This window comes from Candidatus Paceibacterota bacterium (assembly GCA_028714635.1).
Classification (GTDB): Bacteria; Patescibacteriota; Minisyncoccia; order Phycocordibacterales; family JAQTLZ01; genus JAQTLZ01.
The window spans coordinates 1-57,223 of record JAQTLZ010000002.1 but is presented as its reverse complement, the minus strand read 5'-3'; the positions used below and the strand labels follow the sequence as shown (position 1 = coordinate 57,223).

The 57,223-nt window shown below is 43.5% G+C and carries 55 protein-coding genes, 4 tRNA genes and 1 pseudogene (1 of these 60 cut by a window edge); 24 read left to right on the top strand and 36 right to left on the bottom strand.

All coding sequences use genetic code 11. From position 1 onward, the window contains the following. From PHS53_01605 to PHS53_01555, 11 genes are all read right to left on the bottom strand, one after another. A protein-coding gene (locus PHS53_01605; protein MDD5356825.1) for a hypothetical protein crosses the window boundary here: on the bottom strand, positions 1–820 show its 5' portion. Its footprint begins 449 nt before the window's first position; the window shows 820 of its 1,269 coding nt (coding positions 1–820); it begins with the start codon at positions 818–820; the stop codon falls past the left edge of the window. A 27-nt stretch (positions 821–847) separates the two neighbouring features. Beyond that, a complete protein-coding gene (locus PHS53_01600) occupies positions 848–1,714 on the bottom strand; it encodes a pilin (protein MDD5356824.1) in 867 nt (288 codons plus the stop codon). 86 nt (positions 1,715–1,800) lie between these two features. Beyond that, positions 1,801–2,952 (bottom strand): hypothetical protein, encoded by a 1,152-nt coding sequence (locus PHS53_01595; protein MDD5356823.1) that lies wholly within the window; start codon positions 2,950–2,952, stop codon positions 1,801–1,803. Beyond that, complete coding sequence (locus PHS53_01590) at positions 2,891–3,781, bottom strand: hypothetical protein (protein ID MDD5356822.1); 891 nt, start codon at positions 3,779–3,781, stop codon at positions 2,891–2,893. Before PHS53_01590 ends, PHS53_01595 begins: the two co-directional genes overlap by 62 nt. 29 nt (positions 3,782–3,810) lie before the next feature. Continuing rightward, positions 3,811–5,634: a DUF87 domain-containing protein gene (locus PHS53_01585; protein ID MDD5356821.1), complete on the bottom strand. Its 1,824-nt coding sequence runs from the start codon at positions 5,632–5,634 to the stop codon at positions 3,811–3,813. Positions 5,635–5,646: 12 nt separating this feature from the next. Next, entirely contained in the window at positions 5,647–6,288 is a 642-nt protein-coding gene (locus tag PHS53_01580) for a hypothetical protein (GenBank protein MDD5356820.1), read from the bottom strand. Positions 6,289–6,351: 63 nt separating this feature from the next. Further along, the gene (locus PHS53_01575) at positions 6,352–6,804 is read right to left on the bottom strand and encodes a PrgI family protein (protein MDD5356819.1); all 453 of its coding nucleotides are present in this window, start codon (positions 6,802–6,804) and stop codon (positions 6,352–6,354) included. Between the two features lie 12 nt (positions 6,805–6,816). Beyond that, positions 6,817–7,563 carry a hypothetical protein gene (locus tag PHS53_01570; protein ID MDD5356818.1) on the bottom strand — a complete coding sequence of 249 codons (747 nt, stop codon included), beginning with the start codon at positions 7,561–7,563 and terminating at the stop codon, positions 6,817–6,819. A gap of 9 nt (positions 7,564–7,572) precedes the next feature. Beyond that, entirely contained in the window at positions 7,573–10,935 is a 3,363-nt protein-coding gene (locus tag PHS53_01565; protein MDD5356817.1) for a hypothetical protein, read from the bottom strand. Positions 10,936–11,072: 137 nt separating this feature from the next. Beyond that, on the bottom strand, positions 11,073–13,460 hold the full coding sequence (locus tag PHS53_01560) for a hypothetical protein (protein MDD5356816.1): 2,388 nt from the start codon (positions 13,458–13,460) through the stop codon (positions 11,073–11,075). 36 nt (positions 13,461–13,496) lie between these two features. Next, the gene (locus PHS53_01555; protein ID MDD5356815.1) at positions 13,497–14,492 is read right to left on the bottom strand and encodes a hypothetical protein; all 996 of its coding nucleotides are present in this window, start codon (positions 14,490–14,492) and stop codon (positions 13,497–13,499) included. A gap of 118 nt (positions 14,493–14,610) precedes the next feature. Here PHS53_01555 and PHS53_01550 point away from each other — a divergent pair, with 118 nt between their 5' ends. Next, positions 14,611–15,975: a hypothetical protein gene (locus PHS53_01550; GenBank protein ID MDD5356814.1), complete on the top strand. Its 1,365-nt coding sequence runs from the start codon at positions 14,611–14,613 to the stop codon at positions 15,973–15,975. Here the strand turns inward: PHS53_01550 and rsmA are convergent. Continuing rightward, on the bottom strand, positions 15,929–16,756 hold the full coding sequence (gene rsmA, locus PHS53_01545; GenBank protein MDD5356813.1) for a 16S rRNA (adenine(1518)-N(6)/adenine(1519)-N(6))-dimethyltransferase RsmA: 828 nt from the start codon (positions 16,754–16,756) through the stop codon (positions 15,929–15,931). The two genes, PHS53_01550 and rsmA, sit on opposite strands and share 47 nt — an antisense overlap. Position 16,757: 1 nt before the next feature. Beyond that, complete coding sequence (locus PHS53_01540) at positions 16,758–18,698, bottom strand: UvrD-helicase domain-containing protein (GenBank protein MDD5356812.1); 1,941 nt, start codon at positions 18,696–18,698, stop codon at positions 16,758–16,760. 531 nt (positions 18,699–19,229) lie between these two features. Between PHS53_01540 and PHS53_01535 the strand changes: the two genes are divergently transcribed. Then, on the top strand, positions 19,230–20,102 hold the full coding sequence (locus PHS53_01535; protein ID MDD5356811.1) for a peptidoglycan DD-metalloendopeptidase family protein: 873 nt from the start codon (positions 19,230–19,232) through the stop codon (positions 20,100–20,102). Between the two features lie 2 nt (positions 20,103–20,104). Here the strand turns inward: PHS53_01535 and PHS53_01530 are convergent, their stop codons facing one another. From PHS53_01530 to PHS53_01500, 7 genes are all read right to left on the bottom strand, one after another. Beyond that, entirely contained in the window at positions 20,105–21,670 is a 1,566-nt protein-coding gene (locus PHS53_01530) for a YifB family Mg chelatase-like AAA ATPase (GenBank protein ID MDD5356810.1), read from the bottom strand. A gap of 4 nt (positions 21,671–21,674) precedes the next feature. Next, a complete protein-coding gene (locus PHS53_01525; protein ID MDD5356809.1) occupies positions 21,675–22,034 on the bottom strand; it encodes a hypothetical protein in 360 nt (119 codons plus the stop codon). Between the two features lie 37 nt (positions 22,035–22,071). Beyond that, a complete protein-coding gene (locus PHS53_01520) occupies positions 22,072–23,010 on the bottom strand; it encodes a hypothetical protein (GenBank protein MDD5356808.1) in 939 nt (312 codons plus the stop codon). 76 nt (positions 23,011–23,086) lie between these two features. Then, positions 23,087–25,219 (bottom strand): polyribonucleotide nucleotidyltransferase, encoded by a 2,133-nt coding sequence (locus PHS53_01515; protein ID MDD5356807.1) that lies wholly within the window; start codon positions 25,217–25,219, stop codon positions 23,087–23,089. A gap of 177 nt (positions 25,220–25,396) precedes the next feature. Beyond that, entirely contained in the window at positions 25,397–25,924 is a 528-nt protein-coding gene (locus tag PHS53_01510) for an NYN domain-containing protein (protein MDD5356806.1), read from the bottom strand. 109 nt (positions 25,925–26,033) lie between these two features. After that, on the bottom strand, positions 26,034–26,306 hold the full coding sequence (gene rpsO / locus PHS53_01505) for a 30S ribosomal protein S15 (protein MDD5356805.1): 273 nt from the start codon (positions 26,304–26,306) through the stop codon (positions 26,034–26,036). A 53-nt stretch (positions 26,307–26,359) separates the two neighbouring features. Continuing rightward, entirely contained in the window at positions 26,360–27,139 is a 780-nt protein-coding gene (locus PHS53_01500; protein ID MDD5356804.1) for a helix-turn-helix domain-containing protein, read from the bottom strand. 556 nt (positions 27,140–27,695) lie between these two features. Between PHS53_01500 and PHS53_01495 the strand changes: the two genes are divergently transcribed. Both PHS53_01495 and PHS53_01490 read left to right on the top strand, forming a co-directional pair. Further along, positions 27,696–28,631, top strand: coding sequence for a tyrosine-type recombinase/integrase (locus PHS53_01495; GenBank protein MDD5356803.1), 936 nt, complete (start codon positions 27,696–27,698; stop codon positions 28,629–28,631). A 38-nt stretch (positions 28,632–28,669) separates the two neighbouring features. Further along, positions 28,670–29,464 (top strand): exodeoxyribonuclease III, encoded by a 795-nt coding sequence (locus tag PHS53_01490; protein ID MDD5356802.1) that lies wholly within the window; start codon positions 28,670–28,672, stop codon positions 29,462–29,464. A 387-nt stretch (positions 29,465–29,851) separates the two neighbouring features. Here PHS53_01490 and PHS53_01485 read toward each other — a convergent pair whose 3' ends face one another. Then, positions 29,852–31,378, bottom strand: coding sequence for an HD domain-containing protein (locus PHS53_01485; protein ID MDD5356801.1), 1,527 nt, complete (start codon positions 31,376–31,378; stop codon positions 29,852–29,854). 11 nt (positions 31,379–31,389) lie between these two features. Further along, positions 31,390–31,461: transfer RNA gene (locus PHS53_01480), tRNA-Arg, on the bottom strand. A 77-nt stretch (positions 31,462–31,538) separates the two neighbouring features. Between PHS53_01480 and PHS53_01475 the strand changes: the two genes are divergently transcribed. From PHS53_01475 to PHS53_01455, 5 genes are all read left to right on the top strand, one after another. Next, positions 31,539–32,222 carry a hypothetical protein gene (locus tag PHS53_01475; protein ID MDD5356800.1) on the top strand — a complete coding sequence of 228 codons (684 nt, stop codon included), beginning with the start codon at positions 31,539–31,541 and terminating at the stop codon, positions 32,220–32,222. Further along, positions 32,208–32,278 (top strand) — tRNA-Gly (locus PHS53_01470). The genes PHS53_01475 and PHS53_01470 overlap by 15 nt, the downstream gene beginning before the upstream one ends. Positions 32,279–32,558: 280 nt before the next feature. Continuing rightward, complete coding sequence (locus PHS53_01465; protein MDD5356799.1) at positions 32,559–32,978, top strand: NUDIX hydrolase; 420 nt, start codon at positions 32,559–32,561, stop codon at positions 32,976–32,978. A 6-nt stretch (positions 32,979–32,984) separates the two neighbouring features. Then, positions 32,985–33,401: a YraN family protein gene (locus PHS53_01460; GenBank protein MDD5356798.1), complete on the top strand. Its 417-nt coding sequence runs from the start codon at positions 32,985–32,987 to the stop codon at positions 33,399–33,401. Positions 33,402–33,513: 112 nt separating this feature from the next. Continuing rightward, positions 33,514–33,584: transfer RNA gene (locus tag PHS53_01455), tRNA-Pro, on the top strand. 319 nt (positions 33,585–33,903) lie between these two features. Here PHS53_01455 and PHS53_01450 read toward each other — a convergent pair. After that, on the bottom strand, positions 33,904–34,677 hold the full coding sequence (locus PHS53_01450; GenBank protein ID MDD5356797.1) for a helix-turn-helix domain-containing protein: 774 nt from the start codon (positions 34,675–34,677) through the stop codon (positions 33,904–33,906). Between the two features lie 148 nt (positions 34,678–34,825). Here PHS53_01450 and PHS53_01445 point away from each other — a divergent pair, with 148 nt between their 5' ends. After that, positions 34,826–35,287 carry a hypothetical protein gene (locus PHS53_01445; GenBank protein ID MDD5356796.1) on the top strand — a complete coding sequence of 154 codons (462 nt, stop codon included), beginning with the start codon at positions 34,826–34,828 and terminating at the stop codon, positions 35,285–35,287. Between the two features lie 80 nt (positions 35,288–35,367). Continuing rightward, on the top strand, positions 35,368–35,886 hold the full coding sequence (locus PHS53_01440) for a cupin domain-containing protein (GenBank protein MDD5356795.1): 519 nt from the start codon (positions 35,368–35,370) through the stop codon (positions 35,884–35,886). 60 nt (positions 35,887–35,946) lie between these two features. On the opposite strand, the gene PHS53_01435 is transcribed toward PHS53_01440, so the two are convergent. Continuing rightward, a complete protein-coding gene (locus tag PHS53_01435) occupies positions 35,947–36,735 on the bottom strand; it encodes a helix-turn-helix domain-containing protein (GenBank protein ID MDD5356794.1) in 789 nt (262 codons plus the stop codon). A 125-nt stretch (positions 36,736–36,860) separates the two neighbouring features. On the opposite strand from PHS53_01435, the gene PHS53_01430 reads away from it, so the two are divergent. From PHS53_01430 to PHS53_01415, 4 genes are all read left to right on the top strand, one after another. Next, a complete protein-coding gene (locus PHS53_01430) occupies positions 36,861–37,340 on the top strand; it encodes a hypothetical protein (protein ID MDD5356793.1) in 480 nt (159 codons plus the stop codon). A gap of 98 nt (positions 37,341–37,438) precedes the next feature. Beyond that, positions 37,439–38,350 carry a hypothetical protein gene (locus PHS53_01425; protein MDD5356792.1) on the top strand — a complete coding sequence of 304 codons (912 nt, stop codon included), beginning with the start codon at positions 37,439–37,441 and terminating at the stop codon, positions 38,348–38,350. A gap of 84 nt (positions 38,351–38,434) precedes the next feature. Then, the gene (locus PHS53_01420) at positions 38,435–39,346 is read left to right on the top strand and encodes an A/G-specific adenine glycosylase (protein MDD5356791.1); all 912 of its coding nucleotides are present in this window, start codon (positions 38,435–38,437) and stop codon (positions 39,344–39,346) included. Further along, positions 39,315–39,620: an RNHCP domain-containing protein gene (locus PHS53_01415; protein ID MDD5356790.1), complete on the top strand. Its 306-nt coding sequence runs from the start codon at positions 39,315–39,317 to the stop codon at positions 39,618–39,620. Before PHS53_01420 ends, PHS53_01415 begins: the two co-directional genes overlap by 32 nt. Here PHS53_01415 and PHS53_01410 read toward each other — a convergent pair. Further along, entirely contained in the window at positions 39,613–40,737 is a 1,125-nt protein-coding gene (locus PHS53_01410) for a trypsin-like peptidase domain-containing protein (GenBank protein ID MDD5356789.1), read from the bottom strand. The genes PHS53_01415 and PHS53_01410 overlap by 8 nt on opposite strands. Before the next feature lie 90 nt (positions 40,738–40,827). On the opposite strand from PHS53_01410, the gene PHS53_01405 reads away from it, so the two are divergent. After that, positions 40,828–40,898: transfer RNA gene (locus tag PHS53_01405), tRNA-Gly, on the top strand. A 214-nt stretch (positions 40,899–41,112) separates the two neighbouring features. On the opposite strand, the gene PHS53_01400 is transcribed toward PHS53_01405, so the two are convergent. Next, positions 41,113–42,264, bottom strand: coding sequence for an ABC transporter substrate-binding protein (locus tag PHS53_01400; protein MDD5356788.1), 1,152 nt, complete (start codon positions 42,262–42,264; stop codon positions 41,113–41,115). A 91-nt stretch (positions 42,265–42,355) separates the two neighbouring features. After that, positions 42,356–42,490, bottom strand: a complete 135-nt coding sequence (locus PHS53_01395) for a hypothetical protein (GenBank protein ID MDD5356787.1) — start codon at positions 42,488–42,490, stop codon at positions 42,356–42,358. A gap of 286 nt (positions 42,491–42,776) precedes the next feature. Between PHS53_01395 and PHS53_01390 the strand changes: the two genes are divergently transcribed. Continuing rightward, a complete protein-coding gene (locus PHS53_01390) occupies positions 42,777–43,514 on the top strand; it encodes a helix-turn-helix domain-containing protein (protein MDD5356786.1) in 738 nt (245 codons plus the stop codon). Here PHS53_01390 and PHS53_01385 read toward each other — a convergent pair. Continuing rightward, entirely contained in the window at positions 43,501–43,653 is a 153-nt protein-coding gene (locus tag PHS53_01385) for a hypothetical protein (GenBank protein ID MDD5356785.1), read from the bottom strand. The two genes, PHS53_01390 and PHS53_01385, sit on opposite strands and share 14 nt — an antisense overlap. Before the next feature lie 43 nt (positions 43,654–43,696). Beyond that, entirely contained in the window at positions 43,697–44,536 is an 840-nt protein-coding gene (locus PHS53_01380; protein ID MDD5356784.1) for a hypothetical protein, read from the bottom strand. A 172-nt stretch (positions 44,537–44,708) separates the two neighbouring features. Here PHS53_01380 and PHS53_01375 point away from each other — a divergent pair, with 172 nt between their 5' ends. Beyond that, positions 44,709–44,987 (top strand): hypothetical protein, encoded by a 279-nt coding sequence (locus PHS53_01375; protein MDD5356783.1) that lies wholly within the window; start codon positions 44,709–44,711, stop codon positions 44,985–44,987. After that, on the top strand, positions 44,984–45,775 hold the full coding sequence (locus tag PHS53_01370) for a hypothetical protein (protein MDD5356782.1): 792 nt from the start codon (positions 44,984–44,986) through the stop codon (positions 45,773–45,775). The genes PHS53_01375 and PHS53_01370 overlap by 4 nt, the downstream gene beginning before the upstream one ends. Positions 45,776–45,874: 99 nt before the next feature. On the opposite strand, the pseudogene PHS53_01365 reads toward PHS53_01370, so the two are convergent. From PHS53_01365 to clpP, 3 genes and pseudogenes are all read right to left on the bottom strand, one after another. Next, a pseudogene (locus PHS53_01365) lies at positions 45,875–46,174 on the bottom strand (HU family DNA-binding protein). Between the two features lie 356 nt (positions 46,175–46,530). Further along, positions 46,531–48,060, bottom strand: a complete 1,530-nt coding sequence (gene rny / locus PHS53_01360; protein ID MDD5356781.1) for a ribonuclease Y — start codon at positions 48,058–48,060, stop codon at positions 46,531–46,533. A gap of 235 nt (positions 48,061–48,295) precedes the next feature. Beyond that, the gene (clpP, locus tag PHS53_01355; protein MDD5356780.1) at positions 48,296–48,895 is read right to left on the bottom strand and encodes an ATP-dependent Clp endopeptidase proteolytic subunit ClpP; all 600 of its coding nucleotides are present in this window, start codon (positions 48,893–48,895) and stop codon (positions 48,296–48,298) included. 190 nt (positions 48,896–49,085) lie between these two features. Here clpP and PHS53_01350 point away from each other — a divergent pair, with 190 nt between their 5' ends. The 3 genes from PHS53_01350 to PHS53_01340 are packed head-to-tail and all read left to right on the top strand — an operon-like array spanning position 49,086 to position 50,869. Further along, positions 49,086–49,634: a hypothetical protein gene (locus PHS53_01350; protein ID MDD5356779.1), complete on the top strand. Its 549-nt coding sequence runs from the start codon at positions 49,086–49,088 to the stop codon at positions 49,632–49,634. Beyond that, the gene (locus PHS53_01345; protein MDD5356778.1) at positions 49,597–50,301 is read left to right on the top strand and encodes an RsmE family RNA methyltransferase; all 705 of its coding nucleotides are present in this window, start codon (positions 49,597–49,599) and stop codon (positions 50,299–50,301) included. Before PHS53_01350 ends, PHS53_01345 begins: the two co-directional genes overlap by 38 nt. Positions 50,302–50,308: 7 nt before the next feature. Further along, positions 50,309–50,869: a hypothetical protein gene (locus tag PHS53_01340; protein MDD5356777.1), complete on the top strand. Its 561-nt coding sequence runs from the start codon at positions 50,309–50,311 to the stop codon at positions 50,867–50,869. Here the strand turns inward: PHS53_01340 and PHS53_01335 are convergent, their stop codons facing one another. After that, entirely contained in the window at positions 50,870–51,970 is a 1,101-nt protein-coding gene (locus PHS53_01335; GenBank protein ID MDD5356776.1) for a trigger factor, read from the bottom strand. A gap of 64 nt (positions 51,971–52,034) precedes the next feature. On the opposite strand from PHS53_01335, the gene PHS53_01330 reads away from it, so the two are divergent. Then, entirely contained in the window at positions 52,035–53,405 is a 1,371-nt protein-coding gene (locus tag PHS53_01330) for a phospholipid carrier-dependent glycosyltransferase (GenBank protein ID MDD5356775.1), read from the top strand. A gap of 32 nt (positions 53,406–53,437) precedes the next feature. Here the strand turns inward: PHS53_01330 and PHS53_01325 are convergent, their stop codons facing one another. Genes PHS53_01325 through nusA form a run of 3 tightly spaced genes read right to left on the bottom strand, consistent with a single transcriptional unit; the run spans position 53,438 to position 56,872 of the window. Further along, positions 53,438–53,617, bottom strand: a complete 180-nt coding sequence (locus PHS53_01325; GenBank protein MDD5356774.1) for a hypothetical protein — start codon at positions 53,615–53,617, stop codon at positions 53,438–53,440. Positions 53,618–53,673: 56 nt separating this feature from the next. Next, complete coding sequence (locus tag PHS53_01320; protein MDD5356773.1) at positions 53,674–55,680, bottom strand: sodium-translocating pyrophosphatase; 2,007 nt, start codon at positions 55,678–55,680, stop codon at positions 53,674–53,676. Between the two features lie 40 nt (positions 55,681–55,720). Further along, the gene (nusA, locus tag PHS53_01315; GenBank protein ID MDD5356772.1) at positions 55,721–56,872 is read right to left on the bottom strand and encodes a transcription termination factor NusA; all 1,152 of its coding nucleotides are present in this window, start codon (positions 56,870–56,872) and stop codon (positions 55,721–55,723) included. A 140-nt stretch (positions 56,873–57,012) separates the two neighbouring features. Between nusA and PHS53_01310 the strand changes: the two genes are divergently transcribed. Further along, positions 57,013–57,223: hypothetical protein (locus PHS53_01310; protein MDD5356771.1), on the top strand; the 211-nt coding region annotated here is incomplete at its 3' end.

The window sequence follows — 57,223 nt, the reverse complement described above, 5'->3', positions numbered from 1 at the left end:
TCGTGGTGTTTATAAAGAAGAGAAATCCTGAAGCTTGCGAGGAAGCTTTTGTAGTAAGGGTAACGGTGCTTTCTTTTGGCCACGTAGGAATCCATTCTGTGAGAGGTGATTTGAATACCGTGGTTTGTTTTTTGCCGTCAGGATTGGAAATGAAACCAATTCCCTGTCCCGCTACATTTTCCAGACCGAATATTTTGTTTTTTCCTCCCGTTATGAGCTCAAGTATATTTGCGTCAAGAAAATTGCCATCAATACTGCCAGGTTCGCTTTCCGAGGATGTTGCGATGATGAGTTTTCCGTAGAACGTATCAATTTCATCAGAATCTGTCTTTGCATAGCGGACGAGAAGAGAGTCCCCTCCCGGTATCCAGAGTGTTTCCTGCACTCTCGGAATAGTGGTATTTGAAATCTCTGTCGCATTCCCTAAAGGTGTTGAACTCGAGAACGTGCGTTCGAAAATGTGTCCGGTTCCTCGTTCCATATAGCGGACGACTGTTGAAGTTCCCGAGTCGAAGACAACTCCTCCCGTCATCGCGATGATGATATCCGAGTTGTTGATTGATGCCGGCTCAAGTTTTTGCAGAGATATTTCATTTTGCTCTGCCGCTTCATTTACAGAAGTATCTATAATCGCGGTTGCGAGAGGAGTATTCCCCGGACCAGGAACCGCATTATTCACCTGGTTTCCAAATGCAAATTGCCCGGGATTATTTGGCGGAGTGATAGTCTGCGTTTTTTTAATAAAAAGATAATATCCCGATACTCCTCCGACAAGAAGTATGAGTGCCAGAAGTATTAAAATAAGTGTTTTTTTGTTCATTTTTCTTTTAACAGCAAAAAACCGTTTTTAGTTGTAAAACTCACTTGTTGCGTCGTAACAAGCTGTAACATCTTGGCTCGCTTGGACGAATGCCCAATTGAACGGAAGTGCATCGATAGCCGCCGTCCTTGTTGTTTCGCATTGGCTTTTCGCTTGGCTTTTCGGTAAACGAGGGGTGCATGTTTTTGTCGGATTCTGAAAATAATAAATGTCATTATTCACACGATATTCTTTCGTAGGATTATTGGGGCTTAGGTAGTAGTCTAACGGTATCCATGAGACAAATCCTCGAACCTGTTTGCCTGTGTAAAAACAGAATACACTCGTTCGTTCAGGATCTTTTGGCTTGGCTGGTGGTTTAGGTGCAGCTGGTGTTTCTGGTTTTGTGGTCACAGTATCCCCAGGTTTGCTTGCTGGTGCTACCGGATTTGTCGCCACCTGATCAGGGGCACTATTATTTACCGAAAGTGTTTGCGGAACATTGCCTCCGCCAGTAGAATTCAAAAAATCGAGGCTTACCAGAGCGGGATTTATTGTGTAGAGGATGACATAGGAAGAAAGAGCCAGAAGAAGACCTATGATGGCATTAGTTATCCTTGTCTTCGCATCTTCCTTGCTTGCGATTTTATCGGTCATCACATATTCAAGCCCTCCGACGACTATCATAAGCACTGCGAATATTCCGCAAAGCCCGATGCCCAGTTTGAAAATGTCTCCGAGGTACGTGGCAAGATTTACGCCTCCCACTACAGCATCGCCCGGGGAATTTACTCCCTCGATTGGCGCAAGGGATTTATAGGATTGCTCTTGAAAGAAAGCAAGTGCTTTATGGGTAGCGCCAAAACACAGAACAAGACAAAGGATGCATACGTAGATTTTTGTTGCTGTTTTCATCCCGTTAGAAGCTAGCTTCGATTATTTGGTAAATGTTTGGATTAGGCATGATTTGTAAATATGGGTTGCTTCTAACGGGATTCATTTTAAATTGAGGTTGCATTTGTCTTTGTTATAGTCGGCAAAAATATGGAGCTTTTCGTTTCCGCAGATTGAAGAAATGAAGCGCTGTTTGTCACCCCAAGAGAAATAACTGCCGTGCCTGTTTGGCTGTTTTGCCGGAGTGTCGCACTTTTTCCGTCCGCGCTTTGTCCGTCTGTGAAAGGACTCCCATTCATACTCCAAGAAAAGGTAAGTGGATCATTTGCATTGAAAAAGTATGGCACACCAACCATTTTTATCTCTGGATTAATAAGAGGGAAACTCGCCGGAAGTGATTTTTCGTATGTAATTCCCAAAAGCGGATCATCTTCGTATAAAACAACCTGCAAAGTTGCGGGAGAAATAACGATGCTCTTTTCTGCTGTTTGATTTCCTACAAGTGTGCTCGCTTCTACTTTTATGGTAACTGGCCGAGAGAAAAGATCTCCTGTAAATGTGTAAATATTTTTCCCGTACCCGGAGTCGTCTCCCAGTATTTCTCTGTCCTTTGTCCATTTATAGAGAAGCTTTTCAGCTGGAATAAGGTTGCCACTTGCATCGGTAAGGTCCGGGAGTGCCACGACCTTGGCCGTTCCTTGAGGAGGGAAAAGTGATTTTCCTTTGTAAAATGGGGGGCTATAGGAAGTCGCTTCCCATGCCAGATCGACATTTGCAGCCTGAAGGGAAAGTAATTTTTCTACGTGCGTGCCATCGGGGGCATCAACAACGACGCTTAGGTTCGTTGTTTTTCCTGCATTGCCTGTTGTGAATGAAAAAGTAGTTCCTCCAATACCTGTTTTCTTGATATTCCCATTCACAGACCAAGAAATTTTTGATTTTTGCAGATCGAAAAGATACCCTTCAATTGTGGCACTTACCTCTGAATTCGGCTCGGGATTTTGGGGCTGTATTGAAAGAGAGACTGAATTTTCGGGAGCGATAATTTCTGCAGAGGCGGTCAAGTGAGATAAGGACACAAGACACAAAAGGATGAGTCCAGAGAGAAAAAGAGTAGCGGCTTTCTGTATAAGAGCGCTTTTCATGTATCCTGTTATTTTACCATAGTCAAAAGATACCTTATCAACAGCTCTGGCTTCAAACGCCATTTTTCCGATCCCTTTCTTCCCATATTTTATCGAGTCTATTCCCCATTCCACCCATCTTCTCTTGGAGCATTTTTTCTTCTTGTGCTGTTCGCTCATCTCTTCTTTTCCAGATATCGTCAGCTTGAGCGATAGCGCCGGTCCGATCCCTTTCTTGCCATATTCTATCTGCTTCTGAAGAAGCATCTCCTCTTCGTTGAGGCTCTTCTGTGACCCGCTTTGCCGGCTCATCTCTTGGAATTTCCGGTCTTCTTTCCTGTCCCCCGCTAGATATTCCCGATTGATTTGAAAGATCGAGGGTGTTGGTTGGGAGCATCGCTTGTTGTTCTTTTTCTTCTTCTCTACTTCCACTTCCCATTCCCTCTCTTGTGTACCCCTCTCTTCCGTTTCGCCTATCATCTCTCCTCGCTTCCAATGCTTGTTTTTTTGCCCCTTGTGATAGTGCTTTTTTGCCGCCAGGCAACATTTTTGCAAGCGTCCCGCTTCTATCCTGCGCAGCTAGGTCTTCAACCCAAGAAACGCCGATATTTATCATAACGTTTGCGGTCCATGCTGGAAGCGCGTTGAGTACCGGAATAAGTTTAATGATAACTGTTATAATGAACGCGATAAGTCCAGTGGCACTTGATTTCCCTTCGGCTGATATTTTAACGAATTTTACTCTTTTGAATCGAAACCATAGCCAGAATCCGAAAATCACAGCTATATCAATGAGCCAGTTGAGAATAACTCCTATAAAAAGGATTTCGTCAAGAAAATTGACCAAAAATTGCACCAAATCAATAATAAGCGCGAAAAAAATCAAAAGCGCAGCCGCTCCCGGCGTGATTCTTGGTTTTATTTCCCTTACTTCCTTCGCTAGAGTAAAAAATTTTCGCAGCATCTTGAGTGGGGTGAGATAGGACTTAGTGATTATCCCTGTCCAAGTCCTGCGAGCTCTTCTTTTGCTTTTTGTATGGCAAGAAGCTGGGAAGGGTTTGAGGTGATGATTTGATCTTCAGTGTATGAGGCGATAATTTTTATGGCCACATGTTTTGTTCCCGCAAAGAAAATTCCCTCTCCCACATCAGATTCGAGGAGGAGATATTTTTCTTCGTCAGTAAGCGAGAATGTTTTCTGGAGGATATCAATTGAAGAAGCGGACTGTTTGAGAAGGATTTGGATCGACGAGTTGGTGATAATCGGGAGTCCATAAGGAGAGCGGAGGAAGTCATCGACGTCCTGGGTGATAGTTGCAAGTCCCAAATAATATTTTCGGCATCGTTTTGCGAGGCCAAGGAGGAATGATGCTGTATCTTCGGATTTCATCATCCACCACGCTTCATCGATTACCAAGAGGCGTTTCTTCAGCTCTTTTCGAATAGCGTTCCAGATATAGTGAGTGACGATGTACATTGCCACAGGCTTTAGTTCATCTTCCATATCTCTAAGAGAAAACACCACGAATTTTTTGTTGATGTCGATGTTTGTTGGCTTGTTGATAAACCCTGCCCACGTTCCTTTAGTAAATTTGGTAAGTCGCTGTGCCAATGACTCCCCTCCTTCCATTCCCGCGAGAACCAATTCGAAGTCGGATAGGAGCGGAGGTTCGATGTTTGAGAAATCAGAATCGGCAGTGATGTCTTTGAGTGCGTAGGTTTCGGTGATAGCTCGGTCTATGACAGCGTCTTCTTCCGGAGAAAGTCCTCCAAGCATAAGACGGAAAAGCCCAACCAAGTTCACAATATTCGAGCGCAAGACGTCTGCTTTTGATTCATCAGGTCGAGGTGCTGGCAGATCGAACGGATTGATATGATGTTCAGAATTAAGAGAAATGTTGAAATATCTTCCGCCTGTTGCTTCCGCCATATATTCATATTCTTTTTCCGGGTCAATGACCAAAACATCCGCGTCGAACATAAGGGTTCGAAGGATTTCAAGCTTGGAAGCGTATGATTTTCCAGAACCAGCCTTAGCAAACGTCACTGAATTGTAGTTTTCAAGGGAAAATCGGTCGAAAAGCACAAGGCTTGAATTGTGGCGGTTTATTCCATACAAAATTCCTTTGTCGGATGAAAGGTCGAATGAGATAAACGGAAAAAGGCTTGAAAGAGGAGAAGAATTTAATTTCGAGTGCACTTCCAAGAGATCTTCTCCTACCGGAAGCACGGTCTTGAAGCCTTGTTCCTGCTGGAAAAGCGCCGGTTTCAAATACACTAGTTTTGCTTCGAGAATTGATTTGATCTCCGATTCTATCTTATCGAGTTCCTCATTTGTTTCACCATAAACGGAAATATAAAGACCGACGTCAAAAAGTTTTTCCTGCGCCTGCTGGAGGCGGTCCCGCAACCCTTCAAGGTCCTGATAGGCGGTATCGAGCACTGGGTCGCGCACCAATCCTTTTGACTGTCTCCCGGATATTTGGCTTTCCACCTCCGCAACTTTTTTCTGGAAAGTACGCAACACTTTCGCAGTCTCGATCGGGTGCACGAATATTGAAATGTCGAAAACTTTATCGAGATTTATGATTGGAGAAAACCAGCTGTCAGAGAGAAATCTTGGATAGGAAATGACGAAGAATGTGCGAACGATCTTGTCTCCGAGATTCAGTTCGCGCGGAGTTATTTTAAGGGCGGACGGAGCGATAATATCTTTAAGTTCCAATACTCCAGATTCATAAATCTCTTGCGGCAAAATAGGCGCAATTTTCGGCACGGTATTTTCTTTTTTTCCAAATAGGTTGCTTAAAAGTCCCATACTATTTTGAAATTATTCAACATGAATCGGCTTTTCGGTGTCTCCTGGATTAAATATCTTGTAGAAGAGTTCGACGATTTCCTCCGTGCCAAGTCCGATGGTTTTGACTCCGCAACGAACAAGCCCTTGCGAAACAATACCAACTCTTTGTTCGAGCTGTGTTCTGTTTTCTTCAAAATCCCTTTTCTTTGAGAGTTCTGCTTCTGTTTTTTTCTCCCGCCTGAATACTTTCATTATTCCCTCCCCTTTTGAATTCAACACGGAAGGATTGAAAGGGACAATTATGAAAAAACTTTTTTTCATAATGTTGGCATTGTCACTGAAGCTTTTCACGAAATCGATATATTCGCGTGTCTGAATTCTCATAAGGTCCCCTGTCTGGGCCTTGTATCTTTCTTCCAAGAGCGCGATATATGGGCGAATATCGTACTTTCGTGATTGAAGAAACATCTGCACCGAAAAATCAAGAGAGTTCAAAAAATTTTGAAATTGAATAATGATTCCGGCCTGTTCATCAGAGGATTTGAGGGCAAAGTTTACCGAAGAGGCGAGAAGAATTGTTCTCATTCCTCCATCTTTAAGCACCACGATTCCATCGCGAATTTCTTCTATTGGTACAAATGCTTGGGTTGCTTCGCTTGTTTGAGACGCCATAGGTTACATTATAGACGGCGAAGTCACTCGTTACAACGGATAAATCTGTTTTTCAGCTAAATATCAGCGATCTTCTCTTCTTCCGAGTGTTTTTGTCTCTTTTGAATAGATGGTACCCTTTTCCCTCTCGTTTATATCAAGGCTCCAAGAGAGATCGCTTAGCTTGCTATCAGAGAGTTTAGGAACCCGAAGTGTCGGCTGTGAGGTTTCAACTTCCTCCTTCTTTTCGATTTTTTTGTCCTGTCTTTTCCAGATGTAGAGTTTTTTGCTGAAAAGATAATTAAAAGCGGCTTCGACAATAAGGATAAAAGGCTTTTCGTTCACTTTGTAGAAAGCGAGAGCGAGTGAAAAACCAGCGACAAGCAACATGAGAGCATAAGATATGTAAGAAGGCAGAAAAGCATATAGAAGATACGAAAACCCGGCTCCTCCGGCAAGATAGAGAAATTGTTTGACGGTAAGAGGCCCGAAAACTTTGTCTTCTATTTCGATGAATTGAGGGACTTGGAATTGCATAGTTGTTCGTTTTTAAGCTTTTGGCGGTTCTCGATAAGGATCAGTTGTGTATTTTGTGGGTGCAGCAGGTCGAGGTGGTGCGGGAGTTACCGGGGGTTTTTCGGCCACTTTTACTTCGGTGACAGGCATTTTCACAGCACTTGAAAGTTTTGCTTCCATAATGTCCATATGAGGTTTTATTTCGATGGAAGTTGGCTTAACAATTGGCGGTGGAGTTGGTTGAGGTGGTTGCGGGGTTGGCACGGGCGGTTGAGAGGGCGTTACTGCGGGTGTTGGTGTTGCGGGAGTGAGTTTGATCACCGCAGGAGGAACCGGTGTTTTTTCGACTGACAATAAGTGAGCTGTCTTTACTGGATTTTCGATTCCGTGAAGCACGTCTTCTTTTTTTAGAGCCGAGACATCTTCTTCTTGTTTTGTTCCGCTCAATTTCCTCATCGCGTCTCGGATAGGGAGGAAAATTTTCTCATTCAGTGCAGACACAACTGAAGAGATTTTTCCGTCGTCGAGCTCATCCCAATCCTCATCCTTCGCTATTTTTTTTAGTTTTCCTGTGAAGTCGCCGGCATTTAACTGGCCAAGAATGATCTGGTTAATGAGATCGTATATCACTCCAAGTTGGCTCAAATTCAGATCATTCTTTACTCCAATCTCCCGGATGACAGAAACCCAATCAGTATCTTTAAAAGCGACTTTAGTTACTGTATTGTCTTTGGTTATTTCGGCCAAAGCGTCGATTTGGTGGTCTAGATAGATAATCATAGTATTTGCTTAATAGGTTCTTGGATCAGGTCTCGGATCTCCAGGGTTGGGAACAAATGGAACTCCTCTTGCTGCGGCGTCTTCCATAGCGGTGGTTCTTCGTGCCCTCCATTTTATATCATCGGTAACATACTTTCTTGCTCTGATATTGCCGTCAGGTCCATTTAAGTTGTATGCAATCTGTGCCCTTTCCACGATCGTTTCAGGATGCATAATGTCCACACTTGTAAATACCCCGCCCCTATCCCTTTTCACTTTGAGTCCCAGTCGATTGTCTCTCCATTCTTTGCCAACTCTGTTATTGAGCCAGTAATCCATAGCGGTAGCGTCAGCTTCGGAGATTGGTCCATCGTTATGCTCAAAATCATCCGTGATGTTTCCGGCCGCATTCGCAGTATATCGTGCCATCTTTTCCGCCATAAGACCATCCTTATCCACGTCGTCAGCTCGGAATCCTTCAGAGATAATACCTTGCGCTGCATACTTTCGCTGAATTGAGCTATTTCTGACAGCGCCTCTGTTCAGCCAGAATTCGTGAGGTCCTTTACCGCTCATCCATCGCCTGTATCTTTCCTCGCCGGCTGCCATATAATCTTGATCCCCATGATGAAGCCTAGCGTATTCGTCTCTCTCTGCTTGGGTTAAACTACCACTCTGCAGTCTCAAATATTCACCCATCGCGTCTTCACCTCCATAGACATAGTGTTCGCCCACAGCGTCTAGGAGTTTTCCTCTCTCTTCAATGCCTTTTTCTCTCCAGTCTTTTTTCGAAACATCAATTCCGTACGCCATAGCTGTCGCGTCCATAGCTGCGGTTCCTTTTGCCAGTCGCAATTTTCTTTCAGCTGCAACACTCAAGAATCCCAGCCTTCTCGCGTCTTCAATCGGCCCATGGTCGATGTTTTCAGTAATTCTTCCGTCTTTGTTATCGGTGAAGAGATCCGGTGCGATTTGATGCATATGTTTGATCGAGAGACCCTTCCTCTTTTGTATATCGGTCGCCAATTTCTTATCCCATTTTCTCATACTTAACATGTTTTGGGCGTAAAGTTCATTTCTGGCCGCACCTCTTACCGCGCTGAAATCGACGACTTCTCCGGTCTCTTTTCCGTTTTTGTCCACAACGTTATATCTGCCTCCGTTCGAGAATGCTTCCTCGTATTTATCCAGCTCATTTTTGTATAATTTCGAAATAGCAATTTGACGGTCGAATTTTCCGTGTTTCAATTCATCCTTTTCCTGCTGGGTTAAATCGTCGCTTTTATCAATTGACTCTATATCTTGGTCAGTACTTGCTTCACCGATCATTTCCATATCGCGATGATTGAAGAGCCCCTTATTAGTTTTAAGCATTTCTATCTTCTCTGAACCGGAAAGTTTGCCCCAAGCCTGTTCCACAGCGTCTTTGTCCCCCTTTCTTAATCCCGCGATCACTGCGTCTTTCTTTCTGTTGCTCTCTTGAGCAGACCTAAGAACATGTTCCTCGTGGTAAACATCTTCAGCGCTTTTCTCTCCGCCGAATTTAGCATCTTTCAAAAAGCCGGTAGTCGAACCTCGAATCTTGGAGCCGACAATTCCTTGACCTCCAACAAGCCAGTTAAATCCTCGTGGAGCATTTGTATTCGCCCATTTCTCATCAAGACCTCGTGCCCACCAGCCGATTGTATTTCTCCCCACAACGCTCTGGAGCGCGCCCTTCCCTTTTTGCACCCACTCCATTGCCGCACTTGCTCCCTCGATTCCAATCTCATTTGCCGAGACAAGAGTGGTCATAATGAGGGTGTTGACGATTATATAATTGTAGAAGATTGCGAATATCGCGCCGAGTTCACTGCTGAGATTTGCATCGTTTGAAGCAGAGAAACTTCCTGGCGGGAGACTCCTCACAATTTGTATGGTGAGAAAAAGGAATAGCATATAGACGGGAGCAAAGAGCAGTTGCGGTACCAGTTTGCCCCAGTAGAGTTTTTCTGAGTATTTATCTCCTGGAACTGCCATAAGGGCAAATGCGATAGGAGAAAAAACCATACAAACAAGAAGCGTTGCCACTCGTGCTCCGAAGAGTGAAATAGAAGCAAGCAATACAAGAGCGGTGGTAAACATTACCATCGTGCCGAAAATGGTGGTGACGAGGATTCTGCTGAATGAAATCTTGTTGCCACTACTTTCGGCGACTGCGGTATTGCTTATTCGGTCTGGAATTCCTACGTTTTCTTTTCTCGGATCTGCTGTGTTGGCGCTTTCCACTAACCCGCTTTTAATAGTCGGAGAATTGTAATTATAAATTCCCTGAAGAGCCATCGCATTTAAAAATACAGATGAAATGCTTCCTGTGCGCGAGCCTGGGTCGATTATTCCTGACGTCAGTCCTGCGTTCGGCGGAGGAGCGGTGTCTTTCGCTATCTTGAGTGTGGCATTATAAAAACCGGTGGCGATGAGGTTCGAGGCGTCTATCATCACACTAGTAAAGAAGAGACTGAAATTGATAAGGAGCGCCATCACTATCACTCGTATCACCTGTTTTTTCGTCTCTACTCCAAGGTCCAAAATTGTAGCGATTGCGAGATAAAGAAGGATAAATATGAAAAATGCGTTCGCGATATCCCGAGCCGCTCTCCAAGCAACTGCTATAGTGCCTACCCTCTGGATGATTCCTCCCATTCCGGCTACTGTACCGGAGATTATGTAGTCAAAGAGAATGCTTACAATGAAGAGAAAGAGCGCGGCGAGGCTAAGGATCAGATTTCCCACCCAGAGCGCTGCGATATTAAGACACGCAACCAAACTAAATTTACTATTCCATGTGCAGCTTACATCACCCATAAGCCGATTCGAATCTGCCGTTGCTTGAGCGGCCTGGCCACTGTTCATGTTTACAGTTCCCGCAGCTTCCTTTATGTCACTATTTATGGCTGCTATTTTTTGTTGGTCTTCATTAACGGCTACCGTATCGCCCGCTGCCTGGTCGGCAGCTAATTTTTTCCTTGTTGCTGCAAGTTCTGCATTTAAACCATCCTGAATAACATTTATCCAACCCGTGTGGGTCAGTGTTTGGGCTGTACCGCTTCCTATAAAAGGTATCTGTGCTCCAAAAAGTTGCGCGGCTGACTGAGAAAAAGTACTGTCTCCAGTATCAACTGGTACAGCTGTATTGCCCGTTATGCGGTATTTAGTAGCTTGGTAGACAAAATACGTTTGTCCGTTTACTACATAAGGCCCATTAAGATCATTTGGATCGAAGGGTGCGGAACTACCTCCGATTGAATTGTAATTGAATTCTATCGTATGCCCACCTATTTGTACTGTGTCTGCCTTGACGCTTGCTCCTAAGGGGAAAATTATTCCTATTCCTATTACTAATAGAATAGTCATCAATGAGAAAACTTTTCTCGTCTCTTTAGAAGCCGGGAGTAAATTTTTTTGTTTCTGTCCCAGCACTTCTCCTTTTTGAATTTGTTTTTTTCTATCGAACATTTGATAAATTTTAATCGATTCTTCTCTATTATACGTTAAGGATTATTCTGGACTCCCTCCAATGCCTCACACTCATCCAGTTGCGTCTGCGCATCACCTTCGATTGTGCCAACTTGGCCTGTCAGAGACTGGATATCTTCCTCGAGCGTATTTCCGGTGTTTACATATTGGGATTTGTAGGTATTTATTATTGTGTTCGCGTCTGCTACGGTAGTCGCTGCTGTGAGAGCGTTTCGGATTTTTTGCAGAGCGTTTGCTTTCGTATTCACTATCGAAATTTCATGTGCGAGAGCAGTTTTCACCGGTGCTATGAGAGTTGAAAGAACGGTATCCGCTGAGTCGATTCTTCCTCCCGCAAGATTTTTATCACTGTCTGAAAGCGGCGGATCGAATGAAGGATCGAGCTTGTCTTCGTAACAGATTTTCACCTGCCCAATGAGGTTTTCCGCTTCATTCACCTTAGCGAGTGCCCCGGTAAAGAGGGTTAATCGGTTTGGATTTTTTGCTTTTGTGAGATTTTCATCAATCAAGGCAAGAGTGGGCCCTTTTGCTTGAGCGAGGGTGACGATATCTACTCCGCTATTCAAATCAGCAAGGAACGAAACTTGAGAAATGGTTCCGTTTTTATTTACCTTGCTTCTCGTTGGCGCACTTGTTCCACTCAAGCCTCCAGAACTGGTTGTCACCATATTTATGAGCTGGCCCATAAGAGCGCCGATAATCTCATTGATGTCGTGGACATTTTCAAGAGTGATAAGATCGCTTCCAAGAGCTTGATTTAGGTTTTCACGGAGAATGCTTCCGGGAGTGACGACGCTTTGGTGGTCACACGGAGAACCTTTGCTTCCATCGCACACTGTTTTTGGCTTAAAACCTTGTCCAGCCAAATACTCGAGTTCTTTGCGGTGCTCTTCTTCCTGCACTAATACGTTGTTTCTGTTTATCGCTGCCAGTGTTGCGCATTGGTAATTATTGCAATTTTGAGAAACGTCATAGAATCCTTGCAAGCCTCCGGCATAAAAATCTCCTCCAAGAAATTGATTTACTACTCCTTGTCCCTGCGCGAGAGCGCTTGTAAACACTGGCTGAAGGTTGAAATTTCCTGTACGCGCGCCGATGATAGCTTGGGCTATGAGTGGCCCGTAAGGTGTCTGGAGGAGCCCGCTTTTGGTGATAAAGGTCGCTGTAACATCATCTCCGACTTTTTCCATAAATCCTTTGAGATCGGTCACGAATGCGGGCGCGCCTTTGAAACCTGTATTTATCCACTGCACGATGCTCGTAGCGATCTGATGCACCATTCTTTCAGCGATCATTTTTGCGATGCCGTCGAGGGTGAAATCTTTCTTGACTTGAGCAGTTGTATTTGCGTGTGTACCAACTGCAGCTTTTTCGAGAATGTCGTTGGTGACTGGCACCGCTGTTCCCTTTTGCTTACCTGATTCCACATTCCCCTGCTGGACTATTGGTTGGACGATCGGATCTGCTGTTCCTGTCGATCCCGTCAAAAGTCCCGCTACTCCTCCAGCAGCTGTTATTCCAGAGCCGGAAGATCCCGAAGCTGAATCTGGTTGCGCGTAATCATCAAGGCTATTGAAGTTTTGTTCTGCTGTTGCCTGGTAATCTAATGCAGCTTCATAATTCTGGCGCGCAGTAGTGAATTCATTCAGAAAATCTTGATCTTGCTGTCTGATCGAGTCGTATGATTCTGCAGAAAGGGGCGGTATATTAGTCCCATTGTATCTATTGTAATTGGCGATGTCTTCATTTGCTTGAATGACATCGGCTGCTTGGATGCCCCCGTCGGCATCAAAAATGTAAGGATATTGGTCGTGAAAGTAATTTAACTTGCTACTCGCATCTGTAAGATCTTGCTCTGCTTGTGCAGTAGCTATTTGGGCTTCTAGAGCTTGCTGTTGCGCATTATCCACCAAACCCGCATTAGGAGGTGTATTAGAAAAACCCGAATTCGTATTTGTCGGAGACACGACACATTCACCGCTGGAACAGTCTACTGGACCATTGTCCTCTGGAGGTGGTGGCGCTGGGGCATCGTTGCTCGTATCAACAATTGGAGCTGAAGGTGCACCTTCTGGGGTGTCTACTTCTCTTCCTGGGGCCGTTCCAAGTCTAGGAACATCATAATATTTACCTGTTGAAAGGTCTCGAATAACGTTATGACCACCGCAGATCCCGTAGAGGTCATCACTTGTATGATTACAACCACTGTATACCTCATAGGTTACTCCGTTCGGGAGTGTGTGTTTTCCTTTGTCCCACATAGGGACATTAACGTAAGAAAAATTAGCAGGAATCGCTATGACTGGATCAGCATAAACCTCTTTAACGAGACAACCCGTCACAAAGAAAATTGCCCCAAAACAGAGTGTAAATGCAAGAAATTTTTTGATCGAGTCTCTCATGAATAAAAGAAGACCATCATACTTAATTATACGTGCTTACTGTGTGGGACGAAAGGTATAACCGTACTCGTTTTTGTTGAAAACTACGCCATTTTTTGAGAAATAGTCCTGAAGGTCGGCGATTGACGTCGTGAGCTCGGTTTCTGCTTCGGAATAAGCCGAAAGACTCTTCAAAGTGGTCAAAGGATCTTCAAAAACGACTTTCATCCTGCTCGCGGACTCTGCCAAATCAGTCAAGGCGTTCATAAAATGAATATGAAGTTCTGCGGCTGTCGGCGGAACGGATATTTTCATTCCCTGACTTACTATTGTGGTATACCGAGCGATGATTGGGTCGAGCTCTTTTAGTTTTTCTTTGTCCTCTCCCGCGAGAGCTGATTGGAGTATTGTCGTTTCGCTTTCCAATTTTATTTTGGTATTCAGAACGATAATTTTTCCAAGAATATTTCCGTAAGCTCTGATTGTCTCTGCGCTTCCATCCGGAAGTACTTTGAGTTCAGATGCGCTGTGACGCTTGTAGGTAAATGGAGTAATACTCTCTGCTGTTAAGTTACCGATGAGCGCATTTTTTTCCGCATCAGTGAGAGTTCCTCCTGACGGATTCGTTCCTAAATATTGCGCAAGAAATTCTCTTGAGAGTTTTTCGGTTGGATTGAGATTTTCTGTTTCGGAGCTTTGGATAATTTTTTGAATAGCCGCATCTTTCGAAATTTTATCATTCGGTCCTGCTAATTTCGGATCTCTTCCCTCTTTCACTTCTTCCCCGTCAGAAGTTCCGTCTTTGTCGGTGTCAGAACTACTGGGATCCGTTTTCCAAAGTTTTTCTTCCCAATCCTTGAGCCCGTCCTGGTCGCTATCTTTATTTATTTCATTTTCAGCCAGGACTTGGAGGTTTTGATTTTGAGTTTCCGTTTTAGAAGCGAATGGATTGCGAATTTTAGTCCAGTCAAAATTTTTAAAAAAGAAAGCACCGCCAACAACAAGGATTGCAATTACGAGGAGAATAATAATTTTGTTGCTTGGTCGGTTCATTGCTTGTTTGTATAGCACGAGAAACGAGTCAAAGACTCTTTTCTTGCTTTTATTGTACCAAGAAAAACTGCTCTTGCTTGTGGACAGGTTCGTCTTTTTGTCTGGTACAATGAGACCAATGGCTTTTATGAAAGTGTTATTTAAAAAGAAACGGATATGTGTCTTTTTTCTGCTTTTTCTTGCCTTTTTTTCTTTTGTTCAAAAAGCCGAAGCCTCTCACAATATAATTGATGGGTTGGTAGAAAGGCAGAATAATGGAACGCTTGATACGTATCTAAATAAAAATGCTGGTGGTATAAAAAATGCCCTTTCACACCTAGATTTGGCAGAACTGCAATATCTTCACGATAACTTATCACCGGCGCAATTACAGAAGGTTATAACTATCGCGGGGGGAGAAAAAAATCTGACTTTTGGAAATCAAAAGCCGAATGGCTACGGGGAACAAGATCCCATCCAGGGGACTTTCCCAGATGACGGAAGAACTGGAACTACTCAGGAAAGAAAGAATGCTCTTCTTACTGGTAATCCTAACCCCACTCCACCGACAACTTCTCCTCCTACCACCCCACCCGATGCGACAGGGACAACGCCCCCAGTTACTTCTCCAGCCGGTGTCAAAGGCGGGCCTTTTGGTGGAGCGATTCTCATCCCTCCGATTCGTTGCGATAACGGAAGTATTTTAGTGAAAATTGGTCCGCCAACTCCGGGGTTTTATCTTTGGACGCTCAAAACAAAAAGTTACGAGAATGGGCCTCCTGTGGCAATCGGGCAATGTCTTCTTGGGATGGCTTTGGTCACGCCCGTGCCTTGTACAGTAGGTGGTAAGCCTGTTGGGAAACCGGGACTTCCCATTCTTTTTCACGGTTCGAGTCCTCCAGGACCAATTTGCATGGGAGCAACCTCTTCCGGTTTTATCATGTCTTCTCAATCTCCTGCCAATTCTGCCTGCTCTGGAGGCAGTTGCCCTCTTTCTACTGGCAGTTGTACAAGCGGAACCTGCGGACTTGGTAGCGGGAGCGGCATTGGATCATTCGGTTCATCGATTGGGTCATCTGGATCTGGGGCTTTCGGGGGACTTCAGGGTATGCTTGTGAATTTAGCGGGAGGAGTTTTAGGAAATATTTTAGGAAAGCTTGGCCAATCCTCTTCGCAAAATAATTCTTCTTCAGGGACAGGGACAACAAATCCTCCCTCGACAATTTTTATGCCTTCCCCAGAAAGCAAGCCTTTTGGCGGAGCGGTGCTTTCCCTCGCTCATTGCGATAACGGAGTTTTGGTTAAAATAGGTTCGCCGACTCCTGGGCTTTATTTGTGGCAATCAAATCCTTTGAATGGGTTGGTAAATCCTCCTCGTCCTATCGGATATTTGAAAGGAACGGCGTCTGTTTCTACACCGTGTCTTGTCGGCAATACTATTTCAGGACGAGGGCTTCTTATGCTTTCAATGACTCAAATAGTTTTGGGTCAGACTCTTCCATAACTTCTACAAGTTTTTTCCACTGAAGAAGCGTGAGGTCTTCTGCTCGCGCCCTTTCTCCAATTTCTACTTTCTTAAATATATTTTGCATGAGTTCTTGGGAGATATTTTTGTTTGTCCGCAAATTATTTTGAAGCTGTTTTCGTTTGCTTCCAAATCCTGCTTTTAAAAGATCGAAAAAAGTTTCTTCGCTTATTCCGCGGAAAAAATCTTTTGAAATGTTTTCAATCGCGAGAATGGCTGAATCAACAGCTGGGGAAGGAGTGAAGCTCCCCGCTTTTACGATGCCGATTATTTTGGGGGTGCCGTAGGCTTTCACACTCATTGAGAGAATGCTTTCTTTGCCATCTCGCGCGACGATTCTTTCTGCGACTTCTTTTTGTAGCATGAGGATCATTGTACTTGGCTGGGTCACTTCCGAAAGAAATTTTCTTATAAAAATGCCTGTGATGTAGTAGGGAATGTTTGCGACGAGCTTGTAGGAATTAACTTGTAGCTTGTAGGAAGAGGGCTCGAAATTCAGAATGTCGCCGTGAACAAGCGTGAAATTGCCCGAGGCAATTTCACGCTGGAATTTTTCCTCCAAAAACGGAATCAGTCTGTCGTCTTTCTCGACAGCGATAACTTTTCCCGCCTTTTCAAGAAGAAGTTCAGTCAGAGTTCCTTTTCCCGGGCCCACTTCAAGAACTATGTCTTCATGGGAGAGTTTTGCAGCCGTTACGATCTTTTCGAGCGCGGGCTTTGAATTTAAAAAGTTTTGTCCGAGTGATTTTTTCGCTTCCATATTAATCCAGATAAATTGTTTTTACTCTTCCCTTCTCGCGTTCGGCTCCAATTTCGTTTATAAGCCCTTCGTCAATGTCAGTGATGAATTCCGAAGGAATACAGACATTTTTCCCTCCGAAAATAGTTCGGATCGAAGCGTGAGTAAGATACACTTTTTTCTTTGCTCTGGTCAATGCAACGTAAAAAAGCCGTCTTTCCTCCTCCGCTTCTTCCCTTGTTACGCTTTCTTCATCGAGCTTTTTATGAGGGAACAGATCTTGTTCAAGTCCGCAAATAAACACATATTCGAATTCGAGCCCTTTCGCAGAATGGACAGTCATAAGCTTTACGCCAGTTTTTTCTTCCGTCAAAGAATCTTGATCGCTCGCAAGCGACGCTTCCTCAAGAAGTTTTTCCATGCCCTGTCCCGGCGCCAAATTATCATACTTGGTCGCGAGGCTCACGAGTTCCCTCAAGTTTTCAAGTCGTTCCTCTCCCTCTGCTGTATCTTTTTTCAAATATTCTTCGAGCCCGCTTTTTTGGATAACAAGTTTAATGGCATTGCTTGGTTTGAGTGTCTCACCAGCTGATTTTATTTCCGCGATAAGTTCCCGGAAATCCTGCATTTTTCGTTTCATCACTTCAGAAAGCTCGTTTTCTTTCCCTTCAAAAATTTTAGCGAGGGTAACTTTTCCAATTCCCCGGGGCGGAGTATTTAAAACTCTCGCAAGATCCGAAAGGCTTTCGGGATTGAAAGCGTAACGTAAATATGAGAGCGTATCTTTCACTTCTTTTCGTTCAAAAAATCTCGTACCCAGAAGCTGATATGAGACATTAAGCGCAAGAAAGATTTCCTCCAACGCTCGTGATTGAAAATTTGCCCGGTACAAAACTGCGATCTCTTTCGGGTCAACACCATTTTCAATAAGTTTTTTGCATTCGCTGGCAATGAAACTTGCCTCGTCGCTTTCGTCGTAGCTTTGGTAGACCGTTATTCTTTCACCCTCCTCGTTTTTGGTGAACAGATTTTTCTCTTTGCGGATCTCGTTTTTAGCAATGATCTGGTTCGCTGCAGAAAGAATCGTCTGGGTTGATCGATAATTTTCTTCGAGGAGGATTATTTTCGCGTTTGGGTAATCTTTTTCAAAATTCAAGATGTTTTGGATATTCGCCCCACGCCAAGTGTAAATATTTTGATCAATATCTCCAACAACGCAGATATTTTTCTTTTCTCCCGTGATGAGGCGTGACATTTGGTACTGAACGGTGTTGGTGTCTTGGTATTCATCAATGTGAACGTATGAAAAACGATTTTGATACTTTTCCCGCACTTCTTTGTTCTCTTTGAGAAGTTTTGTACTCACGAGAATTAAGTCATCGAAGTCGAGTGCCTTTTCTCGAGCCAGAATTTTTTCGTATTCATTCCATACAGATGAGACAATTCTCGGGAAATATTCATTTCCTACCGATTCCGCGTACGCGCTCGCGGTTTTCATCTTTCCTTTCTCTTTTGAGATCACTCCCTGAATTTTCCCTGGTTCCATGACCAAGGAATTCACGTTACTCTTCTCCATCGCCTCTTTGACCGCTCGTTTTCCGTCTCCTTTGTCAAAAATGCTGAAAAACTTTGGCAAACCGAGAAGTGTTGCGTTTTCTTTTATAATTGAGACTCCAAGCGAGTGAAAAGTAGAAACAAATGGCATCGTCCCATGGCTTTTGGTGATGTTGTGACTGCGAAGAAGTGCTTCTACCCTGTCCCGCATCTCCCGAGCAGCCTTGTTAGTGAAAGTTATCGCCAAAATTTCTTCCGGTCGCACCCCTTTTTCAGCTATGAGGTATAAAATTCGGTGAGTGATGGTCTTTGTCTTGCCTGCGCCGGCTCCGGCGAGGATGAGAAGTGGTCCGTCTACAGAAAGAACTGATTCTTTTTGCTTCTGATTGAGGCCTTGAAATAAATCCATCCCGACACTATACCCCATGAGATAATTAATCCCAAATTTTTACATAAACATGTGCCTGATATCTCACGGGGTATATCACGGAGAAGAAATTCTTCGAAAAAATTGCTCTTTTTGCCAATTTTTTCCACCATTTTTCTCGTGTAATGTCTATCCACAGATGGTATTGACCCGAACTTCCTACTTAGTATACTTGGGAGGTGCATAAATGAGTGATTCGCTGTTATATGGCTCTGTGAAGCCATTTTCTGTAAAGAATATGCACAGCTTTCCTTCGGGAAAGTAGGTAAAAGAAACTATTTGAAGCAAAGAAACACACATCCCGATTCTCTTTTTTCTTTTCTTGCTCGAAAATTAAAGAATCAGGTCATACGTTCGGTCTTTTTGGGTATTTTTATCCCAGTTGCTGTTTGTATTTGTGTCATTATAGCCTCACCAAATGAAGCAAAAGCCAGCTTCTTGTCAGCTTTATCGAGTGTTTTCGGCACAGATACCCAGGCAGAGACCCCCGATACACCGGTAAACTCCCAAAATATGCCCCTTCTTCAAGCTTCTGTCTCTGCGGGGCTTGATTCCATGAGAAGCACTGGTGATATTAGCGTTGAAAAAGACTCTCTTTTGCCCGAAACGGGGCCTTCTGGGAGCATTGCTGATATCGAAGGGTCGCAATCAGATCAAATCAGCACATATATAGTGCGAGAGGGTGATACTTTACCAGCCATCGCCAAGATGTTTGATGTTTCAGTGAATACTATTGTTTGGGCCAATGATATTAAAGGTGGAAAGATTATCCCAGGAGAGACGCTGGTCATATTGCCCGTTTCCGGAGTTACTTATGCCATAAAAGAAGGAGATACTCTAAAAACTGTTGCAAAAAAGTTTAATGGAGATGAAACAGAAATCATTCAATTCAATGATTTGCCTCAAGACGGAACTCTTCTTGTTGGCGCCGAAATTATCATTCCTGACGGAGAAATAGACACTCCTGCGCCAGTTTCCAAACCTAAATCCGGAACTTCGAGGATCGTGAAAGGTTACAGCGGTCCGAAATATGCAGGGTATTATATTCATCCGATTATCGGTGGACACAAGACGCAGGGACTTCATGGGTATAACGCTGTTGATATTGGCACTCCAATCGGTACTCCAGTCCGCGCAACAGCTGCAGGCACTGTTATTATTAGTAAAACGTACGGATGGAACGGAGGATATGGCCAGTACGTTGCCATAAAACATTCAAATGGAACTGAAACTTTGTACGCGCATTTGAGTAAAAATTTGGTGAAGGTCGGACAACGGGTTGAGCAGGGAGAAGAGATCGCTCTTACTGGGCTCACTGGCAAAACGACCGGACCGCATCTCCACTATGAAGTTCGCGGAGGGTACAATCAAGAAGCAGACTATTGATTCTAGATCAGTTTCTTCGGCCGGTACTGAAGAGCTTCGAGAATATGCTTCTCTTTTACGCTCTCGCTTTCATCGAGATCTGCGATTGTGCGCGACAGTTTCAGTACTCGGTGGTACCCCCTTGCTGACAGGTCGAGTTTTTGGGCTGAAGCATTGAGAAGTTCTTTCACTTTTTGCTCGAGGACAATTATTTTTGCGAGGTCTCTCGCTTTTATCTCGCTGTTAGTACTTCCAGCGCGTCCTATTTTTTCAAATCGCCTTTTCTGAATTTCCCGCGCTCTCTCCACTCGTTTTTTCACGCTTTCCGTCTCGCTTTTTTCTTCCCGCTCACTCCCGAGTTTTCCGTAATCTACTTTTGAAACTTCAACCCACATATCAATTCGATCCATCACAGGGCCTCCGATTTTTCTTTGGTATCGTGAAATAGTGATCGGCGAGCAAACGCATTCTTTTCCTTTCACTCCCCAATTTCCGCAGGGACATGGATTCATTGCGGCAATCAAAATAAAATTCGCCGGAAATGTGGCGGAACCTTTTGCACGGGAGATGGAAATTTCTCTTTCTTCGAGCGGTTGTCGCAAGGAATTAATCACTCGTCTATCAAACTCTGGAAATTCGTCTAAGAAAAGCACTCCTCGGTGCGCAAGCGTTGCTTCTCCTGGTTTAGGAGTTACGCCTCCGCCGATGAGCGAGACATAGGATGAAGTGTGATGCGGACTTCTGAAGGGAGGATTGGTAACGAGGTCGCCGCGAAGTGCTCCCGCCACAGAGTGGATTGCCGTGGTTTCAAGAGCTTCTTCAAATGAAAGAGGAGGCAAGATGTGAATGAGTGCTTCGGCGAGCATTGTCTTTCCTGTTCCCGGCGGTCCCCACATTGCGATATTGTGTCTTCCAGCTGCAGCAATCTCGAGCCCTCTTTTCGCTCCTTCTTGGCCTTTTATGTCGGCAAAATCGTTGAAATCTTTGGGAATTTTATGAAGAAGTTCTGTTTTGGAAGTTTCTGGAATTTTCCGGATTTCGATCACCGAATCCTCTCGGTCTTTACTCTTTCCTTCCTGAACGTGGCCGATAATTTCTTTTAAACTTTTTGCTCCGAATATTCGAATACCTTCAATAAGCGCCGCTTCCCGGGCATTTTCTATGGGCACGTATATTTCTTCGAATCCTTTTTGTTTTGCTTTTTGTGTAAGAGGCAGAATTCCTTTTACGCTCCGGAGCTCCCCATCCAAAGAAAGTTCGCCAAGAAAAATTTTCTTTCCCGGGTTGAATGAAATGTCTCCAGATGCAAGAAGGTATGCGAGTGCGATCGGCAGATCAAAAAGCGGTCCTTCTTTTTTCACGTCTGCCGGCGCGAGCGAGACCACCACCTTTTGGTTTTTATTTTTCGGAGATTTGAAACCGGAATTTTTTATCGCCGCTCCCACTCGATCGCGGGATTCTTCAATTCCTTTGTCGGGGAGGCCCACTATAGAAAAAGAGTGGAGTCCTTTTGAGAGATCCACTTCGATCGTTATGATCTGCGCGTCGAGGAGAGTTGTTTGAGCGCTGTAGACCTTGGCAAAACTCATAGAGTTATGAGTTTACGTGCTTCATACAGGTTGTCGCAGCCGGATTTGCTTCAAGTTTTTTTGCTTCTATTGGCAGATTACAAACACTGCATTTGCCGAAAGTGCCGTCAGCAATTCTTTGGAGAGCCGATTTCACTTCGTTATATCTGATCTCAAGATCTTTCAAGATCGCCGTATTTTCTTCGAATGTTTCAATACTGTCTGCGACTTCGTTCTCATCTGATTGGAGAGTGTTGAGGTCAGTAGGAGTAGGTTGCCAATCTTTGGGATTGTCCGGATTTTTTCGCCCGACAGTTTTCAGCTCCGATTCAAGGAGCGAGAGTTCTTTTTCGAGGGCTTTTTTGTACTCTGTTGTGTCTGTCATAGATAAAATGATAGCAAATTACTTTTGAGAAAGACAATTAATTATTTTTTATAAGTTCTCGTGCTCGGATGCGATTCGAAACTTCTTTCACAGTATCTTCGTTGGACGTGATAAGGATAGTGTTTTTATCGAGGAAAGAATAAAGAAATACAAATTCACCCGTTTCCTTATCCTCTACTGCTCGTGAGTCGCTATTCCCTATGATGGCATCGCTCCATGTGCCGTTGCCGTATTTTGCTCCTGGAGCAAAGTCGCTTGCCTTTGGCGCTTCATCGAGAAAGAGAGGCCCAAGCTCGGTAAACATCGTTTTTTCCCAAGTGAGCATTCCCGCAAATGCATTTTGATACGAGTCAACTTTGAGAATTATGAAAAGTTCATTCTTTTTGAATGAGTGCATTCCGAGGACATATGTAGGACTTATTGAGCGCGAAAGATTCCCCGGAATTGTAGAGGAGAGAGCTCCTAGGAATTCTCCCGCAGGGATATCTCTTTTTGTCAGAGGGTCTCCGGTTTGGAATCGGATATTTTCTACGGCGCCTATTTCTCCTGTACCTGTTTGTTTTTCTGACTGGAGTGCGGAAATAATATTTTGCCGCCGTAGATTTGGAATCGGAATAATTTTTTCCGCGTCCGCAATGAGAATCGGATTTTCAGCAATGCGAGTTTCTGCGATCGGAACTGGTTTTTGTTCAAAATGAAAGAAAAGGACGATGCCTACGGCCAGCAAAACAAGGACGACGCTTATAACAGTGATCCAAACATTTCTTCCGGAAAAAGAGGATTCTTTGGCGATCTCGACATTCTGTTCGCGTTTTTTTGCTTCGGCGAGAGCGATCGTGATCATTGAAGCTTTTTCTTTATTCACCGCGCCTGCGATATCATCTTGGTAAGTGCGTAGCGAGGATACTCCCGTTTTCACCGGAGGATTTATCGGTGTTGGTTGTGCAGGTGTGATTGGAGGAACAGGATTTTCCATGGATTATAGTATACAAGGAGAATGAAAACCAAAAAAGGGCGCGCGGCCTACTGGCCGCGCGCCCTTTTTCCCCTCTTTATTTTATCTTCGGCTTTATGAAACTCGGATCAGCATCTTTGAGCGAAAGCTTAATTCTTCCCTTCTCATCAATGTCTTTCAAAATAACGGGAATTTTGTCTCCCTCTTTCAGATAGTTTCCAACGATATCGATTCTGAATGGAGCAATTTCAGAAACGTGCACGAGCCCTTCTGTTTGTCCTGCAAATCGGACGAACGCTCCGAATTCCACCACCTTCGTGACAACTCCTTCGAATCTTTCTCCCCTCTTAAATTCCCGAGTCATATCAGAAATAATCTGGGCTGCCATCTTTGCTCCATCTGATGAACCCGTGATAAACACCGAGCCATCATCTTCAATATCAATTTCTACTCCTGTTTTCTCTTTGATCTCTTTTATCATCTTTCCTCCAGGACCGATGACACTTCCGATCTGGTCTTGTTTGATCTTGATGATGATAATTTTCGGAGCGTTTGAAGAAATTTCTGTTCGCGGAGCAGCGATTTCTTTTGTCATTGCATCGAGAATAAAGTGCCGAGCATTTTTCGCTTTCTCAAGTGCTTCTTTCAAAATAAAGATCGGCACGCCATCAACTTTCACATCCATTTGAATCGCGGTAATTCCCTTTTTTGTTCCCGCCACTTTAAAATCCATATCTCCGTGGTGGTCTTCCGGTCCTTGAATATCAGTGAGTACTTTGTATTTGTATTCTGTTTTCCCGCCACTCTTTACAGCAGAGAGCATAAGTCCTGATGCGATGCCGGCAACCGGTGCGCTAATCGGCACTCCCGCATCCATAAGAGCGATAGTAGAAGCGCATGTCGATGCCATTGATGTTGAGCCATTTGATGCGAGGGATTCTGATACGATGCGGATTGTATAAGGAAAAACTTCTTTTGCAGGGATGACTGCAAGAAGCGCTTTTTCTGCAAGTGCTCCGTGGCCGATCATTCGTCGATTTGTCCCGCCCATTCTTCCTGTTTCTCCTGAAGAAAAGGGAGGGAAATTGTAGTGATGCATAAATCGTTTCTGCCCCTCTATTTCCATCCCATCGAGAATTTGTGAGTCTCCTGGGCCTCCGAGAGTGAGCGCAGAAAGGACGTGCGTTCCTCCTCGGTAAAAGATTCCAGTTCCGTGAATGATCGGAGAAATTCCTCCAGCTTGCACATACAGCGGTCGAACCTCATCCATCTTTCGTCCATCAGGCCGTCGTTCTTTTTCGATCGCTTCTTTGTGAAGGAGGTCGTTGATCTTGTTTTCAAAATGTTCGAATGCAAGACCGAATTTTTCGTCTTTTCCAAATTTTGCTTCGAGATTATTCTTCCATTCCTTTTTGAGAGCATGAATATGTTCGTGTCCTGCTCCACTGAAGACTGCTTTCTCGAGTTTGCTTGAAACAGTTTCTTCGTACAATGCTTTCATCGCTTCTGAAAGAATTGGAAGCGCAATTTCTTTTTTCGGTTTACCGATTTCCGTTATGATTTTTGCTTGGAATGCTTGGAGTTTCTCGATTTCTTCAGAACACTTTTCAAGTCCGGAAGCGATCACTTCGTTTTCGATTTCTTTTCCTCCCACTTCGATCATGTTGATGTTGCTGTCTTTTCCGCAGGCAAGAAGATCGAGCTCGAAGTCCGTTGCGTTTCGATTTTCGTAATTTGGGTTTATCAAAAATTCATTCGCCCCGAGCTTTTTTCCAACTCGAATCGCACTCACCGGTCCTGCCCAAGGAATATTTGAAGTGCCGAGCGCGAGGGAAGATGCGAGAACGGCGAGCACATCTGGGTCTTCAGTATCAATAGAAAGAATGGTAATCACCACCTGCACTTCATTTCGTATTGCCTGGTTGAAAAGCGGTCGGATGGTTCGGTCGACAATTCTTCCCGAAAGGATTGCTTCATCAGTCGGCCTCCCTTCTCGGCGCATAAATCGACTTCCGAGAATTTTTCCCGAAGCATAAAATCGCTCTTCGTAATCCACTGTCAGTGGAAACCAATCGCCGTCTTTCTCGTGTTCCGACATAACTGCTGTCGCGAGGACGACAGTATTCCCACATCGCACGATGGCCGAGCCGTTTGTCTGGTCGGCGAGGTCGGTAAATTGGGCAGAAATTACCTTGCCTCCAATCTCAATCGAGTATTCTTTTTTCTTCATATAGAAAACGTGTAGATGATCCCCAGATTTTAGATTTCCATGGGCTCGGCCCTGAAATCTACCTGTCTGAAGACCATACTTATTGAATAATAGAGTTAGTGTAGCAAAATGCTTATAAAATGCACGTGCAACAAAAATCCGCACCTAGTGGTGCGGATTTTTGTTGCATTGAGAATTTTATCCCCGGCGTGGGCCACCTTGGCTCAAGAGATATTTCTTAGGATTTTCGCAAAGGTCGATAAAGTCATCCGACGCTTCGACAAGCTTCTGTGAAGTAGATTTCCCGAAGGCCATCACTTCCACTTGGCATCCCTCGTTTACTTTTAAGTATTCGATGAGCGGAACAAAGTCCCCGTCTCCGGAAACGATGATAACTGTGTCGAGCTTCGGCGCCGCCTTGATAGCATCCACCGCAAGTCCGACGTCCCAGTCTGCTTTCTTGCTTCCTCCAGCGAAAATCTGGAGATTTTTTGTCTTTGTTTCGATGCCGACTTTTTCAAGCGCTTCGAAAAAGGGCTTTTCCTCACCGCTTTCCGTGGTGATGACGTAGGCGACCGCTCTGATGAGCGCTCGGCCCGCAAGTCCGTCTTTAATGATCTGTCCGAAATTGACCCGAGCGTGATACAGATTTTTCGCGCTATGGTAGAGGTTCTGTGTATCTATAAAAATACCGACTCTCTGTTCTTTGTGTTTAATTACTGTCATATAAAATTAATTATTACGTATAAAAAGTATACTGCTTCCATGCTGAAAGACGAAATCGACCGATTAAAATGAAACTGCGAAAAAAATGACCCTCGGAAGGGTCATTTTTTTATTTTGCCTTCTTGATATCGAGATGTTTGAGGATTGCAGAGTGTCTCTTTGGATTTTTCTTCAAAAGATATGCCATGTGAGTCTGTCTGTCTGCTACCATCTGGAGAAGTCCTCGTCGTGAGTGGTTGTCCTTTTGGTGTTTCTTCAAATGTCCTGCCAATTCAGCAATTCTCTTCGTGAGAAGAGCGATCTGTACTTCAGGAGAACCGGTATCCTTATCGTGGATCCGTGTTTCTTTCATTACCCGCTGTTTCTTTGTCTTTGTTAACATGGTCCCAGTATGGTATCACGAAACCTGATTTAATGCAAGCCCCCTTCCTCTAGTTAGGTTAGATTCCAGAGGGTCTCGTATACGGCTCTTAATCCTTCCGCCATACTCCTGCTTCGTATAATAACAGCATGTTCCTTGCCCTTTTCGAGCGAAATCATGGAAATATTGTCCCCATAAATATCGAGTTCATTTTTGAAATCATACGATTTGTCAGAAATAAATTTTATTCTCCTCATTTCCCTCTGATTTTTCTCTTTTGTGAAGAGAGCGGTAGCTTTGGAGGTGTTTGGCATAATTCCACGCGTGGGAATACCAAGAGTTGTTCTTTTTTGCCAGTAGCTGTCTAAAAAATTCTGATCAAGACTTTCGTCTAAAGATTCAGCAGAAGCAAAAGAAATAATTTCCTTCGGCCTGTCTTTGAGGGTGTCATTGAGTACTTCCTTTACTCCCTCAACTCCTTCATAGTAGAGAACGACTGGTTTTTCATCGACTTTGGTGAAGTTTGCTTCGAATTCTTTTTTCAAAAGTCCTGCTCGTTTGATCGTTTCGGCTAGTTCTTCATGTTTGAGTTTAAGCTTGCCCACGAGCTCTGAATACTCGACTGGCACAAAATATTTTGTAGCGTCACTCTTCTTAGCTCTGATTCTTATAAAACCCTTGCGAGAAAGTCGCTTCAATGCCTCATAGGCAGTAATCCTATTGAGGTCAGCTTCCTTGGCGATAGTACTTGCCGAAGCCGAACCAAGTTCCAGAGCAGCCAAATATACTGCTATTTCAGCCTTTCGCAGACCGAGCTCTCTTAAAAACTCACTTATTTCTGTTTTTATGCCCATAGTTGTAGTTTAACATTTACAACTATATATGTAAATATCATTCTAAAAAAGCCAATAAATAATGGATATTATTAACAGTTCGTAGAATTATCAAAAGTTTAGTAATTCTAAATTTACCAAAAGATATTTTTGTTCTAGCCTATGCGAAGTTCTTTGACAGGCATCGTGCTTGTCTCGATCAGCTTTTAGAACCCAATCTAAGGAGATCGTCGTGGAGATGATAGATACAGTTCCAATTCTACAAGGTGCGGATAGGGATAAACCCCTATTGCAACAGCTTAGATGCAAATGTGGCCACAGGCAGTTTTCTGTGCATCGCGGCATTGATTCAGCAAAATCGATTGGTCTTACTGTGGCTTGTGAACAATGCTCTCTAGTCTTGTTTGTGGGATTTGAGAGATTTGACGGTAGCATGCAAATTCGCATCCCGTCTGGAGATGTTTTGTCGACCTCTTTCTTTAAGAGTATAGGTCTTTAATTTTGAAACCAGTGTGCTTTCGCGGCACTGGTTTTTTATTTCTCAGAATATTGTGCGACAGTGGTGTATAATAAAATAATGGCGAATTTAGATGAACTCAAAAAGGAATTTCTCCAATACGTTGAAATTGACAAGGGACGAAGCAAAAAAACCGTTGAAAACTATGAGCGCTACTTAACTCGCTTTCTTCAGTATTCGAAACTCAAAAAACCAACCGATATCACGGATTCCGCTGTCCGGGAATTCCGGCTTTGGCTCAATCGCCAGAGTGCAAAACCGACTCGCGGTGATTCCGATACGCTCAAAAAGAAAACCCAGAATTATTATCTCATCGCTCTTCGCTCATTTCTCAAATATTTAGTCTACCGAGGCATTCCTTCCCTCTCGCCGGACAGGATTGAGCTTGCAAAGGTGCCAGAGCGCTCGATCGATACCATTTCTTCTGAAGAACTCTCTCGCGTCCTTAAAGCGGCAGAGGGCGATAGTCTCAAACAGCTCCGTGACCGAGCCATTCTTGAGATGCTTTTCTCCACCGGCCTTCGAGTATCAGAACTTTGTAAACTTCCTCGGGATTTGGACATTAGCCGAGACGAATTCTCTGTCCGGGGGAAAGGTGAGAAGGTTCGAGTAGTATTTCTCTCAAAAACTGCAAAAGAAATGCTTCAAAAGTATTTGAAAAAGCGAAAAGATATGGACGATTCCCTTTTCACCCAAATAGAAGAGCGAGGATTCGGGAAAATCGATAGAAAAAATAAAGGAATGCAGCTTTCTTCGCGTTCAGTAGAGCGTTTGGTGAAACACTATGCGATCAAGGCCGGAGTCTCGAAAAAAGTCACCCCGCACAGCTTGCGCCACAGCTTCGCCACTGACTTATTGCAAAATGGGGCTGATCTGCGCTCTGTGCAGATGCTTCTTGGGCATTCAAACATAAGTACGACACAGATCTATACGCATATGACAGACAAACATCTCCACGACATTCACAAGCAGTTTCATGATAAGAAACGAAACTAGGAAACTGAAAAACTTTTTAAAAATGCTATAGTAGTTCCATGAAAATCATTTCTTGGAATGTGAATGGTATACGAGCTGTCGTCAAAAAAGGGCTTTTTCTTCCGTTTATCGAAAAATATGATCCGGATATCTTGTGTTTGCAAGAGACAAAGGCGCAAGAGCACGAATCTCCCGTAGATCTGCCCCAATACGAAGAATATTGGAATTCTGCTGTAAAGAAGGGATATTCCGGTACTGCCATCTTTACCAAAACAAAACCTCTTTCTATAGTAAATGGCCTTCCGGAGGCAATAAGTGAGAAATTTGGGCTTTGTGCAGATACCTATGGAGATCCTCGGACCGAAGGGCGCGTCATTATGGCTGAATATAAGGATTTTTATATCGTCACGGTCTATACTCCCAACGCGAAAGATGATTTGAGTCGAATTCCCCTTCGACATAAGCAATGGGATCCGGCATTTCTTGCGTATTGTAAAAGTTTAGAAAAGAAAAAACCTGTCATCTTTTGCGGAGATCTGAATGTTGCCCATACTCCCGATGATTTGGCCCGGCCGAAAGAAAATGATGGGCTCAAAGGTTTCACCAAAGAAGAACGAGCGGGATTCCAAGCTTTCATTGATGCTGGATTTGTCGACACATTCAGAATGTCTCACAAAGGAAATGGTTTCTATACTTGGTGGTCGCACTTCGCCAACGCTCGAGCTCGAAATGTGGGCTGGAGAATAGACTATGTACTTGTGTCTTCGGGATTGAAAGATAAAGTTACAAAGGCTGAAATTCACCCGGAAGTCATGGGTTCAGATCATTGCCCAGTCTCTATAACATTGAAATAGGGCTATAAATCGCTATGTCTTTCTATAAACCCAGGCACCTAAATTTAGGTGCCTGGGTAAAGGACACTTATCCACACTTATCTCTAAAATGTCCTTTACGTGTCTTTTAGGATTGGCTATAATTCTACACGGAATCAGTTTGTATTGCCGAGGCCTTACATTTTGATCCAGTTCCTTGAAACAGGCATTTACTCTCTCTAATGCCTTTTGAAAAGCGTTTTCAAATTCAAAATCAAAGAAAGACCCCAAATTAGCCAATATATTTTGGCTTAACTTCAATGCGGGTATTCTCATTTAACGAATAGAAATACACTTTTCACGAAACCGTCTTTACAACATTTATTATCGTGAAGGCGGTTTTCGATTGCCAATTTTTCTTCCTTTTCCCTATTTCACCCAATGCTTTTTGCGTATTTCTTCCTTCTCCTTCTCTTCGAGAGCTTCTTTTTTTGCAACGCCGAGTTTCCCGAGTTTTTTCAATTCCTCCTCTGACAAAGTAATGAGTTTTTGAGCCTTTTCCTCCAGATATTCCTCTGTATTGAGCTTAGGATCATCAAGTACTTCTTCAAGCAAAGCATGGAGAATAAAGCCTACTTTTGGCCCTGCAGGTGTTTTCGTCACTTCAATAATTTTATTTCCATCAATCTTGAGCATCGTGACAGAGATCGGATCTCGCATCGCTTCCTCGATCATTGATTTATATTTTCGAAGCCGGTATGGACTTTCTTTCGGTCTTCCTGTTCCAATCCTGTCGCAAGCGCGAACATTCATAAGATCCCAAATATTTTCTTTGCCAACATTGGCAACCATTCTTCGCACAGCAGAAAGTGTTATCTGTTCCGTGTCGGAGAAAAACATATGCCATCGTACAAGAAGTGTCACCTTCTCAATTATTTTATTTGAGAACTTAAGATTTTCAAGGATCTTTTTTGTCATGCGAGCACCGATCACTTCGTGGCCGTAGAATGTCGGATCTTTTTTATCTGCCGGCTGGCGTTTGCTTTCCGGTTTTCCAATGTCATGAAGGAGTGCAGAAAGACGAATTTCAAGAGACCAATTTTTATCTGCTGCGTGTTGGAGTGATTTGAGAAGATGCGTCCAGACATCAAATGCGTGGGCTTGGTTTTGTGCAACTCCGATTCCCACCTCAAGCTCTGGAACGATATATTTCAAAATACCCATATTTTGAGCCATAATTATGCCCTTCATCGGCTCTTTGGACATCAGTATTTTTACGAACTCATCACGGATCCTTTCTTTAGAAATTTTCGCGAGAAGCGGAGCGTATTTTCGAATTCCCATTTCAGTTTCTTTTTCGATCGCAAAATCTGTCTCTGTGGAAATGCGAATAGCCCGAAGAATGCGGAGCGCATCTTCTCCAAATCTATCTTCGCTCTTCCCTACCGTTCGCAATATTTTCTTTTCGATATCCGCAATTCCTCCGTGCGGGTCAATAATTTTTTCTTCAAGTTTCGTTCCAACTTTTTTTACAGAAAGCGCGATCGCGTTTATGGTGAAATCTCTTCGCTTTAAATCATCTTCAATATTTTTGCTGAACGTAACAGCATCAGGTCGTCTGTTGTCAGAATAAGTTGACTCGAGGCGGTACGGTGTGACTTCTACCACACGCAACGTCTCATCAGGAATCCCCTCTTCTGTTCGAGTAGAGACATCTTCATTCACTACGCCGACGGTGCCGTACGTATTTTCGTAAAATGTTTTTGGAAATAGCTTTATGATTTCTTCCGGAGTAGCGTTTGTGGTGACGTCCCAATCGCGAGGTTTAAAGCCAGTAAGAAGCCCACGTACACATCCACCAACGATATATGCCTCAAAACCGCTCTTTTCGAGCGTCTCTAGTACATTCATGATCTCTTTTGGGATCTCAAAATGTTGGTTGTGAAGGAGTTTCATACGCCTTTTTGTGCGCCCAGAGGGATTCGAACCCCCAATAACGGTTCCGAAGACCGGTGTGATATCCATTTCACTATGGGCGCGTCGTCTCATCATACGGTAAATTTGATAAATTATCCACACCAAGAAATCGAACTCCCGTGATATACTTTAAATGTATATGAGAAAAGACAAAGAAAAAGTGTTCGCACTTAGAGCTAAAGGCAAAAGCTATAATGAGATCAGAAGTCTTATTAGAGTTCCAAAGAGTACCCTCTCAGAGTGGTTCAGGGATCAAAAATGGTCTAATAAGATTGCTTTTCGTTTAGCCTCGAATGCTCAAGGGAAATCGACCATAAGGATCAAAGAATTGAATAAAATTCGAGGTGAAAATCTCGAGAAACTGTACAAAGAAGCCGAAAATGAAGCAACTGAAGAGTTTGAAAAACTCAAATACCACCCTCTTTTCCTGGCGGGAATGATGATTTACTGGGGCGAAGGCAATAAGCGCTCTAATAATAGGTGTTCTATAGCTAATTCCGACCCTCTTATGATCAAAGTATTTCTCGATTTTCTAAAGAAAATTTGCGGTTTCTCTTCTCCTAAAATCAGGGCTTGGATTCTGCTCTACCCCGAACTGAAGGAAAAAGAATGCAAGACATTCTGGATTAGTAATACGGGCCTAAAACAGGAGGATTTTACAAAAAGTATTGTAATAAAAGGCAAGCATAAGACGAGAAAATTGTCTCACGGAGTTTGCAGTATTGGAGTTTCTAGTACATACTTAAAGCGAAAAATTCTGCTCTGGATGAATTTGATAGCCGCTGATTTGATAGAAGAAAAATATAATGCGGGTATAGTTTAGTGGTAGGACGTAACATTGCCAATGTTAAGGCGCGAGTTCGATTCTCGCTACCCGCACAGCTTGTAATAATTTTTGTATCAGTACGGCTCTAACGACTTTTTGTCCCTGAACCCAGTTGTCCTTTTCCCAGAATTCCTAAAATACCAAAATGGCTCAAAATATAGGTATTTCACGTGTAACTGTGGATAAGTCTGTGGATTGTGTGCATAAAAGACAGCCTTAAAAAACAGAAAAATTTCGGTCTTTTATCTAAAATAAGCCTATAAATATGGTTAAATTGCAAAAAGACACAAAATTTCAGTCCGATAAGCATAAAATGTTTCTTAAGTAACATATATGACCGATCAAAAAGACATAACTCTACAAGTTGGAGTAAAAGCATTTCTAAAAAATAAAAAAGGAAAGTTTCTCCTCCTGCGAAGATCTGAAAAGTATAAGGATATCAAGGGAAATTGGGATATTGTCGGAGGAAGAATCAATCCAGGAAGCTCTCTCTCGGACAATCTGAAGAGGGAAATACTCGAAGAAACAGGACTTGTTTTACATGAAACGCCTGAAATCCTTACTGCCCAAGACATATTAAGGGTTCACGGGAAACATATTGTGAGAATTACTTATCTGGCAAACATTGAAGGAAACCCGAAAATTGATGCTGAAAGCACTGATTTTAAGTGGATGACTATTGCAGAAATGAAAGCAGAGAAGGAGCTTGATATGTTTGTCCGAGAGATTCTAGATCAAGGTCTGTTAAACTAGTTCCACGTGAAACGACTTAATCTCGCAGACCCAATAGGCATTAAAGGCGAGGATATTGCTTGTAAGTATCTCGAGAAAAAAGGATACAGAATTGTCTGTCGAAACTATCTGAAGAGGTGGGGAGAGATAGATATTGTCGCTCAAAAGGACAAAAAACTCTATTTTGTTGAAGTAAAGACCGTTTCACGTGAAATCAATCTGTCGTACCCTAAGAATGTTCCACGTGTAACAGAGGATGAATATAGGCCCGAGGAAAATATACACGAATGGAAGCTTAAAAGACTTGGTAGGGTAGTACAAAGCTACCTTCTGGAGAAATATGAGGACGATGAACCAGAATGGGAATTTTTAGTAGCGATTGTTCTTTTGGATATGAAAAAGAAAATCGCTAATGTAAAGCTCCTAGATGATATTGTCCTTTAGATGTCTTTTATAAAGTATAATGTCCTTTATAATAAAAATAGACAAGAGAATTAGGATTTTTAAAATTCCTGTGATAAGATTTTCGAGTTGATTTTTGGAGAAATATTTATACCGGGGTGTGGTGTAACGGTAGCATCCATGATTTGGGATCATGTAGTCAGAGTTCGAATCTCTGCACCCCGACAAGAAAAAGCCGCTTATGCGGCTTTTTACTTGCTCTGGGTGAGAAAGTGCTGGGGAGCACTTTCGTCAGAGATTCGAAACCCGACTGAGCATTTTTCGAAGAAAAATCCAATCGGGGTACTGAAGCTGTAAGCTTCGAAACTTTCTGCACCCCGACAAGAAAAAACCGCGAGAGCGGTTTTTTACGTGGCTGGGTGAGAAAGTGCTGGGGAGCACTTTCGTCAGAGATTCGAAGCCTCGTTGAGTAGATTTTGTGAGCAAAGCGAGACAAAATCTCCAACGAGGATACTGGTCGTGTAACGACCGAAATTCTCTATAATTATTGAGTTTTTTCCCAAAGCTTTTTGAATACCTCCCTCATATTATGAGCAAGTGTCTGGTCGTGAATCTCGAATAGATAGAATGGATGAGCGCCAGTTGCTACCATTGCTATATAATCTCCCATTACCCAGACAGTGGATGTGAAATTCATTCCTTCAACAAAACGAATATCACGTCTTGATTTTAAGTATTTACTCGCTACTTTATCTTCAATTTTTGCGGAATTACCCAAGAGTTTTACTTTGAAATCTTTATGTTTTCCATAGGAAGTCTGCCAAGTGAAATGAATATACTCTTCATAGTTTGAGAGAAGGGAATGATCTTGGAAGCCCCACCACGTGGCATCATGTTCGAACATGCTTTTCTGCCATTTGAGAATGTTGTCGTAGAGAAATTTCTCAAGATTGCCTTCTTCCACGAATTGAATTTTCGGAACAGGATAATTGCTGGCTGGTGTTATCATGCTCAACTCGCCGATAGCTTTTTTGATGAGAGCTTCTCTTTCTTTCAGTTCTCTTTTTTGCTGATCGAGAATTTTTTCCAGATTTTTCGGGGGGAGGGGAGTGAGGTAGAGGGTTTTGCCCGTGAGATCTTCGGCGATGAGCCCCTTTGAAAGCAAGCCGTTTACCAAGTTGTAGACCGTTGCACGATTTATTTTCGTCAAACTCGAAAGTGAGGATGGTTTTGTTTTCCCATGCTTAAGAAGGGTGAGATAAATCTTTATCTCTTTGTCATTGAGTCCTAATTTTTTTAATGTTTCGTTTACTGCCATGGATAGAAGTATATTCTGTTGTCAGATATTTGTCAACAATTGTCCAACAATACTTGACAATATGCTAAAAATCGGGTAGTATGTTCGGCAGTGAAGGATGAAAAGCAAATTAACCGAGCGAAATGCTCATTGAAATGGAGGGGAGACCATGAGAGAAGTCGAAGGAGTGCCGTATCCTGAGTTTCCCGAAGTCCTGTATGAAGAGGTCATCAGGATAATGAAAGAGGCGGGAAAACCAACAAGCCGGGGTGAACGAAGGAAGATAAGAAGTCACCATGAACTTCCTCCTGAATTTGTATTCTCCTTGTTCCTTGTTGAGGAAAAAGGATATGAAATTGGTACCGCTCCCATTAGGGTGCTGATCGAAGTATTTAAAACGGTTCTGTCGCGAATTGATCGCACCGACAAATACGATCAAGCCCTTATAGAAAAAATTGGCTGGATGGAGACAATGCGTTGGCGTTTGGGCGCGCAATTAAAGGAGGATGGTTCTTTAGAAGAAATCGTATCAGTCTTAAGAGAGCATGCTGTTCCAAGGCATCCGAGGATTCAATACCATCGCGCCAAATTTGCTCCAGTCGGTGAATATCGTCACGAACAAGGTTTGTGAACCGCCAGGTGTAAGACAGAAAAACTGCGCTTTATCTGGCGGTTTTCTGTCTCAAACCCAAGATAAGAAAGGAGTAAGCAATGAGAAAGAAGAATCTTGATCGGCTGATTGCTTTGGATGTTCAGGCAAAAGGATTACTTCACGGCACTACGACTGCACGTGACCGAGCGCCGGATGATTTGAAAGTAGTAGCGAGAAAGATGATGGCAACTCTGAAATCGAAGAAGTGTTCGGTCATTACGCCAAAGCGGGCGGCATACACGGCGGGGAACTCGCTTGTGTACTGCGGGCCGGATATTGCGATGTGGGAATTGTTTCCTGCAAACGGCAGGATTCTCGTTGCCGCGACTATCGTGGTTATCTACGGCAACTTGAAAGAAGAACTTCACTATCACAGCTCGCATGTCATTTCGTTCGTGCTTGAAGGTGAGGGCTTTCTTTATACCGAAGACGGGAAACTGGAAGCCAAGCCCGGAGATCTCGTGACCATACCGCGAGGCATCAAGCATCTCTTCAATTGTGAAGACGGGAAGAGGATGCTGGTTTTCGCAACCGAGATTTCAGACGAGCCGATAGATCATCAGAAAAATTGGTATTAAAAATTACCGCCCGAGAAAACTTTAAAAAAGTTTTCTCGGGCGGTTTTTCTTTTTCCAGAATTAATTTATTTTTGTTGTTTCCTTATCCAACCTTTTCGCCTCTGCCCAAGCGAGTTCATATATCTTCTTCATTGCGTCTGCGATCTCTTCGCTTTCAATGATGATGCCGAGCTTTTCTCTCCATGAAGCGATCATTACTTTGTTGTCATATATATCTATCTCGGGAGCAAATTGGTATTTATCAGCAGGAATGAAAGCGGTGTCTCTTTTTTCTTCTACGTCGTGAGTCCCTCTTTCAAGACTGATCGCACTTTTCGGAAGAATGGCTCTGATAGAAATTCCTTTGGCCGCCCGGCGTTTGTAATACTCGGGAAAATAATTCGGAAGAGCTTTATGCATCTCATCTACTGCCGCATATCCGCGAATTGTCTCGGAGCTCGTGAGAGTATCTTCGTATACATACTGAAGTCCTTCGGTGCCTTCGTAAAATCTTATCTTCGGACGATTTTCTATTGTATGAAGGAGAGTGAGTTCCGGCAGAATTTTTTCTGCTTGTTTTATATATCCTTCTGTCTCTGAAATTCGCCGCTTCAAATATTCAGTGATAGCTGTTGGCGGTTCGGCTGCATATTCCTGTTTCGGTTCCTTGCCGGAAACACTCACGAGCTTCTTACTCACAAGGGAGGCAAGGATGTCGTACCCAGTTGTGCGGTTTATTCCTGCTCCGAGAGAAATTTTAGAGACAGTCGCTTTGCCGAGTTCAAGAAGCGCAACATACACATCAGTTTCTTTCTCACTGAAGCCGAAGGATTGCATTTTGATTTTGAGTTCCGTGTGTTTGTCTTGCATGTTGGGAAGTTTACACCCTAAAATTATTTGTGTCAATAACTTTCCACAAAAATATGCTTATAACCATAAATATATTGATAAATATAGCTTATTTTGTAATTTAATTGGCGACAAATATTGACAATATGATTAAAATCTGCTATTCTGATACCAGAAAGTTAAGGTCTATAGAGGTTCAAAGGAACCTCGCCGAAACTCAAAAGTTCATTCAAACCAAGGAGCTTGCCATGAGATTACAAGTGAAGAAGATTTCTGGTATCAGTTCGGAAACCTCCGGTAGATGGTTTGTAAACGACGAACACATTATCGAGCACATGCTCGATAGGGGGCTCGAACTGGAGCCTAATTCGGAAACTGCCGGATTGAGCTTCGTTCCTGTCGGGGTTGATCTTCTTATCAACATTGTCGAAAACCGAGAATACAAATTGATCTTGGTTTTCGCGAGCGGAGCAGAGGAGACTTTGGATATCGGTACGGTATCTGAAGAAACCCAACCCCTCTGCGACAAGCCTCTTCTGCTCTCGGGATTGTATCTTGAGAAGAGCGAGGTGGTTTGCGGGGACCAGTTTGTCGCCGGGGTTAAAAATTTTCGGAGGGTTTTCTGAAAACCCTCCTGCTATCGAGATGTGTATCTCGACTGATGATTCCGAAAGGATGAAAGCAGAAGTTCTTTTCAGAAACAAAACATTCAAAGGGGGAAAACATGCTTTCAATTCGTGGTTTGATGGGACTCATGGTCTGTATCGATTCAACCAACGGTCCTGTGCCGTCGAGAAGTCTCACGAAGGCGGAAGCGCGCTACGTTCTCGCCCTTCTTCGCAAGAAGGTCGTTGACTGGGATTACTATGAACATCATGTTTCGGATTCCGTCCGCCAGATGTTTTTCGGAATCGGAGACAGGACATTTTTTGGGATTCGTCTCAAAGACGATGTGACCCGTATGTCTAAAAGCATTGTAGACGTGAGCTACATCCGCCACGCGCTCTTTGTGGCGACACACGATCATGTCTCTAGAACAAATGGTTCAAATGGCCGTGAGCTTCATGATGCGCTGCATAGAAAAAAGATGTGGGCAGCGCACAGCTCTAAGGTCTCATTCCAAGGTGAAGAAACCCTAACATTTCACGACGTTGAACCGGTAAATTCTGTACGCCAGGGCTTAGTATATTTGACTGATTGGGACAACACGGGCGGAGTTCAGGACATAGACCTTGTGCGTGTTCATAAAAAGAAGAAAACAGTCCACGTCGTGTTTACCCGCGATGTAGATCTGCACGAAACCGAATACGTGCAAATCATGCGAGCACAAAATCTCAAACCGTGCGTGAATGGGGCGAACTACCTTTTGGGACTCATGAGGTCTCTTCATGGGAGTGAGCTTGGGATTATTCTGCCTGAACGATTTGGTGCTGCATACATCATAGCTGCTGAACCTGATAATCCTAATTCGGTTTGGTTTTGCGACAAGGGATATGCTTGTCACTTGTCCGTCTCTGTGTCCCCTACGTTCCGTTACCTCGGCTTAAGCTCTCTTCATGGAACATCAGAAAGGGAAATGTTTAAGGTAAAAGGCGCGAAACCGTCAGTACGAGCGTTTCTTGCTGAAGGCGCTTAACGGTGAGATTTCTATAAACCTCCGACGAAGTCTGTCGGAGGTTTTTTATTTTTTCTTTTTCTAAAATTACGCTATGCTAGGTTTGTGAAAGTTTCAAACCAAAATATTAAAAAATTCCAGCAAACAATCTGGAATTATTATGCAAAAAACAAACGCCAAATGCCTTGGCGGGAGACTACTGATCCTTATAAAATTTTGGTTTCGGAAATTATGCTTCAGCAGACGCAGGTTTCGCGGGTGATTCCGAAATATGAAAGTTTTACCAAAAGGTTTCCGACGGTGCAAAAATTGGCGCAGGCGAACATGGGTGATGTTTTGAAATTGTGGCAGGGGCTGGGGTACAATCGCCGCGCGCTTAATCTGAAGCGCGCGGCGGAGATGGTTGTGCGGGATTTTGGCGGGGAAGTGCCGAATGATTTGGAGAAACTTGATAGCTTGCCTGGAGTAGGAGCCGCGACCGCCGGGGCGGTCGCGGCCTATGCGTGGAACAAGCCAACACTTTTTATCGAAACAAATATTCGGCGGACGTTTCTCCATTTCTTTTTCGACGATGCGGATTGCAAGATGGTAGATGATAAAGTTATTTTTCCTTTTGTTGAAAAGGCTTTGCCAAATTCTCGATGGAACCATTCGAGCGAATGGTTCCATAAGGAAAAAGTGACTCCGCGCGAATGGTATTACGCACTCATGGATTACGGAGCAATGCTCAAAGCAACTGTACCGAATCCAAATCGCCGAAGTGCTCACTACGCAAAGCAATCGAAATTTGCAGGTTCAAATAGGGAAGTGCGTGGGAAGATTTTGGAACTCATTTCAGCCAAAGAAAAAATGTCAGAGAAAAAACTTTTGGAAGAAATTGCAGATAAGCGATGTGAAGCAAATATTTCGGCGCTCATCAAAGAGGGGTTTTTAAAACGAAAAGGGGCTATAATTAAAATTTCCAATTCCCAATATTCAATTTCCAATGAAAGAGAGAAAATTCCAGCGAAAAATTGAAGATTTTACCTGTGAGCATTGCGGTTTCACAGTCTCGGGTACCGGGTATACAAATCATTGTCCGAAGTGTCTTTGGAGCAAGCATGTGGACATTCATCCCGGAGACAGAGCAAATACCTGTGGAGGGATGATGCGCCCTGTCGGTTCGATCTATAAAGGTGGCGAAATTTCTGTTATTCAGCGGTGCGAAAAATGTAACTTCGAGAAAAAAAATAAAATAGTTTCAGAAGATAATTTTGATGTTCTCGTTTCACTTGCGAAAAACATTAGTTAAAATTTTGGAGAAGTTTCGCGCCTAAACTATTTCCATATTGATTCATGAAATTTATTCGTGCGGAATTTAAATCTCCGGATAAAAATTCTTGAATGCTTGTTCCGTTTTCTTCTCGAAAATCTTTTTGAATGTAGGAGGCAGAAATTGCTCGCGACTCTCTCGATGCGACAGTAATTCCTGGGGTGGCTGTAACAAGGATTCCTAAGACTTTTCCATCTTCATTTATTACTGGCCCGCCGGAAGAGCCTCGTTCAGCAAGAAGTGAACCGCCGAAATAGAGAAGATCATCGCCATTACCACGAAATCCTTGAGTCTTTTCAGTTTGAGTTAGGACGGAAAGAAAATTCAGATTGTCGCGAGAAGAAAGGGAAGTGAAAGGCGATGGGTATCCGGCGAGGATAGTGTCTTCTCCTGGTTCAGTATTTTCATGTGCGAGTGGTGCGAAAGAACGAGTGTTGGACATGAGAAGTGCGTAGTCATGTTCTCCCGTTCCAACTGGACTTGGATTTAAGAGATCGCCACCGTGGGCGTTGATCCAAGCAGGGCTTATGTAAAGAAGTTTTGCGAAAGCATTTCCTTTTGCTGGATTGCCATTTCGTATCGCGCAATCTGTTTTTGGATTTGTTGCTGTGTCTGCGAGAAGAAGATATTGAGCGATGTGAGCATTGGTGAGAATCACTCCCCGTGGGTCGATGACGACCCCGCTACCTGTTGAAGTGCGAATGATATTTCTAGTTTGGAGTGTGCAGAAAATATTTACGACAGCCGGTGCAATTTTTGCATTGGTGAGATCCCAGCCGTGAAGTCGGGGGTCTAGAATTTGCGGTTTCGAAGTCGCAACTTGCGGTACAGGGTTTTGCCGGGAAGCTACTTTCTTTGGTATGAGCGGAAGGAATTTTTTTGCTGGCACATTTTCTACTTGGAAATTTTCTGGCGAAAGAAGCGAGAACGGATCCGGCAAAACAATTTCAGGAATTTGTTGTACTTGCGCAATTTGTGACAGGTGAACAGGGGAGGGCGGAGTCACGGTCTGCTTTGGTGTGGCGAGGAAAAATTGAATGACTGCCGTGGCTGTGACGACAAGTTTAAAGACAGCGGTGGTTAGAAATTCTTTCATATTTTTCAGTACAATAGCATTTTTCTCTTACTTTTGTCTTTCTCGATTTTTGTGATATATTCATCTTGTTTCGTTTGAAAAGAAAATATTGCGGGACTAGTTTAATGGTAGAATAGGAGTTTTCCAAACTCTTGGCGGGAGTTCGATTCTCCCGTCCCGCACAAAATGAAAAAAGGCCGAAAGGTCTTTTTTCATTTTGTGGGGAAGTGAAGCGCGGGGCGCTTCATGACGGGAGAATCGAAGCCCGATTGAGCATTTTTAAAAGCGCGTGAGCGCGCATAAAAAATCCAATCGGGGTACTGGTCGTGTAACGACCGATCTCCGTCCCGCACAAAAACAAAAACACTAGCGTTAAGCTAGTGTTTTTGTTTTGTCTTACTTCACCTCCACGAACTTTCCATCCCGCACCGTCTTGATTATGTATTTCGAACCAGTGACTTGGTGAGCTTCATCGAATTTTATTTCTTTGAATGCTGTACCCGGTATGTTTGTTTTCTCCACCGCGGTTTTCATATCAGTGCCATTTTTGTAATGCTCTGTAAGTGTGGCAATGATTACTCGAGTGGCGTCGTAGGCGTTTGCATCGCTTCCTCCAACCGAATCCTCTCCGTAGAAAGCTTTGAAACGGTCGAAGAATGATTTACTCTCTCCCGTTACTTCGGGAAAGGTGTAGATTATTCCTTCCATCGCACTCCCGAAGTTTTCAAGGAGTGATGGGTATTCAATGTCCGCACTTTGGAAGATCTGCGCATTAAGGCCAAGTTCTTTAGCTTCTTTCATGAACTTCGCTCGCGTAGCTTGAGTTTGTGCGAAGAAAGCTATTCCCTCGGGGTTATCTGCTTTCATTTTCAGGATGATTGTTCGGTAATCATCGTAGCCGACAGGAACTTTGTATTCCTTCACAATCGTTAGGCCGTTCTCTTTCGCATACGTATTCCAGAGTGATGAAAGCATGCTTGCAAATGCATCCTCATCATGGAAGAGCACAAATTTCTTTATGTTCATCTCTTTTGCTCGTTTCTGGAGCGCTTGGATCTCGTCTCTTTCGGAAAACCAAGTTGAGAAGACGTAGTCAGTCGAAGCGTTGTTGTACGCGAGAGCTTCGAGAGCTGTCGAGGGAGAAACTGCAACAATGTGCGCAGGATTGTTTATTGTGTATCCTGCTTGGAAGCTATCGCCAAAGGTGAGTCCGACGATGGCTTCTGCTTTGTTGATGTCAATGAGTTTTCTTATCGCATTCACTGAACCTTTCGGACTACATTGCGTATCCTCTGTGATGAGCTCGAGTTTTCTTCCCAAGATTCCACCGCTTTTATTTGCCTCATCTATGGCGAGTCGCGCGGCTTTGAGTTCTCCCTCACCGTAGTTTGCACATTCACCGGTGAGACCAAGCGCTGCTCCGACTTTTATAGTCCCTGAGAGTTCCAATGCGGCAGTGTTTCTACTACCGGCATTGTACTTTGCGATCCCAATTCCTAGAGTGACAAGTAGGACGAGAACAATTCCTATAATTATTTTCTTATTCATTTTTAATATGCTTATGAGTAATTTTTCCTACAAGTCCACAAGCGCTTGCGGACTTGATAAGATGGGGGATTTTTTTAGAATCCCCCCACTTCTACTGACACGGATAAGAGACTTGATTGAACCCAGTCGTCTCTATGTTCCGGATGGTATCGAGCGTCCAATCCTTTATGGGACCGTATTTTGACTCGATGATTTTCTGATCATGGAGAGGAAGTATGCTGAACATTCCCTTAATTCTTTTCTCCAGATTTTCCAGCCGCAGTTTCTCTTCGTTTGACACGATGTCACCAATCCTTCCGGCCCTTAGGCCAAAATGTCATTTTTCTTCAGACCACGGAACAGTCCGTGTGTCAATGTACTACTGCAATAACTTTACAACGAATCCTAGATATGTCAAAAAGAGCAGAAGAAATGAGTTAAAGATAACTAAAATAGGCCTATAAATATAGAAATGTAGGATAAAATATGTCAGATTTATTGACATTTATAATCAAACAGGATAGGATTAGGGGATGATACAAGCACTTCAAACCCTTGGACTCAATGAAAAACAGGCCAAAGTCTATATGGCTACTTTGGCTTTGGGCACGTCATCAGTGAAAAATATCTCCACTAAATGCGAACTGAAACGTCCGACTGTGTACGTGTACCTGGAAGAGATGCTAAAAAGCGGATTCATTCATAAAATCACAATCGGCAAAAAAGAATATTATCAGGCGCTCTCGCCGAAAGCGGTCGAGAACAAACTTGAAGAAAATGTCAGCTCGTTTAAAAAACAAATTCATGAGCTTGAAATTTTACAACAATCGGAACAGGGAAGACCGGGCGTGCAAGTCTTTGAAGGAGAGAAAGGACTTTTTCATATTTATGAAGAGATGAAAAAAACTCGGGAACTTATTTTTTGGTCCGATCTTTCTTCAGTTGAAAAAATATTTCCCGATGCGTACCGAAAAATAAATCAAGCGACGATAGATAATAAAATTTTTACTAGAGAAATTCTCGCCGACACACCGGACGCAAGAGCGAGTGCGAAAAGATGGGCAGTGACAGCCGGAGAAAATTACAGCGCGCGTTTGGCGAGTGGTCCGGTATTCAACGACAGTGTTATTTATGACAACGTCGTCTGCTTTTTCCGGCTTCAGGAGTTTAATTTGTTCGTTGTCCGCATCGAAGACGTGACCATCGCGACCACTATGAAGACAATGTTTGAAATGGCGTGGCGAAGCGCGAAGGCTTTCATACCGAAATAAGTTCATTTTCTGCTCGATTCTGGCGTGAGCGCGCAGATTCATCCGGCGCGACAGGTTTTTTCTTTGCGTATAATTTAGACTGAACTTGTTTTAAAAGCATTTTGTTATACACCATAAGGGTTTTGCACGGATTTTTCATGGGGTTAGGCCGCATATATTACCCGAAAATGTGAGTGGTTATTTCAAGTATTTTTCTCCCGGATTATATAAAAATCCTTCCCGAGCATCTTCTTTAACCTCTCTGCCCGAGCTTTATTCTTGGAAATTTTTATTTTGCTCTTCACTTTTGCCAGAAGACGGGACTTAAGTGTGGCGATAACATGATCATTGATTGTTTCCGCAGACTTATACAAGTCATCTATTCTCTGTGCTGTCTTTTCGTCGAGAAAAACTTCGCTGATGTAATCTCCGACAACAGTAATATAGTAATTTTCTTTCTCAAAAACTTTCTTGTGGCTGTATTGGAGGTAGTCATTGTTGAAATCAGACTTTATTATTTTATCTAACGGAGTATCTCCTCCGACATTTATCAGAAACTGCCGTTTGTTTTCGACTATTTCTTTGAGAAGCGAAGTTTCCGTTTCTTTGCGGGCGATATAAAACCAGTAGTGAGGATCGAAAACATAAATTGCGTCATCTGGATTTGTATTATGTAAAAGAATATTTTGTGAATGTCCCCAAAATGTATCGAGATTTTTTATTGTAGAAAAAGAATAGGTGAGACTCTCTTTGTCTTGAAGACTCAACACGTCAAATGAATCCTGTTCGATTGTGTAGGTCTTACTCACGGCATTAAAAGTATCTTTCATCTTTTTTATCCAAACAGTGTTGAGCGACACTCGTTTTTTGTAAATAAGGATCACATCTTCTTCTTTTAATTTTCGAAGTGAAGCATAAAAGCCTTGTTTGGTGGTCTTCCGAATGCCTCGTATTTCTCCAAGAAGGGCGCTCGTAGACCTCTCTCCTTGGGTAAGGAGGCTCATAATAAGGTCTTCAATTTTATGAGGTTTTAGGAAATCCATGCTTATAAGTATATAGGAAAGTAAAAAATCTTTTTACTTTATTAACATAAAAGCATACAAAATTGAGAGTGTCAAATATATCTGCTACAGTAGCTACGGTTCGGACATTGAAAACAAATCCTTGCCAATGGGGTAATGGAGAAAATGGTTCAAAACAGAAAGGGGGCAAAACATGAATAAAGAAGAACTGCTCGTTGTTTTGGTTGCTGTCTACGTGGTTGAGCTGGTTCTTTGCTGGCTTAACTATAAACACTTTTCGGAGGTGAACGAGCGTTGGTATTGGAAGTTTCTTGTCTTCTTTACTATGCTCATCGCGCTAGCTCTACCGTATGTTTTCGCCTTTTCATTTCCTGATGCCCTTCGGGATTCATCGGATTTCAGGTGGACACTTGGCATTTGTTTCGCGCCCTTCGAGATCTCGATCATTTGTGCAAAGGAGAAGAAGAAATGAAAAAAAGAATTGTTGTTATCTCTGGAGTTACTGGCGCCATTGGGAGCGCACTTCTTGCGGAGTATGCTCACGATGAGAATACCGTTGTTTACGGCATCAGTCGCAAGGCGCGACCAGTAAAAGATTTTCTCCGAAACGGAAAGTTGCCTCTCCGTACGCTGATCTGTTCGATCGGAAGAGAGAACGATTACTCGTCTTTATTCCGGCATATGGATTATGGGGTAGATGAAATCGTCTATGTACACGCAATCGGACTTTTCCCGTTTGAAGTAAATCACAAAGGGGTGATTACGGTAGAAAATGACCGGGACGGTGACGGCGTGAACGATGAGGTTACAAAGCTCACTTTCGATGCCTTTGTGAATGCGACAACTAATCTGCATACATATTGGCGGGGGAAAACGGCATGCATCTTGTTTGGAGGCATGTCCGACAAGTATTATCCGCTCGTGCATCAATCTTGGTGCAAGACAATGGAAAAGGTGAAGGGGTATATGAGACGAGAGGTGAAGCGGCAAAAAGAGCTTTCCATGCTCGTCTTCAATATTTCTTCGGTACTTTGTCCGCATGAGCTCATCACTCGCTCATTTGTTTTCACTGATACCGATGCTGATCAAACTTGCTGGCTTAGCCCACATGAGCTGGTGAAATTTGTACTTAAGGAGACGACGCGAGCGGGATGTGGTTTTCGTGAGTTTGAAAAATTTCGGAAAAAGCCCAATTTTTCTCCGGAAGTGTATTATGCGAATGACAGGTTCACTCCTCGCAAGGTGAAAGAATTGTATTAGAGCAAGAGCGCGTTGAGATATCTCAACGCGCTCTCTTATTTTACTCAAACAAAAAAACCGCCCTAAAGCGGTTTTTTTGTTTAAATAAAGACAGAAGTCTTATTTAACGGCATCCTTCAAAGCTTTAGCTGCGCGGAATTTCGGAACCTTCATCGCTGCAACCTGGATAGATTCGCCAGTTCGAGGGTTTCGAGCTTGTCTAGCTGCTCGCTGTTTTACTGAAAAGATACCAAGACCTGCTATAGAAACTTCTTCTCCTTTCTTGAGAGAACCTACAATGCCATCGAGCATCGTATCAACGAGCTGTTCTGCTTGTACTTTTGTGGTGCCGAGCTTCATGTGGACCATATCTACTATTCCTGCTTTATTCATATGTTTATAATTTACGAATTTGGCGAACTTCTTCGTCGAAAGTCTTGTCTTGTCGCAACTCCTTACAGGAGCTGTACACCTTTCGCATTTTGATTACAAAACGCTCAAGGTCTTGCGAAGCGATACCCATCGCTTCTCACTCACTCGCGTCTCGAATTTCATCCAAATTCCTAAATTCTATTATGTTAAATCTGCTAAATCGACCTTATTTATTTTTCTCGGAGAAAAGTGTTGTTTCTCCTTCCTGTAATGTACTTTCCCATTATATTACAGGGCTTTTTCAATGCAAGGCAGCTAAAATCTGGCTACAAATGGTAAGAAAAGGCAAGACCCCCGAATTCCGCTAGCGGAATTCGGGGGTCTTTTAGCTTTTTTCTTCTAAATTACCTCGCAAATTCAATAGAACGTGATTCCCGGATGACATTTACCTTGATTTCTCCTGGGTAGCGGAGCTCGTTTTCTATTCGAACGGCTATATCCCGAGCCATAGTTTTAGCTTCTACGTCCGTGACATCAGCCGGAGTGACGAATATTCGTATTTCTCGTCCTGCCTGAAGAGCATATGACTTTTCAACGCCTTTAAAGCTATTCGCGATAGCTTCTAGGTCTCCCAATCGTTTCAAGTAGTTCTCGACAGAGTCTCGTCGTGCTCCTGGGCGTCCACCAGAGATAGCATCTGCTGTCTGGACGATGACAGATTCAATTGTTTCGTATGGATATTCTCCATGATGCGCTTCCATCGCTTTCACAATGAGAGGATCAGCGCCGAATTTCTGGAGAATTCTTCGTCCGATCTCGACGTGAGTACCGGTCACTTCATGGTCTACCGCTTTTCCAATGTCGTGAAGGAGACATCCTGCTTTCGCAATGTTTACATTTGCGCCAAGCTCTTCTGCGAGCATTCCTCCGATATGAGACATTTCAATCGAGTGTTGGAGCACATTTTGGCCGTAACTTGTTCTGAAATAGAGTCGTCCAAGGATGGAAATGATGCGAGGGTCAAGATTAAACACTCCGCATTCGTACGCAGCTTGCTCACCCTTCTCTTTGATGATTTTGTTGATTTCCAGTTTCGCTTTTTCTACCATCTCCTCGATCTTTGCAGGCTGGATTCTTCCGTCGAGAATGAGGTTCTCGAGGGCTAACTTCGCGACTTGGCGCCGAATCGGATCAAATGAGGAAATAGTAATTGCTCCTGGAGTATCATCAACGATAACTTCAACTCCGGAAGCTCGCTCAAATGTCTTGATATTTCGTCCTTCTTTTCCGATGATCTTTCCTTTGATCTCATCCGAGGGGATGGCAACGCTTGTCGAGAGCATGTCGGAAGAAACGCTTGCAGCCAGACGCTGAATGGTTGTTGAAAGAATGTCTTTCGCTTTTGATTCAAGTTTTTCTTGTCCGGTCGTCTCGAGCTTTTTCATCCGGACCATGATGTCTTCTTCCGATTGTTTCTCGACAATATCAAGAAGTTCTTTTTTCGCGTCTTCTGTAGAAAGTCGGGCGATTTTCTCGAGCTCTCCTCGTTTTGCCTCTTGGATTTTTTCTGTCTTATCCTTTATATCTTTGATCTCGACGATCTTTGCTTTGATAGATTCGACTTCCTTGTCGATATCCATCTGGCGCTTGTCGAGCGTATCTTCTTTTTTGATGAGTCTGTCTTCTGTCGACTTTATTTTGTCTTCCCGTTCCTTCATATCGAGGCGGAGCTCTTTCATTGTCTCTGCAGCTTTCGTTTCTGCTTCGACGGTTATCTTCTTTGCGCTTTCTTTTGCTTCGAGGAGAAGATTTTTGACTTCAAGTTCCACCGATCCCTTCTTCCCCAAAGAGATGATGAGCCGGAGATAATACCCGATGAGAACTCCCACGACGCCGGCTATGCTCGCGAGGAGAAATGCTATTTTTAATGACATGGTGCGAAAGATTTCGCCTCCTTCTAGACTTTATACAGTGAGAGATTGCTTGTAGAACGGCTTAACATAAGGGTTTTTGACAATTTGTCTCCTTTGAATACTCTAAGTCTTAATAAAAAAACGAAATCGTGAATAATGAATAAATGACTATAGCTTTATCATACAAGATTTCGCTTTTTTGTCTAATTAAGAAAGAGCCCCCCACTTGCATGCAAGTGGGGGGCTCTTGGCCGCTCTATTTATCCGAGGCTTTCGTTGGTTCGTAGATTTTATCTACCACTCCGTATTTTTTCGCCTCTTCTGCTGACATGAAATAGTCTCGATCGACGTCTTTTTCGACTTGCGCTAACGGCTTCCCGGTATTTTTTGCAAGAATCCTGTTTAGATTCGCCCGGGTTTTCAAAATATGTTTTGCCGTGATTTCAATATCGGAAGCTCGTCCCTCTGCTCCTCCCCATGGCTGATGGATCATCACTTCAGCATTTGGAAGAGTAAATCTCTTTCCTTTTGCTCCGGCAGAGAGAAGCACTGCTGCACCAGATGCCGCCATTCCTACACAGACCGTCGAAACGTCAGGCTTGATGTGGTTCATAGTGTCGAGCATTGCGAGCGTCGCCGTGACAGAACCTCCGGGAGAATTGATATAGAGCTGGACATCTTTTTTGGGGTCTTCTGATTCGAGGAAGAGAAGCTGGGCAATGACGATATTTGCTACTGTATCTTCGATAGGCCCGCCGAGGAAAATGATACGCTCTTTGAGAAGTCGCGAATAAATATCATAGGCTCGTTCGCCCATTGAGGTCTTTTCAATAACAGTGGGGATTAGTATGGACATAAAAGGTGTATTTATGAGTAACAGTGCCAGTATACCCCGGCACCAACTTTTTTCAAGTTTTTCCGAGTTGGTGCCGGGGTAAAGCAAAAAAAAGAGAAGGGAAGAGTCTTTGACATAGTGCAATTTTCTGTGAATACTGTCTTTGGGGTTGGTCAACTAGCATTGGTGCTTTTCCAAGGAGGTAGTGATCATGGAGACTCGATGGAAGAAGTGGATTGTGCGGGTGATGTGGATGTACTGTCTGGTGTGCGTGGTTGTTCTTTTGATGAGAGAAGGACGGTCTCGGCCGGTTTCGAAGTCGTCCCACTCTCCGGTCTCGGCATCCAAAGGCGCGCTGATTCTTATCGGGCCATCGCCGAGAATTATCGGCTGGTGCAGGATCAAGGAAGATTCTTTTCTTTCTTCCCGAAAGCCGGGGGCGTTGCAGGAGTGTTCTTTCTTTTTCCCCGCGCAGAAACCGGGGGAGGAAGATACTCTTCGTAACGCCTACGTGCCTGAATACCCGGTTCTTCGAAAATTGAACGATGAGACCTTCGGACTCATTTATGAGTCGCCGAGTGAGAGCGGATCTGAAATGGAGTATTGGATTATGACTCCGGGTCCGCCGGAGGAAAATGTGCGGTCGGTTCCGGAAACGCTCGTTGTCCACGGAATTGAAACAGACTTTGCGAGAGGTCTGTTTTTTTATAAGGAAATACGCTATGGTAGTAGCCATGCGCTTGCACCGATTTTTCATTGAAGAAAAGCTCCTGGGGAAGGATTCGATACGGATTCGAAATCGCGAGCTCCATCATCAGCTCAAAGATGTTTTTCGATTTCAGATTGGGGCGTCAGTGCTTCTTCTCGACAATTCCGGCTTCGAATTTGAGGCCGTCATCACCTCTTTTGAAGAGGGGAATTTGAATTTTAAAATTGTCGGTTCGCAAAAGGTAAAAAATGTCCAAAAACGGGAAATATATTTATTCGCTTCGCTCATTAAAAAAGATAAATTCGAATGGGTGCTCGAGAAGGGAACGGAAATAGGTGTGACTCATTTTATTCCGATACTTTCGGAGAGAAGCGAGAAAAAATCTCTGAATATTGAGCGCGCGAAGAAAATCATTCAAGAGGCGTCGGAGCAATCAGGGCGGGGAATTTTACCGGAACTTCATGAGGTTATGAAATTGGAGAGTGCTCTTTCGTCCACATCCGGAGAAATTATCGCCTTCGATTTTTCAGGAACTCCTTTAAACGATTTCAAATTACAAGGCGATATTTTTAAACTCTTTATCGGCCCCGAAGGAGGTTGGAGCGAAAGGGAATTGAAGATGTTTCGGGATAAAAAAGCATCGGTTCTCTCTCTGGGCGAGCAGGTTTTGCGAGCAGAAACCGCATCTCTCGTGGTGTCAACATTATTTCTGTTATAATCTTTTTATGAAAAAGAAAATCGCAAAACCAAAGGCAAAAAAGGCTTTAAAAATTGGAAAGAAGATTGAAAAAGTTGCTATAATTTCCAAAAAAGAAAAATTCTCTCCTTCAGTTACTCACGTCTGGTCAATCCTTTGCCGTTCTTCTAATATTGATCCGCAGACCAATAACATAAGCCTCTCGAATGTGATTGAGCGGGTGACTTTGAAAAGAGATCCTAAATTGGTGCAATATGACGGCGGACTTTCTTCAGAGATAAAACCTGATGTGGTGATTGGCATTCCTCTCGAAATTGTCTCGCTTTGGAGGCGGAATGTTTCAGGAGCAGAACTTAAGGCAGATGTCGCGGTTGATTTGTACGGTCCGAATGGAGAAGTGATCAACACTTTCCCATATAATTTTGAAATGAAAAACGAGCACCGCCGAATTCGCACTCGGTTACTTTTTGGAGAAATTCATACCAAAGGAGGCGGAGATCATTTTCTCGTGGTAAAAGTAAAAGAAATGGGCGAGCAGGATTTTCGTCCAGTCGCCCACATTCCTTTGGAGGTAGTTATTCAGCAGTAATTATTTTCCTCCTTCGTCTTCGAGAAATGCAATAACTTTTTCGTTCATGAGGAGCATTGTCACATACGCTCGTACTCGTTCCGGCTCGACATGCTGATAGTGTTCCATGAGAGCTTTTGATTCCGCATCGACTTCCTCTTTTGTTGGAATAATTTTTTCTTTCCTGGCGATCTCGCTCAAGATAAGTTCCGTCTTCGCGTGGTTTTCAGCGCTTGGTCTCCATTCTTTTGCGATCTCTTCCTCTGTTTTCTTAATATGCTTCAGGTAATCAGGAAATGAAAGCCCCGCATGAGCAAGTTCGTCTTCAAATCGCGCTTTCATCCGGTCGAGCTCGCTTTTGACGAGAATTTCCGGCAGGTCAATTTTCGTGCTTTCAAGGATGGCGTCGATGATCTGTGTTCGGCGCTTGTCTTTTGCTTTCTGTTTCCGCTCCTCTTCGAGATTCTTTTTTGCTTTTGCTCTGAAGTCTGCAACATTTTCAAACTCGCCGAGTTTCTTTACGAATTCGTCATTGAATTCCGGAAGGATATGTTCATGTTTTGAATGGTCTTCTTCGTGTCCTGCCCCGTTAGAAGTAGGCGACTTGTCGCTGTTAGTTCTGATGGGGTCGCCGTTCCCATGTTTCATATGGAGTTTGCGGACCTCCTCAATGACATCATCAATATCTTTTTCTGTAACTTCAATCTTATCCTCTTTCTTTTTCATCTCCTTGTTGGCGATTTTTTTGTAGTCACCCATGACAATTTCTGGAATGACAGTTGCTTTGATCTTGAAACCGGCATCGCTTCCTGGGGCGATTTTTGTGAGGATGACTTCTGGTTTGCCAATGACTTCAAGTTTGTGTTCATCGACGATACTGACATATTCATGCTGGAGGGCGATTTCTGCTGCTTCCTCAAGGATAGTAACCTCTCCGAGTTTTGAAACAAGAACGGTTTCTGGAATGTGTCCCTGTCTGAAGCCGTCGAGTTTTACGTTTTTACTTAAATCTGCGAGCGCCTCCTTTCTGTGGGTAAGGAGTACTTCAGCAGGGATTTCTCCCTCGATTTCCACTATCGAGTGGGGAAGTTTGGTGATTTTTATATTTTTCGTATGAGCCATAATGCGTCAGAGTCTAGCCTTTAATTTTGATTTTGTCGACCCTCGTAGTAAGATTCTTCTTTATATGGAAAGGATTGAAAATTTTCTCTCTCGGCATGGGTGGATCACTCTTCTCGTACTTAGTCTCGTGAGCCACTTCACCCTCTTCGGTTATCCGAAAGAAGTGGTGTTTGATGAAGTGCATTTTGGAAAATTCGCAACGGATTATTTTACCGGAGATTTCTTTTTCGATCTTCACCCGCCTTTGGCGAAGCTTCTCATCACTTTTTTTGGTTGGATCGGGGGCTATCAGCCGGGTTTTAGTTTCGCATCGATCGGCCAGAATTTCCCAGATTCAAGCTTTCTGTGGCTGCGTCTCCTTCCTGTGCTTGCGGGGGTCCTTTTGCCGATCATTATTTATTTTCTCTGTCTCCGGCTTCATTTTTCTAAAACAGCATCATTTGTAGCAGGACTTCTTATGATTCTTGAGAATTCGCTCCTTGTTCAATCGAGATTCATTCTTCTCGACAGCTTACTTTTGCTTTTTGGATTTCTTGGAATTTTACTTTCTATCATTGCTCGCGAGAAAAAACTTATGTGGCTTTCCTTTGTTTCCGGAGCCAGCCTTGCCTGCGCCTTTTCCATAAAATGGACCGGACTTTCTTTTCTCGGGCTAGTGATTCTCTGGGAGCTCTGGAATGGAATTCGAAATAAAGTTTCACTTAAAGGATGGATAATCAAGGCAGTTTCTTTTTGCATCATTCCGGTGCTTCTCTATATGGCGATCTTTGAGGTTCATTTTCTTCTTTTGAATAAATCAGGCACGGGCGATGCTTTTTTGACTACGGCTTTTCAAGGAACGCTTGTCGGAAGCCAGTACGCCGGGAAAGAACCTGCGCCGAGTTTTCTTTCAAGATTTCTCGAGCTCAACAAGGTGATGTATACAGCCAATTCCCCATCTCTCACTCACCCTTACGGAAGCAAGTGGTGGAGTTGGCCTCTTATGCTCCGTCCTATCTATTATTGGAATCATGCCGGAGATGTCCCCGGCACTGAAGCGAAAATTTATCTCATCGGGAATCCAGTTTTGTATTGGGGAGGACTTTTATCTGTTTGGCTTCTTTTCTCTTCTTTGCTTCTTCATTTTAGAAAATATAAACCAAAGCTCGAAATTATCGCCTTTCTCGGTATTGGATATCTTGTAAATCTTTTGCCGTTTATGTTCATTACTCGAGTAATGTTTTTGTACCACTATTTCACGGCGCTTATCTTTTCGATACTTATTATGGTGTTTCTTGTAGATTCAATCGAAAATCGACGACTGAGAAAAACTCTCTTCATCGTTCTCGTGGCTCTCTCGCTCGCGTTCTTTCTCTTTTTTGCGCCACTTACCTACGGGACTCCTTTGTCAGAGCATGCTCAGAATCTCAGATTTTGGTTTCCTTCTTGGCGATAAGAAAAAAACCGCTAGTTGGCGGTTTTTTTTTCTTAGTTGATTCCTAAGCTCCCGCTTTGAATATAGTTTTGTCGTTCATGGATTTTCGCTCGAAGGTACAAGATTCCTCCGACGAGAATGACAATAAGGATAACAATGATTCCGATAAACGCTCCGACAGCTTTTCTTTTCGGTTTCTGAACCTGTGTTTCAATATCTGCACTTTCTTCCATAATTTTATTATACACAAAGCCGCGCCCTGTTTACAGGGCGCGGCTTTGATCTTAATTTACTTCAAAAACATTTTTACGAGAATCGGAACGATAATAAGAGCGACAATGTTGAGGATCTTGATCATCGGATTGATCGCTGGTCCCGCAGTATCTTTGTACGGATCTCCCACAGTATCTCCAGTGACAGCAGCCTTATGAGCATCTCCGCCTTTGCCTCCGTAATTTCCTTTCTCAATGTATTTCTTGGCATTGTCCCATGCTCCGCCTCCAGAAGTCATCGAGATTGCGACGAAAAGTCCGGTAATGATAGACCCGACAAGAAGTCCTCCAAGAGCAATTGGGCCCAAGATAAATCCGACAAGAAGAGGAACAATAACAGGAATGAGCGCAGGAATGATCATTTGTTTGATCGCCGCTTTGGTTACGATATCAACACATCGAGCGTAATCCGGCTTTGCCGTTCCTTGCATAATGCCCTTTATCTCCCGGAATTGTCGTCTCACTTCTGTCACCACTTCTCCTGCGGTCTTGCCGACAGCTTCCATAGATAGCGCTGCGAAATAGTAGGGAAGAAGTCCTCCGATAAAGAGGCCGACAATAACTTTTACATTTCCAAGATCAAACGCCAATCTGTGATTGAGGCTCGTGAATTCTTGAGTGTATGACGCAAACAAAACGAGTGCGGCGAGTCCAGCGGAACCGATCGCGTATCCTTTGGTAACCGCTTTTGTTGTGTTCCCGACAGCATCGAGTGCGTCAGTAATTTCCCGTACATTTTCTGGAAGGTCTGCCATCTCTGCAATTCCTCCGGCGTTGTCAGTAATTGGTCCGTATGAATCGATCGCTACAATAATTCCCGCCATTGAGAGCATACTCATAGTCGCGATAGCGATTCCATACAGTTCTGCGAAGTGATATGCGAGCAAAATTCCGCCGACAATTGTAAGAAGAGGGAAGAGCGTAGATTTCATCGAAACCGCAAGTCCTTGGATGACATTTGTGCCATGTCCTGATACAGATGCCTTTGCGATTGACTGCACTGGAGCGTATTTTGTCGAAGTGTAATATTCAGTGATAACAACAAGAAGCGCTGTTACAGCGAGTCCTACGAGAGATGCGAGATAGAGATTCATCGTACCGTAGCTAGTTCCTGCCATGAGCATTTTTGTCGCAGGATAAAATGCTATAGCAGAAATTACTCCCGAAGCGATGAGTCCTTTGTAGAGAGCTCCCATAATGTTCTCTGTTTTTCCGAGGCGGACGAAAAATGTTCCGATGATCGATGCGATGATTGCGATTCCTCCAAGAACAAGCGGATAGATGATTGCGTTTTCAAAACTGTCGAAGATGAGAGAACCGAGAAGAATTGTCGCAACAGAAGTCACGGCGTATGTTTCGAAAAGATCTGCTGCCATTCCCGCGCAATCGCCGACGTTGTCGCCGACGTTGTCTGCGATTACCCCAGGATTACGAGGATCGTCTTCTGGAATTCCTGCTTCAATTTTTCCAACGAGGTCTGCTCCGACGTCCGCAGCTTTGGTAAAAATTCCTCCGCCGAGCCGGGCAAATACAGAAATAAGCGAAGCTCCGAATCCGAATCCAATGAGTGCTTTTACGTCATGAGTGAGGGCATAAAATCCAGCAACTCCGAGAAGGGCAAGACCGACAACGAGAAGTCCGGTGACAGAACCTCCCTGAAAAGCAAGTTTCAATGCCTCTTTCATTCCTTTTTTTGCTGCTTCTGCTGTGCGCACATTTGCTCGCACCGAAACGTTCATGCCGATGTATCCCGCTGCACCTGAAAGAATCGCTCCTACGAGAAATGCGATAGCTGTATTTACGCCAGTAACAAAAAGAAGCACAACAAAAAGAATAATCGCAATAATGGCAATCGTTCGATACTGTCTATTAAGATATGCCTTCGCGCCGTCCTGAATTGCCTTGGCGATCTCCTGCATTCGGGGAGAGCCGGCATCTTTCTTGAGGATCGATTGGATAAGAAGAAGACCGTATACAAGAGCTAATACTGCACTACCGAGAGCAAACCATAGATATGAACTCATAAAATTAAATTCCTAATTATTAATTTCTAAAAAATAATGCTTATGATTTTACTATTTCCGGCTCTGCTTCTGCAATAGATTCGCCTTTTGCAGATTGAATGTCAATTTTCCATCCGGTCAATTTTGCGGCGAGGCGGACGTTTTGTCCTCCTTTTCCGATAGCGAGCGATTGCTGATCAGATGCGACTTCAACGGTCGCTTTTCTTTCCTTTTCATCGATTTGCACTTTCAAAATTTTTGCAGGAGAAAGCGCGTCTTCGATAAATCTTTTTGGATCTGCTGACCACTCTATAATGTCTATTTTTTCTCCGCCGAGTTCAGACATAACAGTCGAGACGCGTACTCCTCGCTGTCCGACAAGAGAACCAACTGGATCGACGTGCTCATCTTTTGAGGAGACAGCGATTTTCGTTCGCGAGCCCGCTTCTCGAGCGACCGCTTTCACTTCAACAGTTCCGTTTGCGATTTCAGGCGCTTCGACAGCAAAAAGCTTTTCCAAAAATTTAGGATGTGCGCGAGAAATCCGAAGGAATACTCCTTTGGTGTTGTCTTCTACTTTGTAGAGGTATCCTCGTACTCTTTCGCCTTGCTGGTAGCGTTCTCCAGGAATTTGCTCTTCGTATGGCAAAACTGCAGTAGTTCGCCCCATATCAATGAAGATATTTCCTCGCTCTACTCTTTGTACTGTTCCGGAAACGATTTCTCCTTCTCGTTTGCCATATTCTGCGAGTACTCCAGTTTTTTCCGCTTCGCGGATCTTCTGGATGATGACCTGTTTTGCGGTCTGCGCAGAGATTCGTCCGTAATCATCTTTTGATTCGAGTGGGAAAACGATTTCTTCTTCAACTTGTGCGTCTTTTTTTATTTTCTTCGCATCAGCGAGGAGAATGTGATGTTCTGGATTGAATCGGATTCTGTCATCCTCTACTCCTTCTTCTACTTTTGATTCGCCTTCCTCTTCTTCAGGGAAGATAACTTTTTCTGGATCAACAACAATTTTCACTTGCAGGAATTCTACTTTTCCGCTGTTCAAATCAAATTTTGCGCGGACAATCTGTCCCTTTTTCCCGTACTCTTTTTTGTAGGCAGTCGCCAAAGCAACCTCGATCGCTTCGATGAGTTTATCTTTCGGAATGCCACGCTCTTCGCCGAGCTGGTCAATGACTGAATTGATTATTTTAAGATCAAACATGCTTTTTCTTTTAAATTGATAATTTGTATGATTTTTGCCCTTTTGGGTAAAAAAGAAGCCCGCCGGAAGGCGAACTGTTGTCCACAGTATACAGGATATATCTCCCATCTGTCAAATACCCTGTGGTATAATTTACGGAAATGATTTTTTCTAAAAAATCTCTATTGGTGAAATCATTTCTTTTTATCTTTTTCTTTGCTGGGCTTTTTTTCATCTCTCCGAATACGAGTCATGCTGCAGAGAAGACTTGGATAGGATGTAATACAAATCTTTGGTCAAATGCGGCATGTTGGTCTCCCTCCGGTGTCCCCGCAAATGGCGATAATGTTACTATCGGTTCATACTCTCACA

Bases quoted from the DNA above. Each gene is read 5' to 3' on its own strand.
- rpsO (MDD5356805.1), bottom strand. From the start codon at position 26,306: ATGTTAACAAAGACAAAGAAACAGCGGGTAATGAAAGAAACACGGATC.
- PHS53_01500 (MDD5356804.1), bottom strand. From the start codon at position 27,139: ATGGGCATAAAAACAGAAATAAGTGAGTTTTTAAGAGAGCTCGGTCTG.
- PHS53_01485 (MDD5356801.1), bottom strand. From the start codon at position 31,378: ATGAAACTCCTTCACAACCAACATTTTGAGATCCCAAAAGAGATCATG.
- PHS53_01585 (MDD5356821.1), bottom strand. From the start codon at position 5,634: ATGGGACTTTTAAGCAACCTATTTGGAAAAAAAGAAAATACCGTGCCG.
- PHS53_01425 (MDD5356792.1), top strand. From the start codon at position 37,439: ATGCTTTCAATTCGTGGTTTGATGGGACTCATGGTCTGTATCGATTCA.
- rny (MDD5356781.1), bottom strand. From the start codon at position 48,060: ATGTCATTAAAAATAGCATTTCTCCTCGCGAGCATAGCCGGCGTCGTG.
- PHS53_01520 (MDD5356808.1), bottom strand. From the start codon at position 23,010: ATGGAAAATCCTGTTCCTCCAATCACACCTGCACAACCAACACCGATA.
- PHS53_01495 (MDD5356803.1), top strand. From the start codon at position 27,696: ATGGCGAATTTAGATGAACTCAAAAAGGAATTTCTCCAATACGTTGAA.
- PHS53_01565 (MDD5356817.1), bottom strand. From the start codon at position 10,935: ATGACTATTCTATTAGTAATAGGAATAGGAATAATTTTCCCCTTAGGA.
- PHS53_01465 (MDD5356799.1), top strand. From the start codon at position 32,559: ATGACCGATCAAAAAGACATAACTCTACAAGTTGGAGTAAAAGCATTT.
- PHS53_01400 (MDD5356788.1), bottom strand. From the start codon at position 42,264: ATGAATAAGAAAATAATTATAGGAATTGTTCTCGTCCTACTTGTCACT.
- PHS53_01325 (MDD5356774.1), bottom strand. From the start codon at position 53,617: ATGGAAGAAAGTGCAGATATTGAAACACAGGTTCAGAAACCGAAAAGA.
- PHS53_01345 (MDD5356778.1), top strand. From the start codon at position 49,597: ATGGTAGTAGCCATGCGCTTGCACCGATTTTTCATTGAAGAAAAGCTC.
- PHS53_01570 (MDD5356818.1), bottom strand. From the start codon at position 7,563: ATGATTATCTATCTAGACCACCAAATCGACGCTTTGGCCGAAATAACC.
- PHS53_01530 (MDD5356810.1), bottom strand. From the start codon at position 21,670: ATGAGTTTTGCCAAGGTCTACAGCGCTCAAACAACTCTCCTCGACGCG.
- PHS53_01590 (MDD5356822.1), bottom strand. From the start codon at position 3,781: ATGCTGCGAAAATTTTTTACTCTAGCGAAGGAAGTAAGGGAAATAAAA.
- PHS53_01380 (MDD5356784.1), bottom strand. From the start codon at position 44,536: ATGGATTTCCTAAAACCTCATAAAATTGAAGACCTTATTATGAGCCTC.
- PHS53_01525 (MDD5356809.1), bottom strand. From the start codon at position 22,034: ATGACAGACACAACAGAGTACAAAAAAGCCCTCGAAAAAGAACTCTCG.
- PHS53_01535 (MDD5356811.1), top strand. From the start codon at position 19,230: ATGCCCCTTCTTCAAGCTTCTGTCTCTGCGGGGCTTGATTCCATGAGA.
- PHS53_01320 (MDD5356773.1), bottom strand. From the start codon at position 55,680: ATGAGTTCATATCTATGGTTTGCTCTCGGTAGTGCAGTATTAGCTCTT.
- PHS53_01600 (MDD5356824.1), bottom strand. From the start codon at position 1,714: ATGAAAACAGCAACAAAAATCTACGTATGCATCCTTTGTCTTGTTCTG.
- PHS53_01515 (MDD5356807.1), bottom strand. From the start codon at position 25,219: ATGAAGAAAAAAGAATACTCGATTGAGATTGGAGGCAAGGTAATTTCT.
- PHS53_01330 (MDD5356775.1), top strand. From the start codon at position 52,035: ATGGAAAGGATTGAAAATTTTCTCTCTCGGCATGGGTGGATCACTCTT.
- PHS53_01350 (MDD5356779.1), top strand. From the start codon at position 49,086: ATGGAGACTCGATGGAAGAAGTGGATTGTGCGGGTGATGTGGATGTAC.
- rsmA (MDD5356813.1), bottom strand. From the start codon at position 16,756: ATGGAAGCGAAAAAATCACTCGGACAAAACTTTTTAAATTCAAAGCCC.
- PHS53_01510 (MDD5356806.1), bottom strand. From the start codon at position 25,924: ATGACAGTAATTAAACACAAAGAACAGAGAGTCGGTATTTTTATAGAT.
- PHS53_01340 (MDD5356777.1), top strand. From the start codon at position 50,309: ATGAAAAAGAAAATCGCAAAACCAAAGGCAAAAAAGGCTTTAAAAATT.
- PHS53_01550 (MDD5356814.1), top strand. From the start codon at position 14,611: ATGGCTTTTATGAAAGTGTTATTTAAAAAGAAACGGATATGTGTCTTT.
- PHS53_01385 (MDD5356785.1), bottom strand. From the start codon at position 43,653: ATGAAAAATCCGTGCAAAACCCTTATGGTGTATAACAAAATGCTTTTA.
- PHS53_01555 (MDD5356815.1), bottom strand. From the start codon at position 14,492: ATGAACCGACCAAGCAACAAAATTATTATTCTCCTCGTAATTGCAATC.
- PHS53_01335 (MDD5356776.1), bottom strand. From the start codon at position 51,970: ATGGCTCATACGAAAAATATAAAAATCACCAAACTTCCCCACTCGATA.
- PHS53_01475 (MDD5356800.1), top strand. From the start codon at position 31,539: ATGAGAAAAGACAAAGAAAAAGTGTTCGCACTTAGAGCTAAAGGCAAA.
- PHS53_01390 (MDD5356786.1), top strand. From the start codon at position 42,777: ATGATACAAGCACTTCAAACCCTTGGACTCAATGAAAAACAGGCCAAA.
- PHS53_01560 (MDD5356816.1), bottom strand. From the start codon at position 13,460: ATGAGAGACTCGATCAAAAAATTTCTTGCATTTACACTCTGTTTTGGG.
- PHS53_01435 (MDD5356794.1), bottom strand. From the start codon at position 36,735: ATGCAAGACAAACACACGGAACTCAAAATCAAAATGCAATCCTTCGGC.
- PHS53_01450 (MDD5356797.1), bottom strand. From the start codon at position 34,677: ATGGCAGTAAACGAAACATTAAAAAAATTAGGACTCAATGACAAAGAG.
- nusA (MDD5356772.1), bottom strand. From the start codon at position 56,872: ATGTTTGATCTTAAAATAATCAATTCAGTCATTGACCAGCTCGGCGAA.
- PHS53_01375 (MDD5356783.1), top strand. From the start codon at position 44,709: ATGAATAAAGAAGAACTGCTCGTTGTTTTGGTTGCTGTCTACGTGGTT.
- PHS53_01415 (MDD5356790.1), top strand. From the start codon at position 39,315: ATGAAAGAGAGAAAATTCCAGCGAAAAATTGAAGATTTTACCTGTGAG.
- PHS53_01410 (MDD5356789.1), bottom strand. From the start codon at position 40,737: ATGAAAGAATTTCTAACCACCGCTGTCTTTAAACTTGTCGTCACAGCC.
- PHS53_01540 (MDD5356812.1), bottom strand. From the start codon at position 18,698: ATGGATTTATTTCAAGGCCTCAATCAGAAGCAAAAAGAATCAGTTCTT.
- clpP (MDD5356780.1), bottom strand. From the start codon at position 48,895: ATGTCCATACTAATCCCCACTGTTATTGAAAAGACCTCAATGGGCGAA.
- PHS53_01440 (MDD5356795.1), top strand. From the start codon at position 35,368: ATGAGAAAGAAGAATCTTGATCGGCTGATTGCTTTGGATGTTCAGGCA.
- PHS53_01580 (MDD5356820.1), bottom strand. From the start codon at position 6,288: ATGGCGTCTCAAACAAGCGAAGCAACCCAAGCATTTGTACCAATAGAA.
- PHS53_01430 (MDD5356793.1), top strand. From the start codon at position 36,861: ATGATTAAAATCTGCTATTCTGATACCAGAAAGTTAAGGTCTATAGAG.
- PHS53_01445 (MDD5356796.1), top strand. From the start codon at position 34,826: ATGAGAGAAGTCGAAGGAGTGCCGTATCCTGAGTTTCCCGAAGTCCTG.
- PHS53_01575 (MDD5356819.1), bottom strand. From the start codon at position 6,804: ATGCAATTCCAAGTCCCTCAATTCATCGAAATAGAAGACAAAGTTTTC.
- PHS53_01490 (MDD5356802.1), top strand. From the start codon at position 28,670: ATGAAAATCATTTCTTGGAATGTGAATGGTATACGAGCTGTCGTCAAA.
- PHS53_01395 (MDD5356787.1), bottom strand. From the start codon at position 42,490: ATGTTCAGCATACTTCCTCTCCATGATCAGAAAATCATCGAGTCAAAA.
- PHS53_01370 (MDD5356782.1), top strand. From the start codon at position 44,984: ATGAAAAAAAGAATTGTTGTTATCTCTGGAGTTACTGGCGCCATTGGG.